Source organism: Patulibacter defluvii (assembly GCF_034096925.1).
GTDB classification, from domain to species: domain Bacteria; phylum Actinomycetota; class Thermoleophilia; order Solirubrobacterales; family Solirubrobacteraceae; genus Patulibacter; species Patulibacter defluvii.
In genome coordinates, this window is the sequence record NZ_JAWZSQ010000004.1 from 110,296 (window position 1) to 164,650 (window position 54,355).

General features: G+C 74.8%; 58 protein-coding genes (2 of these 58 running past the window's edge). 33 read left to right on the forward strand and 25 right to left on the reverse strand.

What is annotated here, in order from left to right:
- Window positions 1-767 carry the beginning of a spermidine synthase gene (locus SH587_RS06060; RefSeq protein ID WP_320669682.1) on the reverse strand. 781 nt of this gene lie to the left of the window's left edge, so the window shows 767 of its 1,548 coding nt (coding positions 1-767); it begins with the start codon at window positions 765-767; the stop codon falls past the left edge of the window.
- Between the two features lie 83 nt (window positions 768-850).
- Between SH587_RS06060 and mgrA the strand changes: the two genes are divergently transcribed.
- From mgrA to SH587_RS06080, 4 genes are all read left to right on the forward strand, one after another.
- Window positions 851-1,894, forward strand: a complete 1,044-nt coding sequence (mgrA, locus tag SH587_RS06065; RefSeq protein WP_320669821.1) for an L-glyceraldehyde 3-phosphate reductase — start codon at window positions 851-853, stop codon at window positions 1,892-1,894.
- A gap of 84 nt (window positions 1,895-1,978) precedes the next feature.
- Window positions 1,979-2,617, forward strand: coding sequence for a putative glycolipid-binding domain-containing protein (locus tag SH587_RS06070; protein WP_320669683.1), 639 nt, complete (start codon window positions 1,979-1,981; stop codon window positions 2,615-2,617).
- Window positions 2,614-3,765, forward strand: a complete 1,152-nt coding sequence (locus tag SH587_RS06075) for an alcohol dehydrogenase catalytic domain-containing protein (protein ID WP_320669684.1) — start codon at window positions 2,614-2,616, stop codon at window positions 3,763-3,765. Before SH587_RS06070 ends, SH587_RS06075 begins: the two co-directional genes overlap by 4 nt.
- Window positions 3,765-4,454 carry a uracil-DNA glycosylase gene (locus tag SH587_RS06080; RefSeq protein WP_320669685.1) on the forward strand — a complete coding sequence of 230 codons (690 nt, stop codon included), beginning with the start codon at window positions 3,765-3,767 and terminating at the stop codon, window positions 4,452-4,454. Before SH587_RS06075 ends, SH587_RS06080 begins: the two co-directional genes overlap by 1 nt.
- Window positions 4,455-4,481: 27 nt before the next feature.
- Here the strand turns inward: SH587_RS06080 and SH587_RS06085 are convergent, their stop codons facing one another.
- The 3 genes from SH587_RS06085 to SH587_RS06095 all read right to left on the reverse strand — a co-directional run bounded on the left by SH587_RS06085 (window position 4,482) and on the right by SH587_RS06095 (window position 5,717).
- Window positions 4,482-4,763 carry a DUF1905 domain-containing protein gene (locus SH587_RS06085; RefSeq protein WP_320669686.1) on the reverse strand — a complete coding sequence of 94 codons (282 nt, stop codon included), beginning with the start codon at window positions 4,761-4,763 and terminating at the stop codon, window positions 4,482-4,484.
- A gap of 58 nt (window positions 4,764-4,821) precedes the next feature.
- Window positions 4,822-5,190: a hypothetical protein gene (locus tag SH587_RS06090; protein WP_320669687.1), complete on the reverse strand. Its 369-nt coding sequence runs from the start codon at window positions 5,188-5,190 to the stop codon at window positions 4,822-4,824.
- Window positions 5,191-5,306: 116 nt separating this feature from the next.
- On the reverse strand, window positions 5,307-5,717 hold the full coding sequence (locus tag SH587_RS06095) for an MmcQ/YjbR family DNA-binding protein (RefSeq protein ID WP_320669688.1): 411 nt from the start codon (window positions 5,715-5,717) through the stop codon (window positions 5,307-5,309).
- Window positions 5,718-5,765: 48 nt separating this feature from the next.
- On the opposite strand from SH587_RS06095, the gene SH587_RS06100 reads away from it, so the two are divergent.
- Complete coding sequence (locus SH587_RS06100) at window positions 5,766-6,416, forward strand: hypothetical protein (RefSeq protein ID WP_320669689.1); 651 nt, start codon at window positions 5,766-5,768, stop codon at window positions 6,414-6,416.
- A 57-nt stretch (window positions 6,417-6,473) separates the two neighbouring features.
- Window positions 6,474-6,782, forward strand: coding sequence for a hypothetical protein (locus SH587_RS06105; protein WP_320669690.1), 309 nt, complete (start codon window positions 6,474-6,476; stop codon window positions 6,780-6,782).
- 21 nt (window positions 6,783-6,803) lie between these two features.
- Here SH587_RS06105 and SH587_RS06110 read toward each other — a convergent pair whose 3' ends face one another.
- The 3 genes from SH587_RS06110 to SH587_RS06120 all read right to left on the reverse strand — a co-directional run bounded on the left by SH587_RS06110 (window position 6,804) and on the right by SH587_RS06120 (window position 11,478).
- The gene (locus SH587_RS06110; RefSeq protein ID WP_320669691.1) at window positions 6,804-8,267 is read right to left on the reverse strand and encodes an MFS transporter; all 1,464 of its coding nucleotides are present in this window, start codon (window positions 8,265-8,267) and stop codon (window positions 6,804-6,806) included.
- A gap of 176 nt (window positions 8,268-8,443) precedes the next feature.
- Window positions 8,444-10,255 (reverse strand): phosphoenolpyruvate carboxykinase (GTP), encoded by a 1,812-nt coding sequence (locus SH587_RS06115; protein WP_320669692.1) that lies wholly within the window; start codon window positions 10,253-10,255, stop codon window positions 8,444-8,446.
- Window positions 10,256-10,467: 212 nt separating this feature from the next.
- Entirely contained in the window at window positions 10,468-11,478 is a 1,011-nt protein-coding gene (locus tag SH587_RS06120) for an NEW3 domain-containing protein (protein WP_320669693.1), read from the reverse strand.
- A 119-nt stretch (window positions 11,479-11,597) separates the two neighbouring features.
- On the opposite strand from SH587_RS06120, the gene SH587_RS06125 reads away from it, so the two are divergent.
- Window positions 11,598-12,299, forward strand: a complete 702-nt coding sequence (locus SH587_RS06125) for an aminotransferase class IV (protein ID WP_320669694.1) — start codon at window positions 11,598-11,600, stop codon at window positions 12,297-12,299.
- A 9-nt stretch (window positions 12,300-12,308) separates the two neighbouring features.
- On the opposite strand, the gene SH587_RS06130 is transcribed toward SH587_RS06125, so the two are convergent.
- Window positions 12,309-12,926: a TetR/AcrR family transcriptional regulator gene (locus tag SH587_RS06130; RefSeq protein ID WP_320669695.1), complete on the reverse strand. Its 618-nt coding sequence runs from the start codon at window positions 12,924-12,926 to the stop codon at window positions 12,309-12,311.
- A gap of 109 nt (window positions 12,927-13,035) precedes the next feature.
- Here SH587_RS06130 and SH587_RS06135 point away from each other — a divergent pair, with 109 nt between their 5' ends.
- Complete coding sequence (locus SH587_RS06135) at window positions 13,036-14,322, forward strand: ribonucleotide-diphosphate reductase subunit beta (RefSeq protein WP_320669696.1); 1,287 nt, start codon at window positions 13,036-13,038, stop codon at window positions 14,320-14,322.
- 70 nt (window positions 14,323-14,392) lie between these two features.
- Here SH587_RS06135 and SH587_RS06140 read toward each other — a convergent pair whose 3' ends face one another.
- From SH587_RS06140 to SH587_RS06155, 4 genes are all read right to left on the reverse strand, one after another.
- Complete coding sequence (locus tag SH587_RS06140; protein WP_375341737.1) at window positions 14,393-15,664, reverse strand: ammonium transporter; 1,272 nt, start codon at window positions 15,662-15,664, stop codon at window positions 14,393-14,395.
- Window positions 15,664-16,020, reverse strand: a complete 357-nt coding sequence (locus SH587_RS06145) for a P-II family nitrogen regulator (RefSeq protein ID WP_320669698.1) — start codon at window positions 16,018-16,020, stop codon at window positions 15,664-15,666. The genes SH587_RS06140 and SH587_RS06145 overlap by 1 nt, the downstream gene beginning before the upstream one ends.
- A 183-nt stretch (window positions 16,021-16,203) precedes the next feature.
- The gene (locus SH587_RS06150; RefSeq protein ID WP_320669699.1) at window positions 16,204-17,169 is read right to left on the reverse strand and encodes a class I SAM-dependent methyltransferase; all 966 of its coding nucleotides are present in this window, start codon (window positions 17,167-17,169) and stop codon (window positions 16,204-16,206) included.
- A 38-nt stretch (window positions 17,170-17,207) separates the two neighbouring features.
- Window positions 17,208-17,507, reverse strand: a complete 300-nt coding sequence (locus SH587_RS06155) for an MGMT family protein (protein WP_320669700.1) — start codon at window positions 17,505-17,507, stop codon at window positions 17,208-17,210.
- A gap of 54 nt (window positions 17,508-17,561) precedes the next feature.
- Here SH587_RS06155 and lepB point away from each other — a divergent pair, with 54 nt between their 5' ends.
- Window positions 17,562-18,182 (forward strand): signal peptidase I, encoded by a 621-nt coding sequence (gene lepB, locus SH587_RS06160; RefSeq protein ID WP_320669701.1) that lies wholly within the window; start codon window positions 17,562-17,564, stop codon window positions 18,180-18,182.
- 43 nt (window positions 18,183-18,225) lie between these two features.
- Here the strand turns inward: lepB and SH587_RS06165 are convergent, their stop codons facing one another.
- The gene (locus tag SH587_RS06165) at window positions 18,226-18,753 is read right to left on the reverse strand and encodes a MaoC family dehydratase (RefSeq protein ID WP_320669702.1); all 528 of its coding nucleotides are present in this window, start codon (window positions 18,751-18,753) and stop codon (window positions 18,226-18,228) included.
- Window positions 18,754-18,934: 181 nt separating this feature from the next.
- Here SH587_RS06165 and SH587_RS06170 point away from each other — a divergent pair, with 181 nt between their 5' ends.
- The 3 genes from SH587_RS06170 (at window position 18,935) to SH587_RS06180 (ending at window position 21,762) form a co-directional block, all read left to right on the forward strand.
- The gene (locus tag SH587_RS06170) at window positions 18,935-20,245 is read left to right on the forward strand and encodes an Nramp family divalent metal transporter (protein WP_320669703.1); all 1,311 of its coding nucleotides are present in this window, start codon (window positions 18,935-18,937) and stop codon (window positions 20,243-20,245) included.
- Window positions 20,246-20,400: 155 nt separating this feature from the next.
- Window positions 20,401-20,658 (forward strand): SRPBCC family protein, encoded by a 258-nt coding sequence (locus SH587_RS06175; RefSeq protein WP_320669704.1) that lies wholly within the window; start codon window positions 20,401-20,403, stop codon window positions 20,656-20,658.
- A 51-nt stretch (window positions 20,659-20,709) separates the two neighbouring features.
- A complete protein-coding gene (locus SH587_RS06180) occupies window positions 20,710-21,762 on the forward strand; it encodes an HpcH/HpaI aldolase/citrate lyase family protein (protein WP_320669705.1) in 1,053 nt (350 codons plus the stop codon).
- On the opposite strand, the gene SH587_RS06185 is transcribed toward SH587_RS06180, so the two are convergent.
- Window positions 21,750-23,774 carry a hypothetical protein gene (locus tag SH587_RS06185; RefSeq protein ID WP_320669706.1) on the reverse strand — a complete coding sequence of 675 codons (2,025 nt, stop codon included), beginning with the start codon at window positions 23,772-23,774 and terminating at the stop codon, window positions 21,750-21,752. The genes SH587_RS06180 and SH587_RS06185 overlap by 13 nt on opposite strands.
- Before the next feature lie 131 nt (window positions 23,775-23,905).
- On the opposite strand from SH587_RS06185, the gene SH587_RS06190 reads away from it, so the two are divergent.
- The 9 genes from SH587_RS06190 (at window position 23,906) to SH587_RS06230 (ending at window position 30,700) form a co-directional block, all read left to right on the forward strand.
- Window positions 23,906-24,442 (forward strand): RNA polymerase sigma factor, encoded by a 537-nt coding sequence (locus SH587_RS06190; protein ID WP_320669707.1) that lies wholly within the window; start codon window positions 23,906-23,908, stop codon window positions 24,440-24,442.
- On the forward strand, window positions 24,439-25,479 hold the full coding sequence (locus tag SH587_RS06195) for a CU044_5270 family protein (protein WP_320669708.1): 1,041 nt from the start codon (window positions 24,439-24,441) through the stop codon (window positions 25,477-25,479). Before SH587_RS06190 ends, SH587_RS06195 begins: the two co-directional genes overlap by 4 nt.
- Before the next feature lie 72 nt (window positions 25,480-25,551).
- On the forward strand, window positions 25,552-26,811 hold the full coding sequence (locus SH587_RS06200; RefSeq protein WP_320669709.1) for a hypothetical protein: 1,260 nt from the start codon (window positions 25,552-25,554) through the stop codon (window positions 26,809-26,811).
- Between the two features lie 151 nt (window positions 26,812-26,962).
- The gene (locus tag SH587_RS06205) at window positions 26,963-27,295 is read left to right on the forward strand and encodes a hypothetical protein (RefSeq protein ID WP_320669710.1); all 333 of its coding nucleotides are present in this window, start codon (window positions 26,963-26,965) and stop codon (window positions 27,293-27,295) included.
- Window positions 27,296-27,404: 109 nt separating this feature from the next.
- On the forward strand, window positions 27,405-27,746 hold the full coding sequence (locus tag SH587_RS06210; RefSeq protein WP_320669711.1) for a hypothetical protein: 342 nt from the start codon (window positions 27,405-27,407) through the stop codon (window positions 27,744-27,746).
- Window positions 27,747-27,781: 35 nt separating this feature from the next.
- Window positions 27,782-28,510: a hypothetical protein gene (locus SH587_RS06215; RefSeq protein WP_320669712.1), complete on the forward strand. Its 729-nt coding sequence runs from the start codon at window positions 27,782-27,784 to the stop codon at window positions 28,508-28,510.
- On the forward strand, window positions 28,507-28,953 hold the full coding sequence (locus tag SH587_RS06220) for a hypothetical protein (protein ID WP_320669713.1): 447 nt from the start codon (window positions 28,507-28,509) through the stop codon (window positions 28,951-28,953). Before SH587_RS06215 ends, SH587_RS06220 begins: the two co-directional genes overlap by 4 nt.
- Window positions 28,954-29,001: 48 nt before the next feature.
- Entirely contained in the window at window positions 29,002-29,952 is a 951-nt protein-coding gene (locus tag SH587_RS06225; protein WP_320669714.1) for an HpcH/HpaI aldolase/citrate lyase family protein, read from the forward strand.
- A 58-nt stretch (window positions 29,953-30,010) separates the two neighbouring features.
- Entirely contained in the window at window positions 30,011-30,700 is a 690-nt protein-coding gene (locus SH587_RS06230; protein ID WP_320669715.1) for an MBL fold metallo-hydrolase, read from the forward strand.
- A gap of 15 nt (window positions 30,701-30,715) precedes the next feature.
- Here SH587_RS06230 and SH587_RS06235 read toward each other — a convergent pair whose 3' ends face one another.
- Together SH587_RS06235 and SH587_RS06240 are read right to left on the reverse strand one after the other, a co-directional pair.
- On the reverse strand, window positions 30,716-31,510 hold the full coding sequence (locus SH587_RS06235) for an SDR family NAD(P)-dependent oxidoreductase (RefSeq protein WP_320669716.1): 795 nt from the start codon (window positions 31,508-31,510) through the stop codon (window positions 30,716-30,718).
- A gap of 83 nt (window positions 31,511-31,593) precedes the next feature.
- Window positions 31,594-31,968 carry a hypothetical protein gene (locus SH587_RS06240; RefSeq protein ID WP_320669717.1) on the reverse strand — a complete coding sequence of 125 codons (375 nt, stop codon included), beginning with the start codon at window positions 31,966-31,968 and terminating at the stop codon, window positions 31,594-31,596.
- Between the two features lie 41 nt (window positions 31,969-32,009).
- On the opposite strand from SH587_RS06240, the gene SH587_RS06245 reads away from it, so the two are divergent.
- Both SH587_RS06245 and SH587_RS06250 read left to right on the forward strand, forming a co-directional pair.
- Window positions 32,010-32,888 (forward strand): Fpg/Nei family DNA glycosylase, encoded by an 879-nt coding sequence (locus SH587_RS06245; protein WP_320669718.1) that lies wholly within the window; start codon window positions 32,010-32,012, stop codon window positions 32,886-32,888.
- A gap of 876 nt (window positions 32,889-33,764) precedes the next feature.
- Window positions 33,765-34,202, forward strand: coding sequence for a DCC1-like thiol-disulfide oxidoreductase family protein (locus SH587_RS06250; RefSeq protein ID WP_320669719.1), 438 nt, complete (start codon window positions 33,765-33,767; stop codon window positions 34,200-34,202).
- A 10-nt stretch (window positions 34,203-34,212) separates the two neighbouring features.
- Here SH587_RS06250 and SH587_RS06255 read toward each other — a convergent pair whose 3' ends face one another.
- The 3 genes from SH587_RS06255 to SH587_RS06265 form a co-directional block, all read right to left on the reverse strand.
- Window positions 34,213-34,785 carry a TetR-type transcription factor C-terminal domain-containing protein gene (locus tag SH587_RS06255; RefSeq protein WP_320669720.1) on the reverse strand — a complete coding sequence of 191 codons (573 nt, stop codon included), beginning with the start codon at window positions 34,783-34,785 and terminating at the stop codon, window positions 34,213-34,215.
- 16 nt (window positions 34,786-34,801) lie between these two features.
- The gene (locus tag SH587_RS06260) at window positions 34,802-35,650 is read right to left on the reverse strand and encodes an ABC transporter ATP-binding protein (protein WP_320669721.1); all 849 of its coding nucleotides are present in this window, start codon (window positions 35,648-35,650) and stop codon (window positions 34,802-34,804) included.
- Between the two features lie 63 nt (window positions 35,651-35,713).
- Entirely contained in the window at window positions 35,714-36,883 is a 1,170-nt protein-coding gene (locus tag SH587_RS06265) for a thiolase family protein (protein WP_320669722.1), read from the reverse strand.
- Window positions 36,884-37,044: 161 nt separating this feature from the next.
- Between SH587_RS06265 and SH587_RS06270 the strand changes: the two genes are divergently transcribed.
- Complete coding sequence (locus SH587_RS06270; RefSeq protein WP_320669723.1) at window positions 37,045-38,769, forward strand: DUF6909 family protein; 1,725 nt, start codon at window positions 37,045-37,047, stop codon at window positions 38,767-38,769.
- A 15-nt stretch (window positions 38,770-38,784) separates the two neighbouring features.
- Here the strand turns inward: SH587_RS06270 and SH587_RS06275 are convergent, their stop codons facing one another.
- The 3 genes from SH587_RS06275 to SH587_RS06285 form a co-directional block, all read right to left on the reverse strand.
- The gene (locus SH587_RS06275) at window positions 38,785-40,239 is read right to left on the reverse strand and encodes an alpha/beta fold hydrolase (protein WP_320669724.1); all 1,455 of its coding nucleotides are present in this window, start codon (window positions 40,237-40,239) and stop codon (window positions 38,785-38,787) included.
- Window positions 40,240-40,341: 102 nt separating this feature from the next.
- Complete coding sequence (leuA, locus tag SH587_RS06280; protein WP_320669725.1) at window positions 40,342-42,105, reverse strand: 2-isopropylmalate synthase; 1,764 nt, start codon at window positions 42,103-42,105, stop codon at window positions 40,342-40,344.
- Window positions 42,102-42,806, reverse strand: a complete 705-nt coding sequence (locus SH587_RS06285) for a FadR/GntR family transcriptional regulator (protein WP_320669726.1) — start codon at window positions 42,804-42,806, stop codon at window positions 42,102-42,104. Before SH587_RS06285 ends, leuA begins: the two co-directional genes overlap by 4 nt.
- A gap of 101 nt (window positions 42,807-42,907) precedes the next feature.
- On the opposite strand from SH587_RS06285, the gene SH587_RS06290 reads away from it, so the two are divergent.
- Complete coding sequence (locus SH587_RS06290) at window positions 42,908-43,228, forward strand: YbjQ family protein (RefSeq protein ID WP_320669727.1); 321 nt, start codon at window positions 42,908-42,910, stop codon at window positions 43,226-43,228.
- 21 nt (window positions 43,229-43,249) lie between these two features.
- Here the strand turns inward: SH587_RS06290 and SH587_RS06295 are convergent, their stop codons facing one another.
- The gene (locus tag SH587_RS06295) at window positions 43,250-43,930 is read right to left on the reverse strand and encodes a PhzF family protein (protein ID WP_320669728.1); all 681 of its coding nucleotides are present in this window, start codon (window positions 43,928-43,930) and stop codon (window positions 43,250-43,252) included.
- A gap of 203 nt (window positions 43,931-44,133) precedes the next feature.
- Here SH587_RS06295 and SH587_RS06300 point away from each other — a divergent pair, with 203 nt between their 5' ends.
- Entirely contained in the window at window positions 44,134-45,021 is an 888-nt protein-coding gene (locus tag SH587_RS06300; RefSeq protein ID WP_320669729.1) for a type IV toxin-antitoxin system AbiEi family antitoxin domain-containing protein, read from the forward strand.
- A gap of 67 nt (window positions 45,022-45,088) precedes the next feature.
- Here the strand turns inward: SH587_RS06300 and SH587_RS06305 are convergent, their stop codons facing one another.
- Entirely contained in the window at window positions 45,089-46,303 is a 1,215-nt protein-coding gene (locus tag SH587_RS06305; protein ID WP_320669730.1) for an acyl-CoA dehydrogenase family protein, read from the reverse strand.
- Between the two features lie 162 nt (window positions 46,304-46,465).
- On the opposite strand from SH587_RS06305, the gene SH587_RS06310 reads away from it, so the two are divergent.
- From SH587_RS06310 to SH587_RS06335, 6 genes are all read left to right on the forward strand, one after another.
- Window positions 46,466-47,194 carry a FadR/GntR family transcriptional regulator gene (locus SH587_RS06310; protein WP_320669731.1) on the forward strand — a complete coding sequence of 243 codons (729 nt, stop codon included), beginning with the start codon at window positions 46,466-46,468 and terminating at the stop codon, window positions 47,192-47,194.
- 129 nt (window positions 47,195-47,323) lie between these two features.
- The gene (locus tag SH587_RS06315; RefSeq protein WP_320669732.1) at window positions 47,324-48,880 is read left to right on the forward strand and encodes an amino acid permease; all 1,557 of its coding nucleotides are present in this window, start codon (window positions 47,324-47,326) and stop codon (window positions 48,878-48,880) included.
- Window positions 48,877-50,214, forward strand: a complete 1,338-nt coding sequence (locus SH587_RS06320; RefSeq protein ID WP_320669733.1) for a glutamine synthetase family protein — start codon at window positions 48,877-48,879, stop codon at window positions 50,212-50,214. The genes SH587_RS06315 and SH587_RS06320 overlap by 4 nt, the downstream gene beginning before the upstream one ends.
- A gap of 8 nt (window positions 50,215-50,222) precedes the next feature.
- The gene (locus tag SH587_RS06325) at window positions 50,223-51,026 is read left to right on the forward strand and encodes a gamma-glutamyl-gamma-aminobutyrate hydrolase family protein (protein ID WP_320669734.1); all 804 of its coding nucleotides are present in this window, start codon (window positions 50,223-50,225) and stop codon (window positions 51,024-51,026) included.
- On the forward strand, window positions 51,023-52,393 hold the full coding sequence (locus SH587_RS06330) for an aldehyde dehydrogenase family protein (RefSeq protein WP_320669735.1): 1,371 nt from the start codon (window positions 51,023-51,025) through the stop codon (window positions 52,391-52,393). Before SH587_RS06325 ends, SH587_RS06330 begins: the two co-directional genes overlap by 4 nt.
- The gene (locus tag SH587_RS06335) at window positions 52,390-53,163 is read left to right on the forward strand and encodes an SDR family oxidoreductase (protein ID WP_320669736.1); all 774 of its coding nucleotides are present in this window, start codon (window positions 52,390-52,392) and stop codon (window positions 53,161-53,163) included. Before SH587_RS06330 ends, SH587_RS06335 begins: the two co-directional genes overlap by 4 nt.
- A 59-nt stretch (window positions 53,164-53,222) precedes the next feature.
- On the opposite strand, the gene SH587_RS06340 is transcribed toward SH587_RS06335, so the two are convergent.
- On the reverse strand, window positions 53,223-53,603 hold the full coding sequence (locus SH587_RS06340; RefSeq protein ID WP_320669737.1) for a VOC family protein: 381 nt from the start codon (window positions 53,601-53,603) through the stop codon (window positions 53,223-53,225).
- A gap of 105 nt (window positions 53,604-53,708) precedes the next feature.
- Between SH587_RS06340 and SH587_RS06345 the strand changes: the two genes are divergently transcribed.
- Window positions 53,709-54,355: the 5' portion of a cytochrome P450 gene (locus SH587_RS06345; RefSeq protein ID WP_320669738.1), read on the forward strand. The gene runs 616 nt beyond the window's last position; only the first 647 of its 1,263 coding nucleotides appear in the window; the start codon lies at window positions 53,709-53,711; its stop codon lies beyond the right edge, outside the window.

Sequence of the window (54,355 nt, forward strand, 5' to 3'; positions counted from 1 at the left end):
TCGGTCGCCGCCGGCAGGGTGGGGGGGATGCCTTCCCCCTCGGCGGTCCGGTGCTCGACGATCCGCGCGTACTGGTAGGGCGTCTCGGCCTCGTCCAGCACCCGGTCGCCGCTCTCGGCCGGCTTCGTGACCCCGGGCGGCAGCGCCAGCAGGGCCGCGATCGCCGCCGGCGCCAGCAGCGCCCGCCGCGGCAGCCCGAGCGCGGCCACCAGCGCGATCGCCAGCGCCAGGATCAGGAAGGTCCGCTGGGTGCCGACGAACGGGATCAGCAGCAGCGACGAGATCCAGGTCCCGACCAGGCTGCCGGCGGTGCCGATCGCCGACAGCCGCCCGGCCACCCGGCCGGCGTGCTCGACGTCGCCGACGGCCAGCCGCAGCGCCCACGGCGAGACCGCCCCGATCAGCACCAGCGGGACCGCGATCAGGCCCAGCATCCCCAGCATCGAGCCGACGAAGGCGCCGGCGTCGATCTGGTCGAAGGCCCGCACCGCCAGGTGCAGGAAGGGGCCGCTGACCAGCGGGATCGCCGCGATCAGCCCGGCCGCCACCAGCACCAGCAGCCGCAGCCGCTGCTCCTCGGGGTGGCGGTCGGCGAACCGCCCGCCCAGCCAGTAGCCGGCCGAGAGCGAGACGAGGACGACGCCGATCGTGTTCGCCCAGATCAGCGTCGAGTCGCCGAAGTACGGCGCCAGCAGCCGCGCCGCCGCCATCTCGGCGCCGAGCGTCCCGGCCCCGACGACGAACACCAAGAGGGCCAGGCTGCGCACCGCGGCCACGATAGCGGCGGGCCGCCAACGGATGACCCGCGCCCGGCCCGCGGCGCGATGATGGAGCGCATGGCCCCGCCCCGATCCACGACCCGCACCGCGCCGACCCCAATCGCTACGACGGCCGGATGCCGTACCGCCGCTGCGGCGCCAGCGGGCTGCTGCTGCCGGCGATCGCGCTCGGGCTGTGGCACAACTTCGGCGACGACCGGCCGCTCGACGGCCAGCGGGCGATCGTCCGCCGCGCCTTCGACCTCGGCGTCACCCACTTCGACCTGGCGAACAACTACGGCCCGCCCTACGGCAGCGCCGAGGCCAACTTCGGCCGAATCCTGCGCGAGGACCTGCGGCCCTACCGCGACGAGCTGGTGATCAGCAGCAAGGCCGGCTGGGACATGTGGCCCGGCCCCTACGGCGACCGCGGCTCGCGCAAGTACCTGCTGGCCAGCCTCGACCAGTCGCTGCGCCGGATCGGGCTCGACTACGTCGACGTCTTCTACAGCCACCGCTTCGACCCCGAGACCCCGCTGGAGGAGACCTGCGGCGCGCTCCACAGCGCGGTCCAGCAGGGCAAGGCGCTGTACGTGGGGATCTCCTCCTACTCACCGGAGCGGACCCGCGAGGCGGCCCAGATCCTGGCCGAGCTGGGGACGCCGCTGCTGATCCACCAGCCCTCGTACTCGCTGCTCAACCGCTGGATCGAGCGCGAGCTGCTCGACGCGCTGGCCGAGGAGGGCATCGGCTGCATCGCCTTCAGCCCGCTGGCCCAGGGGCTGCTGACCGACAAGTACCTGGACGGCGTGCCGGAGGGCTCGCGGGCCAGCCGCGACAGCTCGCTGCTGCCCGGCCACCTCTCGCGGGAGAACCTGGAGCACGTGCGGGCGCTCGACGCGATCGCCCGCGGCCGCGGGCAGTCGCTGGCCCAGATGGCGATCGCCTGGACCCTGCGCGACCCGCGGGTGACCAGTGCCCTGATCGGCGCCAGCTCGGTCGCCCAGCTGGAGGACTCGCTGGGGGCGCTGGACGGGCTCGAGTTCGGCGACGACGAGCTGGCCGCGATCGACCAGCACGCCCGCGACGGCCACCTGAACCTGTGGGCCGGATCGGCCGAGCTGGAGGAGCAGTGAGCGCCGCGTCCTGAGGATGCGATCCGCGCGATGGTGGATCCAAGCGCGCCGCAGCCCGCCGGCCCGATCGATAGCGTCGCGGGCATGCCGATCGCCGTCGCCTGGAGGGGCCTCGAGGAGCAGCGCGACGGCTGGCGCGCCGAGCACGCGCTCGTCGACCTCGACCGCGACGGCCTCCGCGCCAGCGGGGTCCAGCTCGGCGTCGCCCCGCTCCCCTACCGCGCCGACTACGCGCTGGAGGCCGGCGACCGCTTCGCGACCGCGCGGCTGACGGTGCGGGTGGCCGGCGCCGGCTGGTCGCGCTCGCTCGACCTGCGCCGCGCCGACGGTCGCTGGACGATCGACGCGCGGGCCGAGGGCGTGGTCGCGCTGCCTGCGCCCGGAGGCGACACCGCGACGCTGGCCGACGCCGCCGACTGCGACCTGGCCTGGTCGCCGTTGACCAACCTGATGCCGGTCCGCCGCCACGACCTCGACCGCGGCCCCGGCCAGGTCGAGCTGACGGTGGCCTGGGTCGCGCTGCCGGCCCTGACCGTCGAGCGCTCGCGCCAGCGCTACGAGCACGTCGACGACGGCGTCGTGCGGTTCGTCGCCCTCGACGACGACGCCGACGGCTTCACCGCCGACCTGACCCTGGACCGCGACGGACTGGTGGTCGAGTACCCCGCGCTCGCCCGCCGCGTCGCCGTCCCCACCCCGATCCCCAACGAGGAGACCCGATGAAGATCCGCGCCGCCGTGCTCGAGCAGTTCGGCCAGCCGCTCAGCGTCCAGGAGGTCGACCTGGCCGAGCCGCAGGCCGGCGAGGTGCTGGTGCGCCTGGTCGCCTGCGGGGTCTGCCACACCGACCTCTACACCGCCTCGGGCGCCGACCCGACGGGCTACGCGCCGTGCGTCCTGGGCCACGAGGGCGCGGGCGTGGTCGAGCGGGTCGGGGCCGGCGTGACGCTGGTCCAGCCGGGCGATCACGTGGTGACGCTGTTCGCCCCCGAGTGCGGCGAGTGCGTCCACTGTCGCAGCCCGCGGACCAACCGCTGCACCGCGATCCGCGACCAGCAGAACGCCGGCTACCTGCCGGACGGGACCACGCGGCTGTCGCGCGACGGCCAGCCGCTGCGGCACTTCATGGGCACGTCGACCTTCGCCGAGTACACGGTGATGCCGGAGATCGCCCTGGCCAAGATCGACAAGGCCGCCCCGCTGGAGGGCGCCTCGATCTTCGCCTGCGGCCTCTCGACCGGGCTCGGGGCGGCGATCTACACCGCCGACGTCGAGGCCGGCAGCACGGTCGCGGTCTTCGGCTGCGGGCTGGTCGGGCTCGGGGCGGTGGCGGGCGCGCGGATCCAGGGCGCGTCGCGGATCGTCGCGGTCGACCTCTCGCCCGAGCGGCTGGAGATGGCCCGCCACCACGGAGCGACCGACCTGATCGTGCCGGCGCCGGCGGGCAGCGAGCCGACGGTCGCCGCGGACGGGATCGTGACCGCCGATCCGGTGGCCTGGATCAAGGGCGAGACGGACGGCTTCGGGGCCGACTACACCTTCGAGGCGACCGGGATCGTCGGCGTGATGGGCCAGGCGGTCGAGGCGGCGCGCGAGGCGTGGGGCCTGGCGACGATGATCGGCGTGGCCGGCAAGGGCGAGACGCTCGACATCGTCCCGCGGCTGCTGATCACGGGCCGGCGGGTGACGGGCTCGTCGTTCGGCGGCGTCAAGGGCCGGACCCAGGTGCCGCAGCTCGTCGACCGCTGGCTGCGGGGCGACGTCGACGTGCCGGCGCTGCTCAGCCACCGGATCACCCTCGACCGGGTCAACGAGGGCTTCGACCTGATGCACCACCAGGACGGGATCCGCTCGATCATCGACTTCGGCTGATGGAGGCGACGGCGCCCCCGCCCGTCGACCTGGCGGAGAAGGTCCCGGAGGCCTGGCGGCCCTACGTCGACCGGGCGGCGCTGGCCCGGGTCGAGGCATTCCTCGGCGCCGAGGTGGCGGCCGGGCGCCGGATCCAGCCGCTGCGGGCGCAGGTCTTCCGGGCGCTGGAGCTGGTGGCGCCGGACGACGTGCGGGTGGTGCTGTGCGGGCAGGATCCGTACCCGACGCCGGGGGTGCCGATCGGCCTGGCCTTCGCGGTCACGCCCGAGGCGCGGGTGCCGGGATCGCTGCGGAACATGTTCACCGAGCTGCAGGCCGACCTGGGGCTGCCGCTGCCGGCCAACGGCGACCTGACGCCGTGGGCCACGGCGGGCGCGCTGCTGTTGAACGCCTCGCTGACGGTCGCGCCCAACGCGCCGGGATCGCACAGCGCCGCCGGCTGGCACGAGGTGACCTTCGAGCTGCTGCGACGGCTGGCGACCGCGCGCCGGGGCCTGGTCTTCCTGGCGCTCGGTCGCCACGCCCAGAACGTCGTCCAGCGGCTGCCGCTGGAGGGCCACCGGGTGGTCACGGCCGCCCACCCCTCGCCGATGTCGGCGCGGATGTTCCACGGCTCGCGCCCGTTCAGCCGCACCGACCAGGCGCTGGTCGAGCTGGGCGGCGCGCCGTTCGACTGGCGGCTGCCGTAGGCGAGGCGGGGTGGCGGCGCGGCCGGCTCAGTTCAGCCGCTCGGCCAGGTGGACGGCGACGGTGTCGCCCTCGTCCTTGCCGATCGTCCGCCGCAGGGCCGCCTTCACGGGCAGCTTGTGGGTGCCGTCGCCGAGGGCCATGAACGAGCTGCGGAACGGCTCGCCGTCGATCGTCCCGCGGACCTTCACCAGCCCGCGGGTGCCGAAGAAGGCGGCCGAGCCCTCCATCTGGACGTAGGTCCACCCGCCCTCGCTGGGGCTCTTGCGGAGGACGGCGGTGAAGTCGTGGTCGAGCGACTGGCTGGGCATCGTGGGCTCCTGGGTTCGGGGGACGCTCGCAACAAGAGACCGGCCGCGGGGCGGAGACTCATCGCTCGCGGGGGTGGCGGGCCCTCCACGTGGCTCCCGCCCCCGCGACCATCGCGACCAGGCCGGCCAGCGCCGCCAGGGCGAGGCCGACGCCGACAGCCGGCGACAGGAAGCGGTCGTCCGAGGCGCGACCGGCCACCTCGACGATGCCGGGATCGTGAACGTGGGTCGACCATGCGGCGGCCGCGCCGGCCACGGTCGCCACCCCCGCGGCGACCACCGCCGCGCCCAGGACCGGGGACGACCACCGCGCCCACGCCACCAGCAGGATCGCCAGCGCCAGCGCGGCCACGGCCGCCACCGGCGCGACCGCGAACCCGGTCACGCCGTCGATCCGGTGCAGCTGCGCACCGGCGGGCAGCGGCACGTAGCACGTCCACCCGCACTCTTCCGATGCTCGCTCGCGGCCGATCCAGGTCAGCCACGGCGCCACGGCGGCGACGATCGCCAGCGCGCCGCACGCCGCGAGCCTCCTGCCCCGCGTCACCGCTCCCCGCCGCCGTCGCCGCCGTCGGCCAGGTAGGCGTCGACCAGCCGCTTCGGAGCCCGTGCGAGCCAGGCGTCGACCACCAGCTCGCGCAGCTGATCGTCGCCGATCGCGTCGAGCCGGACCAGGATCGCCGGGTAGCCGTCGAAGTGCGGGGTGGTGAAGAAGACCGCCGGATCGGTGGCGATCAGGGCGTCCTTGAGGTCGACGTGCTCGACCCGCGCGCCCAGGATCGGGCCCGACGGCGCGTCGTCGCCCAGGGCCTCCAGATCGGCGCGGCGCAGCGGTCGCTCCCAGACGAACAGCTTGTCCTTGACCCGCCACTGGGTCAGGTCCTCGTGCGACTGCCGCTCGCTCGCCCCCGGCAGCGCCATGGCGATCGTGCGCACGTCGTCCCAGCCGGCCATGGCGGCAGCGTACGCCTCGCGGGCCCCGATCTGCGAGCCTCGACGATCGTGCGGCGGCGCGCCCTGATCGTCCTGCTGGTGCTCGCCGGCCTGGCCGGCGGCGGCGCCCTGGCCTGGTCGCTGCTGCTGCGCGAGGCGCTCCGCACCCGCTCCCACGGATGGGCGCTGATCGGGATCACCGCTGACCAGCGGGGCCTGCGGATCCAACCGGCCGGCTGGGGCGGCTGCGAGATCGGGCCGCCGCGGGTCGGGCTGGTGGCCGAGACCGACGAACGGGTCGAGATCGCCGCCAGCGTCCGTGAGCGGACGCCCCGCGACGACGACACGGCCTGCTCGTTGGTCGCCCGAAGCGGGCCTCCGGTCACCGTCCGCCTGTCCCGCCCGCTGGCCGGCCGCCGGATCACGGGCGCCCGGCGGGAGCAGCCGATCCCGGATGGGATCGTGTCCGACGACCGCCGCATCGTCGTCCCCCGCACCATCGGGCTCCGCCGCGCCGACGCGGTCGACGTGCTCTGCAGCCGCGGGCTGCGGACCGCCTCCGTAGGCCCGCGCGACGGCGTCGTCCGCGCACAGCGACCCGCTGCCGGCGTCCGGATGCGGGTGCCGAGAAGACACGACGACCGCCGGCCGTCCCGCCCCTGCCGTCAGGTCGTCATCCCCACCCCCGTCACCCTGACCCTCGCCCCGCCTCCCGGCTGAGCAGCCCGCAACCCCGCTCCCCACGGGCCCGCCCGCCGGTCTGCCTACACTCGTCCCGTGGGTCTCGACCGCGCGTTCTCCGACTCCGAGCCCGTCGGCCGCCGCTCCCGGGCCGGCGACCTGCGCCGGACCGACCACAGCGGCGTGCTGGGGATCGGCACCCTGGCCTGTCCCGTCTGCGACGCGCCGGTCGCGCCGCGACCGGGGCCGATGACCCCGACCGACGCGCTCGGCTGCCCGCTCTGCGGCCACGGCGGCGCGGTCCGCGACTTCCTGTCGCTCGCCGCGCCCTCGCGCCCGGCGCGGGTCGAGGTGCGGGTGGTCCACCGCCCGCGCCGCTGGCGGGTCGCCGTCCGTCGCGGCTGACCCGCCCCTCCCGCGCCGCCCTCAGACCACCGTCGGGGCGCTGGCCGCCTCGCCCGACCGGGCCGCCTCGGCGTGCGCCCGGCTGGCCTGGGTCGAGAGCAGCACCAGCGCCAGCACCGCGCCCAGCAGCGCGAAGCCCGCGCCGACCAGGAAGGCGTTCTGGAAGCCCTCGGTCGCCGCCACCTTCGGGTCGCCGCCGGTGCCGAGCAGGTCGTCGGTCCGCGAGGTCGCGATCGTGATCAGGATCGCCAGGCCGAGCGCGCCGCCGACCTGCTGCGAGGTGTTGATCAGGCCCGACGCCAGCCCGGCCTCGTGCGGCTCGGTCCCGCTGACCGCGGCGATCGTCATCGGCACGAAGGTCAGCCCGAGGCCGGCACCGGCCAGGATCGACGGCCCGAGCACGTCGGCCGCGTAGGACCCGCCCGGCCAGCTGACCTGGGAGAACCACAGCAGCCCGGAGGCCGTCAGCAGCAGGCCGGCGATGATCGTCGGCTTGAACCCGACCTTCGTCACCAGCGCCGAGGCCGCCCCGGCCGAGCCGATGATCACGACCGACAGCGGCAGGTAGGCCAGACCGGTCTGGAGCGCGTCCTCGCCCAGCACCCGCTGCATGTAGAGGGTGATGAAGAAGAACATCGAGAACAGCGCCATGCCGGTCAGCAGGCCGATCACGTTGGCCCCGGTCAGGGTCCGGTTGGCGAAGATCGAGAACGGCACCAGCGGCCGCGACTGGGCCCGCTCGATCACCACGAAGACCGCCAGCAGCACCAGCGCCAGCGCCCCCAGGCCGATCGTCTGGGTCGAGCCCCAGCCGGCGTCGTTGGCGTCGACCAGCGTGTAGACCAGCAGCGCCAGGCCGGCCGTCACCGAGACGGCGCCGGCGATGTCGAAGTGGCGCTGCTCGGCCTCGTCGCGGCTCTCGACCAGCAGCCGCGGGGCCAGCGCCGCCGCGCCGAGGGCGATCGGCACGTTGACCCACAGGACCCACTCCCAGCCGGCCCACTCGGTCAGCATGCCGCCGAGCAGCACGCCGGCCGCGCCGCCCGATCCGGCGACGGCGCCCCAGACGCCGAGGGCCTTGTTGCGCTCGGCCCCCTCGGCGAAGGTCGTGGTCACCAGCGAGAGCGCCGCCGGCGAGACCAGCGCCGCGCCCAGGCCCTGGACCGCGCGGGCGGCGATCAGGACCCCGGAGGACTCGGCGAAGCCGCCGACCAGCGAGGCGACGGCGAACAGGATCAGGCCGGTCATGAACAGCCGCCGGCGGCCGAGCAGGTCGGCCAGCCGCCCGCCCAGCAGCAGGAAGCCGCCGAAGACCAGCGTGTAGGCGTTGACCACCCACGAGAGGTTCGACCCGAGGCCGAGGGCGTCGTCGATCGACGGCAGCGCCACGTTCACGATCGACGCGTCGAGGACGACGATGAACTGGACGGTCGCGAGCAGCGCGAGCGCCAGTCCCTTGTGCGGGACGGAGGAGGATGGAGTCATCGGTGCGTCGTGGCCTTCCCTGGGTGGTCGCGGAGCGGTGGCTCCGGCGGGGGACGATACGCCGACGACGGTACGGCCGATAGCGGCCAGATCATGACCGGATTCGATTCGGGGCCCGGAACGACGACGGGCCGCCCCGGCGGGGCGGCCCGTGTACGGAGAACGCTCGCAGCCGGCTAGGCGCCGAGCTTCTGCTTCAGCGCGTCGAGCTGCGCCTGGACCGCGGCCGGCAGGTGGTCGCCGAACTGGGCCAGGTGGGCCTCGATCTGCGGCAGCTCGGCCTTGACGGCCTCGGCGTCGACCGTCAGCAGCAGCTCCAGGTCCTCCGCCGAGAGGTCGAGGCCGTCGGTGTTCAGGTCCTCCGCGCGCGGGACCAGGCCGATCGGGGTCTCGACCGCCCCCGGCGCCGCGTCGCCGCCCTCGCAGCGGCGGAAGATCCACTCCAGCACGCGCGAGTTCTCGCCGAAGCCGGGCCAGATGAACTGGCCGTCGGCGTCCTTGCGGAACCAGTTGACGTAGAAGACCCGCGGCAGCTTGGCTCCCGCCGTCTGGCCGACCTTCAGCCAGTGGGCCATGTAGTCGCCCATGTTGTAGCCGGCGAACGGCAGCTGGGCGTAGGGGTCGAAGCGCAGCTGGCCGACGGTGCCGAAGGCGGCCGCGGTCTGCTCGCTCGACATCGTCGCGCCGAGGAAGACGCCGTGCTCCCAGTCGAACGCCTCGCGCACCAGCGGCACCACCGAGGCGCGGCGGCCGCCGAAGAGGAAGGCGTCGATCGGCACGCCGGCCGGGTCCTCCCAGTTGGGGGCGATCGACGGCGCCTGCGCGGCGGCGACGGTGAAGCGCGAGTTCGGGTGCGCGGCCGGGTGGTCCGCGTCCGGCGTCCAGTCGTTGCCGTGCCAGTCGATCAGGTGGGCGGGGGCCTCCTTCGTCAGGCCCTCCCACCAGACGTCGCCGTCGTCGGTCAGCGCGGTGTTGGTGAAGAGCGTGTCGCGCTGGATCGCGGCGATCGCGTTCGGGTTCGTCTTCTCCCCCGTGCCCGGCGCGACGCCGAAGAAGCCGGCCTCCGGGTTGATCGCGTAGAGCCGGCCGTCCTCGCCGAACTTCATCCAGGCGATGTCGTCGCCGACCGTCTCGACCTTCCAGCCCGGGAGGGTCGGGATCAGCATCGCCAGGTTGGTCTTGCCGCAGGCCGACGGGAAGGCGCCGGTCACGTACTTGACCGTCCCCTCCGGCGAGGTCAGCTTGAGGATCAGCATGTGCTCGGCCAGCCAGCCCTCGTCGCGGGCCTGGACCGAGGCGATCCGCAGCGCCAGGCACTTCTTGCCCAGCAGCGCGTTGCCGCCGTAGCCCGAGCCGTACGACCAGATCTCGCGCGTCTCGGGGTAGTGGACGATGTACTTCGTGTCCGCGTTGGTCGGCCACGGCACGTCCTGCTCGCCCTCGGCCAGCGGGGCGCCGATCGAGTGGACGCAGGGGACGAACTCGCCCTCGGCGCCGAGCACGTCGAGCGCGCCCTTGCCCATCCGGGTCATGATCCGCATCTGGACCGCGACGTAGAGCGAGTCGGTGACCTCGACGCCGATCTTGCTCTTGTCCGAGCCGAGCGGGCCCATCGAGAACGGCACGACGTACATCGTGCGGCCGGCCATCGCGCCGCGGAACAGCTCGGTCAGCTCGGCCCGCATCTCGGCGGGCGGCCGCCAGTTGTTGTTCGGGCCGGCGTCCTCCTCGCTCTCGGAGCAGATGAACGTGCGGTCCTCGACCCGCGCCACGTCGGAGGGATCCGACCAGGCCAGGTAGCTGTTGGGGCGCTTGGCCTCGTCGAGGCGGCGGAAGGTGCCGGCGTCGACGAGCTCCTGGCAGAAGCGGTCGTACTCCTCGGCCGAGCCGTCGCACCAGACGACCTGGTCGGGCTGGGTCAGTGAAGCGATCTCCTCGACCCAGGCGAGGAGCTTGCGGTTCTCGGTGAGCACGGTCGTGTCGGGCACTGGTTCAAGCCTCCGGAGTCCACTAGGGAATTCGAGGGATTCAAGCGGAACCGGGAACCCGGCGCGTTACGGATACCCCGGAGGCCCCCTCCGGCACCGACGGCGTCCACGCGGGCGTCCGTGGGGCACGGGTGATGCGCCCCGCCGGCGGAGAGGCGCGCGGACGCGGCCTGGACGAACGGTGGATGCCCCGGCGGCGCCCGCCGAGCCGCTCAGCGGACGCGCAGGACGCGGCTGCCGCGCACCCGCAGACCGCCCTCGGCGGTGGCGGTGACCCGGACCCGCGAGGACGGCCGCGCGCGATCGGTGGCGCGCAGCCGTACCTTCAGGGTGCGGGTCCGGCCCCGCGGCAGCGACGAGAAGCGGAGCGTGGTCTTCGCCGCGCGGACGCCCGCCGGCGGAGCGATCACGACCCGGACCCCGCGAGCGCGGGCGTTGCCGGGGTTGCGGAGGCGGATCGTCAGCGTCGTCTGGCCGCCGCGGGCGACCGGCGCCAGCGCGGCCAGCGTCAGCCGCAGCTTCGGCGCCTTGACCGTCGGCGCGGGCACCAGCGGCGGGGGCGGCGGCGTGCCCGGGGTCGGCGTCGTCGGCGTCGTCGGGGTCGTCGGCGGCGGGACCGCCGGGGCCGGGATCAGGCCCGGGATCGTGAGCGTGCCCGCGAACGCGGCCGCCGTCTGCTGCGCGGTCAGCTTCGGGCCGAGGCCGGTCAGGCAGAAGACCGTCGAGCCGGCGTCGACCGGCGTCAGCAGCAGGTTCGCGTGCGAACCGGCGACGGAGTAGGCGCCGGTGGTCAGGTTCAGCGGGCCGCCGCTGAGGGTCACCGGCGAGGAGGTCGTGCAGGCGTAGGTCGCCCCGCCGATCCGGGCGCTGTAGAGGTAGCCGATCGTGCCCGTGAGGTCGAGCGAGGCGGTCGCCGCGTTGACCGTGCCGGTGAAGTCGGACGGCGTGTAGGCGACGGTCAGGTCGCCGGTCCCCGCGGCGCCGAAGTCGACGCCGCTGCGGGTCGCGGGCGGCAGCGCGATCGACGCGGCCGGGAACGACGCCCGCAGCGTCGCGCTGTCGATCTGGCCGGCGAAGGTCGCGGGCGCCGCGGCGCTGGCCGTGGTCAGCGCCGGCAGCGTTCCCGGCGTGCTGGTGCCGCTGGTGAACGAGATCGCGATCGGCGCGGTCGCCGCCGACGCGCTCGCCGCCGACGCCAGCGCCCCCAGCGCCACGCCACCCACGACCCCGACCCTCCGTGCTCCTCCTCGCATGATCGGACCGTAGCCGATGTGGACGGCGCACACGCCGATTCCGCCCGGCGGCCGCTCGCGGCGGCGTTCGGACCTGCGACGATCGCGCCGTGCCGCTCGGTGGGCCGACCGCTCCCGTCTTCGAGACCGTGCGCGTCGAGGACGGGCGGATCCGCCTGTGGGAGCGCCACCTGCTGCGCCTGCGGCGGGCCGGGGCCGGCGGCCGCCAGCTGACCGCCGTCCGCGCCCTGGCCGAGGTCTACCGCCGCGGCGGCGGGCCGACGATCGTCCGCTTCGACGTTGCCCGCGGGACCCCGGTCGCCGCCCGCGCCCGCCCGGTCTCCCCCGCGACGCCGGTGCGGCTGGCGACCGTCCCCGGCTACGACCCCCACGACCGCGACCGCGAGCAGAAGCGGGCCGACCGCGCCTGGGCGGCCGCCGCCGAGCGGCGGGCGGCGGCGTCCGGCGCCGACGAGCCGCTGCTGGTGGCGACCGGCGGCCGCGACGAGGTGCTGCCCAGCGACCGGGTCGGCGAAAGCTCGCGCGCGAGCCTGTTCGCGGTCGACGCCGGCGGCCGGATCGCGACCCCGCCGGTGGCCGGGCTGCTGCCGGGGGTGACCCGCTCGTGGGTGCTCGAGGCCGCCCGCGTCCGCGAGCTGCCGCTGCGGGTCGGCGAGCTGGTCGAGGCGCGGGCCGCGTTCCTGGCCACCGCCGGCCGCGGGATCGTCCCGGTGGCCGCGATCGACGGCCGCGCGCTGACCCGCGACCCGCTGGTCGGCGACCTGCTGCGGGCCTGGCTGCGGCTGCCCTGAGCCGGGCGCTCAGGCCGCCGGCTCGGAGAGCCCCGCCAGCAGCACCCCGACCATCCGCGCGAAGAGGTCGTGGGGCACGGCGTCCGGCTCGGCCAGCTTCTGGCGGGCGATCCCGTCGGCCAGCGCGTCGAGCGCGATCGCGACCTCCTCGACCGGGACGGTCAGCCGCAGCCCCAGCTCGCGGGCGCCGAGGTCGAGCAGCCGGCAGATCGCCGCCCGGACCTCGGCGAACTGGGCCGCCACCTGCGGCCGGACCGCCGGGTCGCGGACCGCGTAGGCCCAGAACTCGGTGTGCAGCAGGACCATCTCCGGCGAGCGCTCGACGATCTCCATCCAGTGCTCGGCGCCCTCGCGGACGCGCGCGTCGACGGTCGCCCCGCCGGCGGCGGCCGCCTCCAGCTCGGCGACGTTGCGCCGCAGGTGGTCCTCGGCGACGGCCAGGAACAACTCCTCCTTCGACCCGAACGCCGAGTAGACGGCGCCGGTGGTGAAGCCGGCGCGCTCGGCGACCTGGTCGACCGAGGCCGCGTGGTAGCCGCGCGACGCGAAGACCTCGCCGGCGGCCTCGATCAGCCGCTCGCGGGTCTCGATCCGCCGTTCTTCCCGGGTCATCCGCCGTGTCGCCATCCGTGACGATCCTCTCACAACGCCGCCCTTGTCAGAGCGATCGCTATTCGGATAGCGTCGATTATGACTGTGCGACCCGGAGCGCACGGCCGACCGAGAGAGAGACCCGATGGCCACCACCGAGGCTCCGTCGCGCTCGCGGCCGACGGACCACATCTCCTACCGCGACCTCTACCGCCGCTGGGAGCACGGCAACTGGAGCGCGATGGACCTGGACTTCACCCAGGACGCGATCGACTGGCAGGAGAAGTTCACGCCCTTCGAGCGCGAGGCGGCGCTCTTCAACTACGCGCTCTTCTTCTGGGGCGAGGACGCCGTCGCCGACAACCTCTCCCCCTACATCGACGCCGCGCCGCTCGAGGAGCAGAAGTACTTCCTGACCACGCAGCAGGTCGACGAGGCCCGCCACGCGGTCTTCTTCACCCGCTTCATGCACGAGGCGCTGGGCGTCGGCAAGGGCGACCCGGCCTCCGGCCTGCAGGAGATCCGGCCGCTGCTCAGCTGGGGCTTCAACCAGGTCTTCGAGCGGCTCGACCGGATGGCCGACGAGCTGCGCGCCGACCGCTCGATCCCCAACCTCTGCCGGGCGGTGACGCTCTACCACCTGGTGATCGAGGCGACGATGGCCCAGCCCGGCCAGCACATGATCACCTCGTACCTGGAGGAGCGCGACGTGCTCCCCGGCTTCCGCGAGGGCATGGGCCACGTCTCGGCCGACGAGCTGCGCCACATCGGCTTCGGGGTCAAGCTGCTCGCCGACCTGACGCCGGGCAACGAGGAGGCGCGCCAAGCGGTCGCCGAGATGCTGCGCGAGTGCGTGCCGTGGCTGGGCAACGTCTTCCGCCCGCCGGGCTGGGACGAGCGCTACCTGACGACCTTCGGCTGGTCGTTCGACCGGATCGGCGAGGAGTCGGTGCTCTCGCTCGAGACCAAGCTGCGCTCCGCCGGCCTCGCCTTCGAGACGCTGCCGGGACCGGAGATCGTGCCGCTCGACCTGGCCCCGGTCGAGCGCTCGCGGCTGGGGATGCGGCTGGCGAAGGCCGGGATCATGGGCCCCGGCGGCCAGGAGCCCGACCGCGACCCCGAGACGATGGCCGTGCTCTTCGACGTGATCCGCCGCGGGATCGACCCGGCCCACGGGCTCCGTGCCCCGGCCACGATCGAGTGGGACTTCCCCGACGCCGACCCCTGGCACGTGCGGATCGAGGGGCCGTCGGCGACCGCCGCCCCCGGCCACGCCGCGCACGCCGACCTGACGCTGCGGATCCGCTACCGCGACTGGGTCGACGTGATCGGCGGCCGGGCCGACGCCCGCCGGCTGCTGCTGACGCGGCGGATGCGGCCGAGCGGCTCGCTGCGGCTGCTGGCCCGGATGCCGCGACTCTTCCCGCGCTAGCGCGACGGGGGAACCGGCCGGTCGTCCCCGCCGCGTCCGGCGGCGGGGACGGTCCGGTCTCCGCTCAGCCTCAGATCCGGCCGCGCGGGGTGGTCTCGGCGACCAGCAGCGCACCCTCGCCGGTGGCGTAGGCCTCCTCGCCGTGGCTGACGAGGTCCATCCCCAGCGCCTCCTCGTCGCGGGTCGCCCGCAGCGGCGAGAAGCGGCCGATCAGCTTCAACAGCCCCCAGGTCATCGCGAACGCGTAGCTGGTGGCGGCCGCGACGGCGATCAGCTGCCACAGCAGCTGCTTGGCGTTGCCGTAGAGCAGCCCGTCGGAGACGCCGTTCCAGCCCTGCTGGGCGACGAAGCCGATGAAGACGATCCCGGTCAGGCCGGCCATGCCGTGGGCGGCGAGCACGTCGAGCGTCTCGTCGACCCGGGTCCGCGTCCGCCAGATGATGATCACGTAGCTCGGCAGCGCCGCGACGACGCCCAGCACCATCGCCCACAGCGGGCTGATGAAGCCGGCCGCCGGGGTGATGCCGACGCAGCCGACGACGATCGCGGTCGCGGCGCCGATCGCCGTCACCTGGCGGCTGCGGATCAGGTCGAGCACGAACCAGGTGGCCAGCGTGCAGGCCGGGGTCAGCAGCGTGTTGGTGAAGGCGAGGATGCTCGGCTGGCCGGTGGCGAAGCCGCTGCCGCCGTTGAAGCCGAACCAGCCGAACCACAGCAGGCCGGCGCCGAGCAGCACGAAGACCGCGTTGTGCGGCAGCAGCGCGACCCGCCCGTAGTCGCGCCGCGCGCCGACCACCAGCGCCGCGGCCAGGGCCGAGAAGCCGGAGCCCATCTCGACCGGGACGCCGCCGGCGAAGTCGAGGGTGCCGTTGGCCTGCAGCCAGCCGCCGCCGAAGGCCCAGTGGGCGAGCACCGCGTAGACCAGCACCGACCAGAGGGTCGCGAAGATCACGAACGGCACGAACCGCATCCGCTCGACCACCGCGCCCGCTACCAGCGCCGTGGTGATGATGCAGAAGGTCGCTTGGAAGACCATGAACAGCAGGTGCGGGATCGTCGTCCCGTCGCGCGGGGCGAAGCCGACGTCGTGGAGGCCGACGTGGCCGAGCCCGCCGAGCAGCGCCCCGTCGCCGTCGAAGGCCAGCGAGTAGCCGACCAGCGCCCAGGTGATCGTGGCCACGGCCAGCGCGGCGGTCACCATCATCAGCGTGTTGAGGGTGTTCTTCGACCGCACCAGCCCGGCGTAGAAGAGGCCGAGCGCCGGGGTCATCAGCAGCACCAGCGCCGTGGCCGTGAGCATCCACGCCGTGTCGCCGGTGTCGATCCGGGCCGCGGCGAGGATCACGTGCCCGCCGCCGGCGTCACGGCCTGGTGGTCGGTCTCGCCGGTGCGGATCCGGACCACCTGCTCGAGGTCGACGACGAAGATCTTGCCGTCCCCCACCTCGCCGGTCTGGCCGCCGTCCCGCAGCGCCGCGATCGTCGGGTCGACGAACGCGTCCGAGACGGCGATCTCGAACCGGACCTTGTCGGCCAGCCCCATCCGGACGGTGGTGCCGCGGTAGGTCTCCTGCCGCTCCAGCTCGCCGCCGTGGCCCTGGACCTTGGTCATGGTGATGCCGCGCACGTCGGCGCGGTACAGCGCCTCGAGCACGTCGTTGGTCTTCTCGGGACGGACGATCCCGATCACGAGCTTCATGTCGACTGGACTCCCTTCCGGGCACGCGTTCGCGGCGGTCGGTCTCCTGGTGACCGCCGCCGGCATGCGGGGACGCCGCAGCTTCGCCCGCGGCTGGCGCCGCGCCGTTGGCCCGTTGTCGAAGCGCGCGCCGCCGCGGTTGGACGGCTGGACAAACGGCCGCCGCGCCGCGACCGCGGTCGCTCAGCCGGTCAGGCGGACGACGTGGGTCGCCTGCAGCAGGTCGTGGGGACCGGCGCCGCTGGCCGCCACCACCAGCTCGGGCGGCAGCGCGTGACGCTCGACCCGGAAGTCGTTGGCGGGCAGCAGCCGCTCGAGCGCCGGCAGGCTCGGCACGTAGGCGAAGCGGCCGCCGCGCTTCAGCGACTGCAGCACCCGCAGGTAGGTGCGGCCGTCGCGGCGGGCCGCGTGGACGTCGGCCTGGCGGGCCCAGGCGTGGAGCGAGAAGGCCAGGTGCGAGACGACCGTCCCCCAGACCGCGCGGCCCAGCTCCAGCCGGTGCCAGTCGCCGCGGATCACGCCCGGCGCGTCGCCGTGGCGGTCGATCCCGAGCGCCTGGACGCCGGCCCCGCGCAGCACCTGGACCAGCGCGCCGGAGGGCCCGCAGCCGAGGTCGAGGACCGGGCCCTCGGCGGCGCCGGGAGCCGCCAGCGCGAGCGCCTGGAGCTGGAGCGTCGGCGCGTAGTGGCCGCTGACGACCTCCTGCACCCGCGGGCCCAGCTCGTCGTCGAGCATCGCCGCGATCCGCTCCTGGTGGCGGGCGAAGACGGCCGCGGCGCCGTCCGGCAGCTCGTCGTCGCCGAGGTGCTCCAGCAGCTCGACCAGGTCGTCGGCGCCGGCGCGGTAGAGCCGGTGGACGCGCTCGCGCCAGCCGTCGTCGGGCTGGGCGAACTGGTGGTGAGCCTCGAACCACTCCAGCAGCCCCGCGCCGAGGGTCGTGGCGGCGTCGCCGTCGTCCTGCCGCAGCCAGGCCAGCAGCGGCTGCCGCTGACGGGCGAGCAGCGCGACCAGCTCGGGCGCCGGGCGGTGGAACCGCGGGTCGCGCGCCCGCAGCTCGTCGAAGGTCGACCCCGACCACAGCGCCGCCCGCGCCCGGAGCTGGTTCATCAGGGCCCAGCCCGCCTGCGCTGCCGCCTCGGCCTCGTCCACCGGCGCAGCGTAGCGCCGCGCGGACGGCGCACCGCCGGTCAGGGCAGCTCGAGGTGCTCGCCGGGCGGCAGCGGCAGCCGCGCCTCGGCCAGGTCGACCCGCTCGCCGCGCAGCGGCACGCCCTCGGCCCGCAGCCGCGCGCGCTGCTCGCCGCCGATCGCCAGCGAGCCGTCGGCGCGGACCACGCGGTGCCAGGGGACGGTCTCGGTGGTCTCGCGCAGGACCCGGCCGACCAGCCGCGGCGCCTGCGGGTCGAGGTCGCCGTAGGTGCGCACGTAGCCCTCGGGGATCGCCCGGACGGCGTCGAGGATCCGCCGCGTGCGCTGGTCGTCGGCCACGCGCCGATCGTCGCGCGTGGGGCGGACGGGGTGGCGCTCTGCGACGATCGACGGGTGCGCGTCCCCCCGCTCCGCTGGCCCCGCAACGCGGTCCTCTCGATGCTGCTGACGGTGGCGGTCGCGCTCGGCCTGGTGTTCGCGGTCCAGACGCTGGCGGTCAAGCCGTACAAGATTCCCAGCGGCTCGATGGAACCGACGCTGCGGATCGGCCAGCGGGTGGTGGTCGAGCGGATCACCCACCGGCTCGGCGAGTCGCCCTCGGTCGGCGACGTCGTCGTCTTCCGGCCGCCGGTCGGGGCCGAGCAGCAGCGCTGCGCCGATCCATACCAGGGCTCGGGCAGCGACACCCCCTGCGCGGTCGCGGGCGAGCGGCGGGCGGGCGAGACCTTCATCAAGCGCGTGGTCGGCGTCGGCGGCGACCGGATCGCGCTCCGCCGCGGGCGGGTGGTCCGCAACGGCCGCCGCAGCGCCGAGCCGTTCATCCGCGGCTGCCCGCGCGACCCGTCGTGCAGCTTCGAGCGGGCGATCGTGGTCCCGCGCGGCACCGTCTACGTGCTCGGCGACAACCGCGGCAACTCCGACGACAGTCGCTTCTGGGGCCCGGTCCCGGTCGACTGGGTGATCGGGCGGGCGGTGGCCAGCTACTGGCCGCCGTCGCGGATCGGCGGGCTGTAGGACGGTCGGCCGTCGCCCCCGACCGGGGACGACGGCGACGGGCTCAGGCGCCCGGGTTCTTCTTCGGGACCAGCACCCGGCGCTTGAACTCGGCGACCAGCAGGCCGTCCTGGTTGAAGACGCGGGTGTGGACGATCACGACGCCGCGGTCGGGCTTCGACTGCGAGGCCTTCTTCGACAGCACCTCGGTCTCGACGAACAGCGTGTCGCCGTGGAAGACCGGGTTCGGGTGGCTCAGCTCGTCGGTGGCCAGGTTGGCGATCGCCAGGCCCGAGACGTCGGAGACCGAGATGCCCAGCGCCAGCGAGTAGACGTAGGGGCCGACGACGACGTTCTTGCCCTGCTGCGAGCGCTTGGCGTAGACGTCGTTCAGGTGCAGCGGGTGGTGGTTCATCGTCAGCAGGCAGAAGAGGTGGTCGTCCCCCTCCGTGACGGTCTTCGCCGGCCAGTGCTTGTAGACCGCGCCCTCCTCGAACTCCTCGAAGTAGCGGCCGTACTGGTGGGCGCCGGTCGCGTGCCGGACCTCGGGAAGGTCGTCGGTGCCGGGCGTGAAGGTGGGCTCGTCGGACATCTGCGTCGCTCCTGATTCGGGTTGCACCAGCGCCCGGGGGCGCGGTCGCGAAGTCTGCCGCCTCGGCGCGGAACGTGCGGTTCCGCGGAGATTTTGGCAAGTGATAACCTTGGTTCATGGTCTCCACATCGACACGGCTGACGACGGCGACCCCGCGCTCGGCCGTGCTCGGAGGGGGCCGGTGAACGCCCCGCCCGCCGGCAGCGCCCTGCGTCCGGCCGCGCGCGACGCCGCGGCCGACGCGCTGCCGCCGAGCGCGCTCGAGCTGACCCGCCGCCAGGGCCGGGTGCGAGGCCGGCTGGCGCTGCTCGGGCCGGCCTTCGTGGCCGCGGTCGCCTACGTCGATCCGGGCAACTTCGCCACCAACATCTCGGCCGGGGCCCAGTTCGGCTACCTGCTGGTCTGGGTCGTCGTGATGTCGAGCCTGATGGCGATGCTGGTCCAGTACCTGTCGGCCAAGGCCGGCCTGGCGACCGGCCGCAACCTGCCGCAGCTGGCGGGCGAGCGGTTCGGCCGCCGGACCCGGTTCGGGCTCTGGCTGCAGGCCGAGGTGGTCGCGATCGCCACCGACCTGGCCGAGTTCGTCGGGGCGGCGATCGGCCTCAACCTGCTGTTCGGGATCCCGCTCTTCGTCGCCGGCCTGATCACGGCCGTGGTCGCCTTCGGCGTGCTGGCGCTGGAGCAGCGGGGCTACCGCCGCTTCGAGCTGGCGATCGTGGCGCTGCTGAGCCTGGTCGCGCTCGGGTTCCTCTACGACCTGGTGGCGGTCGGGCACCAGTCGGTCTCGGGGATCGCCGGCGGGCTCGTGCCGGGGCTCCAGGGCTCGGAGTCGCTGCTGCTGGTGATCGGGATCATCGGCGCGACGGTGATGCCGCACGTCGTCTACCTGCACTCGGCGCTGACCCAGGACCGGATCCCGCCCCGCGACGCCGGCGAGCGGCGGCAGCTGCTCAAGTGGCTGCGGATCGACGTCGGCCTTGGCCTGGGCGCAGCCGGCGTCATCAACCTGACGATGATGCTGGTGGCGGCGGCCCTCTTCCACCGGATCGGCGCGACCGACGTCGACTCGATCGAGGCCGCCCACCAGGGGCTGGGCGACTACGTCGGCGGGGCGGCGGCGCTGGCCTTCGCGGTCGCGCTGCTGGCGTCGGGGCTGTCCTCCTCCAGCGTCGGCACCTACGCGGGGCAGGTGGTGATGCAGGGCTTCATGAGCTGGCGGATCCCGCTCTTCGTGCGGCGGGCGGTGACGATGACGCCGGCGCTGGTGGTGCTGGCGCTGGGCCTGCCGACCACCGACACGCTGGTGATCTCGCAGGTGGTGCTCTCGTTCGGCATCCCCTTCGCGCTGGTGCCGCTGATCATGATCACCAGCCGCCGCGACGTGATGGGCGCGCTGGTCAACGAGCGGCGGACGACGATCGCCGCCAGCGTGATCGCGGCCGTGATCATCGCCCTCAACGCCTACCTGATCTACGACACGCTGCTGGGCTGAGCGGCGAGGTTCGGCGGGGCGGCGGGGCCAACGTCACACCCCCACCCGCGCCCTCGCCGCCGTGCGACGTTCACCGTCACCGGCGGTGGCGAACGTCGCACGGGCCGCCGCGCGGCCGGGGCATGTGACGTTCTCCCCCAGCCGGCGAGGGTCGGATGACGATCACCGAGGCGACCGAGCCGACCGACCTCTCGATCCGGCTCGAGTTCCTGAAGCCGTTCCAGGCCACCAACCAGGCGATCTTCACCCTCGCCGAGGCCGACGGCACGACCACCGTCCGCTGGCGGATGGAGGGCGAGCGGCCGCTGCTGATGGCGATCCTCGGCCGGCTCTTCTTCGACAAGGCGATCGCCAAGGACTTCGACCGCGGGCTGGCGGCGCTGAAGGCGGTCAGCGAGGCGGAGGTGGGCTGAGGCGGTGCCCGCCCCGCGCCGACCCACCGACCGCGCGTAGGATCCGGCCCGATGCGCCATCCCCGTGACTTCTTCAAGCCGCTCGCCGTCGGGGCGCCGGAGCCGGTCCGCGAGATCCCGGTCCCGCCCTCGCGGATGATCCACTTCTTCGACCCGAGCAACGAGAAGATGCGGGCGAAGCTGCCCGCGATCGCCGCCAAGGCCGACATCGTTCTCGGCAACCTGGAGGACGCGGTCCCGGTCGATCGCAAGGAGGCCGCGCGCGCCGGCCTGGTCGAGGTCGGCAAGACGGCCGACCTCGGCGGCACGCCGCTCTGGACCCGGGTCAACTCGCTCGAGAGCCCGTGGGTGCTCGACGACCTGACGACGCTGGTGACCGAGATCGGCGACCGGCTCGACGTGATCATGATCCCGAAGGTCGAGGGCGCCGAGGACATCCACTACGTCGACCGGCTGGTCGCGCAGCTGGAGGCCAAGGCCGGCGTCACCCGCCCGATCCTCCTGCACGCGATCCTCGAGACCGCCCAGGGCATGGCCAACGTCGAGGAGATCGCCTTCGCCTCGCCGCGGATGCAGGGCATCAGCCTCGGCCCGGCCGACCTGGCGGCGTCGCGGCGGATGAAGACCACCCGCGTCGGAGGCGGCCACCCCGGCTACGTCTCGATCAGCGACCCGACCGACGCCGAGGACCTCGAGGCCGGCCGCGTCCGCGCCCAGCAGGACCCGTGGCACTACACCGTCGCCCGGATGGTCGATGCCTGCGTCAGCGCCGGGATCCTGCCCTTCTACGGCCCCTTCGGCGACATCAAGGACACCGTCGCCTGCGAGGCCCAGTTCCGCGCCGCCTTCATCCTCGGTTGCGTCGGCACCTGGTCGCTGCACCCGGTCCAGATCGAGATCGCCAAGAAGGTCTTCTCCCCCGACCCGGCCGAGGTCGCGTTCGCGAAGAAGATCATCGAGGCGATCCCCGACGGCAAGGGCGTCCACATGATCGACGGCAAGATGCAGGACGACGCCAGCTGGAAGCAGGCCAAGGTCCTCGTCACCCTCGCCGAGCAGCTGGCCGCCGACGACCCGGAGCTGCAGGCCGCCTACGGCTTCTGATCCGCGAGCTGCGGCGGCGCGTCGACCACGACCGTCCGCCGCAGCGTCGTCTCCCCCGGCGGCAGCCGCAGCCCGACCACCAGCTGCGGACCCGGCCGCGGGTTGAAGCGGTCGGCCGGCACCCGCCGCACCGCCACCGACGGCGTCCCGGGGACCCCGTCGACGACGACCCGGAAGCGCGCTCCGTCGAGGCCGCGGACCGGCAGCACCACGCGGCCGGCGCGCCGGACCGGGGCCGCCGGCGGACGTTCCCGCAGCCGCGGCCGCTCGCCCGCCGGCCCGGCGTAGCTGGGGATCCGCAGCAGCACCAGCAGCGCCCGCCCGCGCTCGTTGGCGATCCGGTAGCGGGTGACGATCCGGTCGCCCCGGAAGCGGTGGACGACCCCCACCGCCACCCCCGGCGCCTGTGCCGTCCCGCTGACGGTCAGCCCGGCCGGCAGCGTCCCCGAGCGGTCGGCGAGCGCCGCCGGCACCCGCGCGGGCGACCGCCACTGGCCGGCCAGCGGCCCCTGGGTGTCGATCAGCGGCCGCCCGCCGTCGGCGACCACCAGCCCCAGCGTCCCCGCGCCGCGACCGCCGATCCCGGTCACCGCCGTCGCCGCGCCGTCGAGGATCCGGGCCGGCTCCAGCCCGCCGCCCTGGCCGTCGTCCCGCGGCCGCACGATCGCGGTGCTGTAGCGGTCGGTGGCGACGGCGATCCGGCCCAGCCCGCGGTCGTCGGCGAAGCCCCCGAGGGCCGCCGGCCGCACCCGGTCGAGCGCCCGGAAGCGGACGAGCAGGTCGGCCAGCCGGGCCCCCACGATCGGCTTGCGGTCGCCGGGCCCGCCGAACCCCGACCGCAGCCCGAAGCCGGTCGCCGCCAGCCGCAGCGTGCCCTGGACCGTCGCCCGCCGCTGCGCCAGCCGCACCACCCGCCCGCGGATCGCGGCCGCGGCGGCGGCCGGGTCGGGCAGCAGCCGCAGCGAGCGGCTGCCCTCCAGCCCCGCCACCAGCGACGAGGCCGCGTAGAGCCAGTACTGCGTCAGGTGCAGCCGCGCGCGGCCCTTGCCCGAGTCCCAGTTGAGGTACCCGGACGGCGCCCAGGTGCCGTGGTACAGGTGCGCCGCCCAGCCGCGGAGGACGGCGACCGCCGCCGGCGGCAGCGGCCGCATCCCGTCGGCGATCGCCCGGTCGTGGTGCGCGAGCGCGCTGAAGACGATGTTCGAGTACTCGACGGTGTCGGTCGCGTTGACCGCCGTCGTCGGCGGGTCGCGGGCCTCGTAGCGGAACCCGAACCCGGACGAGAAGTTGGGGCTGCCGCCGGCCGTGCGCGCCCGCCGCGCGTCGGCGACGAACCGCAGCAGCTGCCGCCGGTAGTCGGCCCACAGCGGCCGCGGGTCGCGGACGACGTCGGCGGCCGCGGCGACCACGTCGGCGCTCCAGTTGACCTGGTTGATCCCCCGCTGGCCCGCGGCCGGGAAGCGCCAGCAGCCGCCGCGCGCGACCGCCAGCAGCCGCCGCCGGATCCGCTCGCGGGTCGCCGTCGGCAGGCCGACCCGCTCGCGGACCCGCCACGCCGCCGCCAGCGCCGCGGAGATCAGGCCGGTCGACGAGGGATGCATCCGGACGGCGGCGTCGGACGAGCTCCAGCCCGGCGCGCACGCGAAGTCGGTCCGGCGACCGGCGCCGCCGCGACGGGCGCGGCCCGGGTCGAGCGTCGGCACCCAGCGGCGGCGGACCAGGCGGTCGGCCAGCGCCCGCACCCGCTCGTCGCGCCGCGTCGCCCCGTGGTGGTCGGCGGCCGCGGCCTCGGCGTGGACGATCAGCAGCTGCTCGTCGAGCTTCGCGTCGCGCCCGTACCCCGACCCCCGCCACCGGTCGTCGAGCGCCGCCACGCTGGCGTCGGCCAGCGCCCACGAGCGGTCCGCCCCGTCGCCGCCCGCGCCCGCCGCGCCGCGGTCTCCGCCGGCCGCGACCAGCGCGAAGGTCACCGCCAGCAGCACGAGGGGCGGGACGAGCGACGCGGGGCGCATACCTCGTCCATGTCCGGCCGGCGGGATCGGTGACCGGGGGCGTCCCCAAGATTGCCCCGAAGGTTCGGCGAGGCTCGGAAAACCGACCGCGGAACGGGTAAACCCTGCTCCGGGCCGGACATGAACGAGGTGTGACCATCGACGCCGACCGCGACGGCTTCCGCGCCGTCTACGCCAGCAACCGCGACGCGGTCTGGCGCTACGTCCGCCGCCGCGGGCTCAACGAGACCGCGGCCGAGGACGTCGTCAGCGAGGTCTTCGCGATCGCCTGGCGGCGGCGCGCGGCGACCCCGCCCGACCCCGGACCCTGGCTCTACGGGATCGCCCGCCGGGTGCTCGCCAACCACCACCGGGCCGCCGGCCGCCGCGAGGCCCTGGTCGACCGCGTCCGCCGCTTCACGGTCGACCGCGAGCCCGACCACGCCGACCGGATCGGGGTCCGCCAGGACCTGGCCGCCGGACTCGCCCGGCTCGGCGAGGCCGACCGCGAGCTGCTGCTGCTCGCCGCCTGGGAGGGCCTCGACAACGACGAGCTGGCCGTCGCCCTCGGCTGCCGGCCGGGCACCGCGGCCGTCCGCCTCTCGCGAGCGCGCTCGCGGCTGCGCGCCCAACTCGACCCACCGACCGGCGGCACGCTCGCCGGTCCCCCGCGAACGGAGGAAGCATGAACGCCACGTCCGACCTGCTCGAGCGGGTGGCCGCCGAGGATCCCTGCCCGACCGAGGTCCCGGGCCCCGACGCCGCGGCCCGGATCGACGCCGCCCTCGAACGGCTGCTGCTGGCCGAGCCCGTCGCGCCGCGGCGGCCCGCCCGCGGCCGCCACGCCCGGCTCGCGCTCGCCGGCGCCGCCACGCTCGGCCTGACCGTCGCCGTCGGCCTGCCGGGCGGCGGCGGGGTCGCGACCACCCAGCTGTCGACCGCATCGGCGGCGACCGTCCTCGCCGACCTCGGCGAACGGGCCGCCCACGAGCCGGCCGCGAGCGGCCGCTACGCCTACCTGCGGACGCTCTCCTACGTCACCCACATGCAGCCGCGCGCCGACGGCGGCACGACCGCGGTGGTCTTCCCCCACGACGACGAGACCTGGCTCGACCGCGACGGCGACGGCGTCCACCGGACCCGGATCGACACCAGCGCGCCGCGCTTCCCGACCCCCGAGGACCGCCGTGCCTTCGAGGCCGAGGGACGGCCGCTCGCGACCTCGCTGCCGCCGATGGGGATCCGCGACCAGCGGACGGTCGGCCTCCGCGCCCGCGAGCTGGCCGCACTGCCGACCGACCCCGCCGCGCTGCGGCGACGGCTGGCGGAGGCGCGCCGCGCCGCCGGCGACCCGTCGCTGGTGGCGACCGTCGGCACGCTGCTGCGGACGCCGCTGACGCCGCCGAAGGTCCGCCGGGCGCTGTTCGAGCTGCTGCGCGGCCTGCCCGACGCGACCGTCGTGCCCGAGGTCCGCGACCCGCTCGGGCGGACCGGCGTCGGCGTCCGCTTCGACGACGCGGCCTGGCGGACGCTGTTCGTCTTCGACCGCCAGACCGGCGCCCTCCGCGCGACCCGCAGCGAGGGCAAGCGCGAGGTCCCCGGCCGCACCACCTCGGACTGGTCGCTGGTGACCGCGAGCGGCTGGCGCGACGAGGCGCCGGCGGCGTCGCCGCCCGCTGCCGACGGGCGGCGGGGCCCGACGCCGGTCACCCGCGCCGCCAGCTAGCGGCCACCGGCCATCCCGCTCGCCCGCGGGCGGGCTGGCGCGCCGCCGCCGCGCGTGCGAGGCTCCCGCGCCATGAGCCCCGACCGCGACGCCTTCGGCCGCCAGTCCCGGCCCGCCCCCTCGGGCTGGGGTCCCGGCTCCGGCAGCGGCCCGAGCAGCCGATCAGGCGGCGGCGGTGCGGGCAGCGGCGGCGGGCGGCCCCCGTCGTGGCGGCGGCTGGTCTTCGGGTTCCTCGCCTTCGACATCGTGATCGCGGCGATCGTCGGCGCCGTGCTGCTGATCGGCAGCAGCGGCGGCGACAGCGGCAGCAGTGGCGGGACGACGGCGATCGTCGACGGCGGCCCCGACGGTCCCCGCCAAGGCGACGCGCAGGGGATGCTCTCCCCCAAGGGGACCGCCCAGGCGTTCGCGCGGCTGCGCGGGGCGATGCGGCCCGGCGAGCGGATCACCAACCTCTCGATCCGCCCCGACTACCTGTCGGCGACCGTCGCGCCCGGCCCCGACCAGCCGGCCCGCTCGCTGACCGTGCGCGAGGGCGAGGACGACGTGCTGGCGTCGACCGCCGGCAACAACGGCAGCGACCTGGGGATCGCCCTGACCGCGGTCGACCAGGCCGCCCCGGCCCGGCTGATCGCCGCCGCCCGCCGCGGGATCGGCCCGCGCAGCGCGGCGACCGTCAACTACGTGGTGCTCTCCGGCGGCCGCGAGGAGGGCGACCCGCCCGAGTGGTCGGTCTACCTGGAGGGCACACCGTCGAACGAGAGCTTCTGGCGCGGCGACGCCCACGGCCAGCACGTGCTGCGTCCCGGCGACGGCACGCCGGCCCCGCCCGAGGGCCAGGACGGTCCCGGGGTCCGCCCCTTCGGCCTCAACGAGACGTCGCTGATCCGCGCCCGCAACCTGCGCCGCGCGCTCGCCGCCGTGCGGCCGCTGCTGGGCAGCGGCGCCCGCGTGACCGACGTCAGCGTCTGGCCGGAGCGGGTCAGCGTCACCAGCCGCCGCCGCTGGGTCGAGCGCCGCTTCACCGTCGACGCCGCCTTCGGGGTCGAGCGCAACGGCTCCAGCGAAACCAACCCGCGCGGGGGGATCGACCTCGGCTCGGTCGACGTCGCCGCCCCCGAGCGGGCGCTCGACCGGCTCGCCCGCCGTACCCGCAGCGACATCTCCGGGCGGATCAACTACCTGATCCTCGACCCGCCCGACGGGTCGTTCCCGGGCGAGCGGACGGTCTGGCGGATCTACCTCCAGGGCGGCAACCCCGCCACGCGCTACTGGAGCGCCACCCGCGACGGCCGCCGGATCGGCCGTCCGGGCACCCCCGGCGCGCCGTAGGCCACCTCCGCCGCGTGACCGATGGGCGGTCGCGAACGCGACCTGGGTCACGGTCGCGCGGCCCCCGTCGAGCGACGATCTCGATCACCGACCAACCGCCCCGTCCGGCCCCGCCGCCGGCCGGGACAGCCCAAGCGAGGTGATCGCCATGATGCCCAGCACCGCAGCCCCCGTCGTTCCCACCACCCAGCTCGAAGCGGCCGAGATCCGGCTCGCCGGCGACCTCGAGGCGCTCGCCCGGGCGATCGAGGATGGCGCCGCCGCGGCCGCCGACCACGGCCACGTCGCCGTCGACCTGCGGCGGGTCCGCAGCTACCGCGCGCTGCCCCACCGCCGCGCCGCGGCCGGTCCGCAGGACGCCCGCTGGGACCTGGTCGCCGCCTACGAGCACCTGGCCTTCGCCCACCAGCTCCAGGGCGACGCCGCGCGCAGCACCGACGCCCAGCGGGCCGCCGAGCGCGAGCGGCTGGCGCTCGCCGCCTGACCCGACCCCGCCCGCCCGATCATCCGTTGAGGGCGGCGCGTGGATGTTCGTCGAGCGGCACCCGGCCGCGGTCGCGTCTCCCCCGTCCCGCGACGAGACCAGGAGCATGATGCCCCTGGCCCCACCGGTGGTCCCGACCACCCCGCTGGAGACGGCCGAGGAGCGCCTGGCCCACGACGTCGAGCGGCTGGCCCGCGACCTCGAGCAGCGTGGCCCCGACGGCGAGCGGCTGCGCGACGACGAGCGTCACGTGGCCGTCGACGAGCGGCGGGTGCGCAGCTTCCGCGCCCTGCCCCACCACCGCGTCGGCTGCGGCGCCGGCGATCCGCGGTGGCTGCTGGTCGCCGCCTACGAGCACCTGGCCGCCGCCTACCGCGCCTGCGGCCAGGCCGAGCGCAGCGCCACGGCCGCCCACCGCGCCCGCTGCGAGCGCTCGCCGCTGACGGCCTGAACGCCCGTCCAGCGGGGACTAGACTCCGCCCCCGCGTGCCCCCCGACCACGACGCCTTCGGCCGGCCCGCTCGCGAGTCGTCGCCGACCGCCCTCCGACGGACCGCGACCGACCCCGCGTCTGCGCCGGTCCCCGCCCGCGCGCCGCGCCGGCCGGGAGGAACGCGCCGCGCCGCCGGCCGGATCGCGTCGCTGCTCGGCGTCCTGCTGCTGCTCGCCGGTGGCGTCGCGGCGGTGACGGCGACGATGCGCCACGCGGTCGCCCAGGCGGACGACGATCCGGCGGCGGTCGAGCACGGCCTCGACCGCGCGCCGTTCGGCCCTCGCTCGCTGCTGCGCCCCGGACCGCTCGACGCCGCGCTCGGGCGGCTGCGCGACCGGCTCGGCTCCCGCGACCGGATCCTCGGCGTCACGATCACGCCGATGCGGCTGATCCTGGCCGTCGTCGACGGCGGCGGCGCCCGCGGATGGCTCTCGACCGACGCCACCGGCGCCGTCGACCGCACCAGCCCGCGAACCAGCGACGACGGCGCCGGCTTCCCGATCGAGGCGATCCGGCCGACCGCGGCGGCCCGCTTCCTGGCCCGCAAGTACCGCGCGCTGCGACCCGGCGCGCGCGAGCCGATGCTGGGCCTGACCGTCTGGGAGACGTCGCGCAACGGCGGCGCGCCGCGCCGCGCGCTGACCTGGACCGCCTCGCTCGAGGGGGTCGGCGCCGGCCGCCGCAGCTGGACCCTCGACGGCCGCGGACGGGAGATCCCGTGAGCGGCCGCCGCCCGCAGCCGCTGCGGCTGCTGATCGGGGCCGCGCTGACGATCGCCGCCGCCTGCCTGATCAGCTGGATGGCCTTCAGCATCGCCCGCGGCCCGGCCGAGTGCGGCGGCGACGCTCCGGCCTGCCCCGAGGGCTTCGTCGGCGCGCTGCTCGGCGGCGTGGCCGCGATCTTCGTCCTCGCCCCGGTCGGGATCGGGCTGCTCGCCACCCGCCTGCGCGGCGGGGCGGCGGCCGGCCTGGCGCTCTGCTTCGGCGCGGTCGCGGCCGGCGTTCACGTCTCGCGCTTCGAGGCCGCGCCGGTCACCGACGCCACCCTCGGGGTCCGGATCATGACGGTCGTCTTCGGCCTGCTGGCGCTGGTGGCGCTGCTGGGGGCGATCGCCCAGGTCTGCTTCGGCACGGGCCGCCCCGCGCCGGACCCCGGCGACGCCTAGGCGGGCGGGACCGCGGGCCGGGGCGCGAAACTGGCACGATTGCGCGCGATGAGCGCGACCTACGGTTCCACCCCGGCCCGGCCGCTGCGGCCGCGGCGCACCTGCCACTCGGTTCCCGGCTCGAGCGAGAAGTTCCTGGCCAAGGCGCCGACGCTCGCCGCCGACCAGGTGTTCCTCGACCTCGAGGACTCCGTCGCCCGCAGCGAGAAGGACGCCGCCCGCGCGCGCGTGATCGAGGCCCTGCGGACGCTCGAGTTCCCGGCCGAGAAGACCGTCGTCTACCGCGTCAACGGCACCGACACGCCGTTCTTCTACCGCGACCTGATCGACGTCGTCGAGCAGGTCGGCGACAAGATCCACGCGGTGATGCTGCCGAAGGTCCAGACCCCCGGCGACATCGAGCTGACCGACAAGCTGCTGACCCAGATCGAGCTGGCCAAGGGCTTCGAGGTCGGCCGGATCGGGATCGAGGCCCAGGTCGAGGACGCGAAGGGCCTGGTCAACGTCGAGGCGATCACCACCGCCTCGCCGCGGATGGAGACGATCATCTTCGGCCCCGGCGACTACTCGGCCGCGATCGGGATCCCGATCACCCAGATCGGCGGCGCGCCCGAGGGCTACCCGGGCGACCACCTGAACTACCTGTACTCGCGGCTGGTCGTGGCCGCCCGCGCGGCCGGCATCCAGGCGATCGACGGCCCCTACGCCGCGTTCAAGGACGAGGACGGCCTGCGCGAGCGCACGAAGCTCGTCCGCGCCCTCGGCCTCGACGGCAAGTGGACGATCCACCCCGCCCAGATCGACGTCGTGAACGAGATCTTCACCCCCACCCGCGAGCAGTGGGAGAAGGCCGAGGGGATGCTGGCCGCCTACCACCAGGCGACCGAGGTCGAGGGCGCCGGCGCGGCGATCTACGACGGCGAGATGATCGACGAGGCCAACCGCAAGATGGCCGAGCGGATCGCCGGCCAGGGCCGCGCCGCGGGCTACGCGGCCTAGCGGCTCCCGCGGTCCGTCGCCGCGCGTCCGTCCGCGGGCGCGCGGCTATCGTCCCGGCATGGCCCGCACGCCCGCCCTGGAAGCGCTCGCGCCCGACGTCTGGCGGATCGAGCTGGCGCCGGGCGCGCGGCTCAACGCCTACCTGCTCGGCGACGTGCTGGTCGACGCCGGGATGCCGTCGTCGGCCGAGCCGCTGCTGCGGGCGATCGCCGGCCACCCGCTCGCGCGCCACGTCCTGACCCACGTCCACGTCGATCACGCCGGCGGCAGCCGGGTCGTGGCCGACGCCCGCCACGTGCCGGTGGCCTGCGGCGCCGGCGATCTCGACGACCTGCGCGCCGGCCGCTCGCCGGACATCGTCCTGCCGGCGCCGGTCCAGCCACTGGCGCGGCGGATCGCCCGCTACCGGGCACTCCCGCAGGCGACGGCGCTGGCCGAGGACGAGCCGGTCGGCCCCGGCTTCCGCGTGGTCCCGACGCCCGGCCACACCGCCGGCCACCTCTCGCTCTGGCGCGAGAGCGACCGGCTGCTGATCGCCGGCGACGCGCTCTTCGGCCAGAACGTGGTCACCGGCCGCGGCGGGCTGCAGGCCCCGCCGCGGATCGACCAGCCCGATCCGCCGGCGGTCCGGGCCGCGATCCGGCGGCTGGCGGCGCTCGAACCGGAGATCGTCGCCTTCGGCCACGGCCACGCCGTCCGCGGCGCCGCCGGACCGCTGCAGGCGCTGGCCGACGGACTGCCGGCCTGAGCGCCCGCGTCGGCGCTACATCCCGGTCTTCTTCATCAGCGGCAGCAGGATCGAGCGCGGCGTGTAGCGCCCGCCGAGCGCGGCCGCCTTCACCGGCGCGTGCGGGACGACCACGCGGGCGCCCTTCTCCAGCCCCTCGACCGCCTCGCGCGCGACCTTGTCGCTGGTCGTCCACATCGGCTTCGCGCCGGCCGCCCCCTGGGCGCCGCCGGCGACCTCCCAGAACTCGGTCTTGACCGGGCCCGGGCAGAGGGTGGTGACGGTCACCCCGCGCGACTTCAGCTCCTCGTGCAGGGTCTCGCCGAGGCTGAGGACGAACGCCTTCGTGGCCGCGTAGTCGCTCATCCCGAAGACCGGCTGGAAGGCGGCGACCGAGGCCAGCAGCAGGATCGCGCCGGCCTTCCGCTCGGCCATCCCGGGGGCGATCGCGCGGGCCAGGTGGTGGACCGCCTCGACGTTGAGCCGGATCATCTGGTCCTGGCGCTCGGCGTCGAGCTCGATGAAGCGCCCGGAGAGGCCGTAGCCGGCGTTGTTCAGCAGCACGTCGACCTCGAGCCCGAGGCCAGCGATCCGCCCCAGCAGGTCGTTGCGGCCGTCGCGCTCGGAGAGGTCGGCCGGCAGCACGTCGACCCGCACCCCGTGATCTTGGCGCAGCTCCTCGGCCAGCTCCTCCAGCCGGTCGGCGCGGCGGGCGACGAGGATCAGCCCGTGGCCGCGGCGGGCCAGCTCGCGGGCGAGATCGGCACCGATGCCCGACGAGGCACCGGTGACCAGGGCGGCACCGTCGGGACGGGGCTTCGGAAGGCTCATGAGACCAATCCTACTGTCGGTATGAAATCGGCACGACCGGGCGCAGCCTACGCCGTCGCCGGGCGGCCGTCGACCGCCGGCGGTCAGTGCTTGTACTTGGCGCCCTGGCTGCGGGCCTTGGCGGCGGTCTTGGTCGCCACCTGACCGATCAGCTTCAGGTACTGGTCGACGCCGGTGGCCTTGAAGCGGCCGGTGTTCCAGGCCCGGATCCAGGACGAGAGGTCGGCCTCGAGCAGGTCGTTGAGGACGTCGCGGCGGATGTCGATCGTGATCCGCGCGTCGGGGGCCAGCTCCTTGGTGACCTTCGGCCCCGGCATCTCGATCCGGATCAGCTGGACGTCGCGCCCGCCGTGGACCTCGGCGGCGGCGATCAGCTTCAGCGGCTTCAGCGCGGGCACCTGCTCGAGCAGGTGGTCGAGCGCGGTCTGGACCGCCGTCCGGGAGTCGAGGTTCGACATGCGCGAACCCTACCCGGCGGGGCTTCCGTAGCCTGACGCGGGTGCCCGAGCTGCCCGAGGTCGAAGCCGCCCGCGCCCTCGCCGATCGTTGGACGACCGGACGCACGGTCGTCGACGTCGAGGACGCCGACGAGTGGGTCTGCCGGCCCCATCCCCCGGGCGAGATCGCCGCGGCGGTGACCGGGCGGCGGATCACCGGCGTCGGGCGGATCGGCAAGTCGCTCTGGCTCGACCTCGACGACGGCCACCGGCTGGGGCTGCACCTGGGGATGGCGGGGCGGCTGGTGGCGATGGCGCCCGAGGGCGTCGGGCCGGACCACGAGCCGGGGGTGCCGCCGGCCGAGCTGCCGGAGACGGCGGGCGAGCCGCTGACGGCAAGCGAGCGGACGTCGTGGTCGATGCCGGTTCGGAGCGGGGTGCGGGAACTGCCGGGAGACGGCAGCTGGACCCGCTTCGCGCTCGACCTCGACGACGGCGCGCGGCTGCTGCTGTTCGACAAGCGGCGGCTGGCGCGGGTGCGACTCGATCCCGACCTGTCGACGCTCGGACCGGATGCCCTGACCGTCGACGCCGAGTCGTTCGCCGAACGGGTCGGCCGCGGCGCGGCACCGCTGAAGGCCCGGCTGATGGACCAGTCCGTGATCGCCGGCGTCGGCAACCTGCTCTGCGACGAGGTCCTCTGGCAGGCGGCCCAATCGCCGCTGCGCCCGGCCGGCGAGCTGTCCCGCGACGAGCTGGACGAGCTGCACGAGATCCTGATCGCCGGCACCCGCGAGGCGATCGCCCGCGGCGGCGTCCACCTGGGCGACGTGATCCCCTACCGCCGCAAGGGCGAGCACTGCCCCCGCTGCGGCGCCGCGATGGTCCGCGGGACGGTCGGCGGACGGACGACCTGGTGGTGCTCGCGGGAGCAGGAGTAGGGGCGGGGTCGGCGTTGGCAGGTCGTGGCCGGTGCGGTTGGGTCGGTGGCCTCGGCCGGTGGATGGCGGGCGTCGGCCGAGCAGTGACCGGTGGTCAGCGGGTGAGCGTCGCCGCAGCGGCTGGGGTCGGCGTTGCCGCATCCGCCTCGACGAACGCCGTCCGCGGACCAGCGAGGGCACGTACGGGAGCGGGACCGACGGCGCGGCACCTCGGGACGGCATCTCCGGCACCAGCCTGAGCGGCTGGGGTGCGCAGCGCGCCCCGGGCCAGCGGCGCCGCGAGGTGTGGCGCGTGATGCGCACCTTACGGGCACGAAGCGCCCCAGGCCGGTGGGCCGCTCGGGTATGGCGCGTAGGGCTTTCGCCCGGCCAGCATGGCCTGCGCCACGCCGGCCCGCCGCACGGTGTGGCGCACCACGCGCGCCCTACCGGCATAGCGCGCCGCGGGCAGGTGGCGTCGTCGGGCGGGGCGCGTGGTGCTCGTCCTGCCGGCATGACGCGCCGTGGGCGCGTGGCCGCTTGGGGTTTGGCGCGTCATGCCCGCCCGGTCGCCCGAGTCGCCCCCGGCCGCCCAAGCCGCCCCATCCGCCCCCGCCCCCCCAAGGACCACGGCTCGCACCGCCACGCCGCCCGCCCCGCTCCCGTACGTGCCTCGCTGACCAACCACCAGCCTCGGTCGAGGACGCCGCCGCAGCACCAACCGAGGCCGCCGCGGCAACGCCCGCCGACCGATCACCGCCCACCACTCGACCAACGCCCACCACCGACCAGCCGACCCTGCCACCGACCAGCCAACCGCTGCCACCGACCTGCCTCTCCTCCTCCCCCGTGCCCAACCGCACCGACGAGACTGCCCCGCCGTACTACGCTCGAACGGTGAGCACCCCGCCCGAGCCCTCCGCGCTCCGTCCCGGCGATCCTCCCGGCCGCGGCGAGCGGCTGCTGGTGCTGTTCGACGCCAACTGCGGGTTCTGCCTCAGCGGGCGCGATCTGCTGCGCCGCTGGGATCGGCGCGGGCGGCTGGCCGACGACCTGATCCAGCGCCACCAGCAGGGGCTGCTCGCCGACCTCTCGCCCGAGGCCCAGCTGGCCACCTGGCACGTGATCCACCCCGACGGCCGCCGCGAGTCCGGTGGCGCCGCCCTGGCCGCGGTCCTGCACGAGCTGCCGGGCGCCGCACCGGGATCCTGGATCGCCCGTCACCTGCCCGGCCCGACCGACCGCGCCTACCGCTGGATGGCCGGCCACCGGATCGCGATCTCGCGGCTGCTGCGAACGCAGGGCCACCCGGAACGCGGCCGGATCCCCGACTGACCCTGGCCGGTCAGACCGCGACGCCGTCGACCAGCAGGGCCACCAGCCCCGCCCGCGCCCGCTCGGGCGGCCACCGGTGCCCCAGCCGCATGTGCCGGTAGGTCCAGCCGATCGCGTTGAAGAGCAGGGTCGCCGTCTCCGCCGGGTCCTCGCTGCGGAGGCTGCCGTCGGCGACGCCGTCCTCGACGATCCGCCGCAGGCCGTCGGTGAACCCCGCCCGGGTCAGCACCGGCCCCTCCTCCTGGTCGTGGAAGACCCGATCGAGCTGCTCGCCCAGCGCCTCGATCATCCCCAGGTAGCGCTCGTTGACCACGCACAGCGCCGCGAGTGCCTGGCGCAGCCGCTCGCGTCCCGCCCCCTCCGCCACCAGCGCCGGGAACAGCGCCTCGCGGTGCTCGCGCTCCAGCGTCCCCGCCAGCTGGGCCAGGACCTCGTCCTTGCCGATCCCGTGGCGGTGGAGGGTCATCCGCGAGACGCCCGCCGCCTCCGCCAGCTCGCTCAGCGTCACCGTCCGCCAGTCGCGCGCGCCGAGCCGGTCGCGGACCCGCCGCAGCCGGTCGTCGTCGAGCCCCGGGGAGTCCACGAGCTCGCCCATCCTGTTACACCGCTGTCGCAGCCGACGCGACGCGGGCCGCCCAGCGACCACCCGCCCGGGAGACCTCGAGCCCGATCCCGAAGCAGCGGCTCAGCGGCTCGTCGCGCAGGACCCCGTCCACCGGCCCCACCGCGACCACCCGTCCCTCCGCCAGCAGCAGCGCGTGGGTGGTGGTCGGCGGGATCTCCTCGACGTGGTGGGTGACCGTCACCGTCGGCAGCTCCGGCCGCTCGCGCGCGGTCGCCGCGACCGCGCTCACCAGCCGCTCGCGCGAGGGCAGGTCGAGTCCGGTCGCCGGCTCGTCGAGCAGCAGCAGCTCCGGCCCCCGCGCCCCGCCCATCAGCGCCCGCGCCAGCAGCAGCCGCTGCCGCTCGCCCTGGGAGCAGTCGTCGAAGCGCCGGGTCGCCAGCGGCTCGGCCCCGACCAGCGCCAGCAGCCCCCGCGCCCGCGCCTCGTGCTCCTCGCGCAACCGCCGCTGCTGGAGGGCGATGCTGCCGAAGGCGCCGGTCAGCACCACCTGCAGCCCGTCGAGCGCCGGCCGCAGCGCCCGCGTCGTCGCCGCGTCGACCCGCCCGATCCGCTCGCGCAGCGTCCGCAGGTCGGTGCCGCCGACCCGCGCGCCGAGGATCCGCACCTGCCCCGCCGTCGGCTGCAGGGCCCCGCCGGCAAGCTGCAGCAGCGTGCTCTTGCCGGCGCCGTTCGGCCCCAGCACCACCCACTGCTCGCCCGCCGCGACCCGCCAGTCGACGGCGTCGAGCAGCAGCAGTGGCTGGCCGTCGCGACCGTGGCGGCGGACGGTCGCGGCGACGACCGCGATCGCCTCGGCCCCGGCCGGCGGCGGCTCCTCGAGCATCGACGGGGACTGGCGGTCACACACTGTTACACGAATGTATCAGCGCGCGACCGCGCGCCCCGCTCAGACCCGCTGGATCAGCGTCGCCGGCCCGGTCCCGCCGGCGGTGCACATCGTCACCAGGCCGAGCTCGCCGTCGGAGCGCTCCAGCTCGTGCAGCAGGGTCGTGATCAGCCGCGCCCCGCTCGACCCCAGCGGATGGCCGAGGGCCAGCGCGCCGCCGTTGACGTTGACGCGGTCCATGTCGGGGTGCAGCTCGCGCTCCCACGCCAGCACGACCGACGCGAACGCCTCGTTGATCTCGATCAGGTCGAGGTCGCCGATCCCGAGGTCGTTGCGCTCCAGGATCCCGCGGGTCGCGGGGATCGGGCCGGTCAGCATGATCACCGGGTCGACGCCGGCCGTGAAGTGGTCGACGATCCGGGCCCGCGGGGTCAGGCCCAGCTCGGCGGCCTTCTCGGCGCTCATCAGCAGCACGCCGGCCGCGCCGTCGGAGATCTGGGACGAGGTCGCCGCCGTGATCCGCCCGTCGGGACGGAAGGCCGGCCGCAGCTTGGCCAGCGACTCGAGGTTGGTGTCGGGTCGGATCCCCTGGTCGGCGACGATCGGCTGGCCGTCGACCTCGAACGGCAGCAGCTCGCGCTCGAACCGGCCCTCGGCGGTCGCCCGCGCGGCCAGCTGCTGCGAGCGGACGCCGAACGCGTCGAGGTCGGCGCGGGTGATCTCCCACCGCTCGGCGATCAGCTCGGCCGAGAGCCCCTGCGGGATCAGGTCGTAGCGGTCCATCAGCTCCGGCGGCCACGGCGTGCCGTGGGCCCCGTCGGCCAGGTTGGCGCCCATCGGCACGTGGCCCATGTGCTCGACGCCGCCGCCGATCACGACGTCGTAGACGCCGGCCGCGATCAGCGCGGCGGCGAAGTTGACCGCCTCCTGGGCCGAACCGCACTGGCGGTCGATCGTCGCCGCCGGCGTGGTGACCGGCAGCCCGGCCTGGAGCCAGGCGTTGCGCGCGATGTTGTTGGACTGCTCGCCGACCTGCCCGACGGCACCGGCGATCACGTCCTGGACGATCGCCGCGTCGATCCCGGTGCGGTCGATCAGGCCCTGGTAGACCGCGCCCAGCAGCGCGTTCGGGTGGACGTCGCGGTAGTAGCCGACGTCGCTGCGTCCGCGGCCGATCGGCGTCCGCACCGCCTCGACGATCACGACCTCGCGGCCGATGGGAGAGCGCATCTCTGCTCCTGGTCTCGTGGGTCCCCGGCCCGGCGCAGCCTCCGCCGGAACCGAGTGAGTCGTATGACAAGACGAACTGTAGCGCAGTTGGTTGCGTGAAACGACTCACTGTCGGAACGCGCCGTTCCCGTGCCGTTCGCCGGCCCTGCCAGACTGCGGCCATGTCCGAGCGCGTGGCCTCCTCCGCCCCCACCGGCGAGCGGTCGCACGGGCTCTCCGACGAGGTCGAGCTCTACCACCGCACCTACACCACGCTGCTGCGCTCCAGCGGCGAGACGCGGCTGCGGATCCTCGAGCCGTCGCACCGCGCGATGGGCTCCAGCCTCCACCCGCTGGCGGCGACCGACGAGCTCGACCTGGGCGCCTTCCTCTACGCGATCCGGCGGCTGCCCGACCAGATCGCCGAGACGCGGCTGATCGTGCTCGGGCAGGAGCCGGGCCAGTTCGCCGACGCCGGCTTCGACGCCGCCGGCTGGCCCGAGGCCGAGGCGCCCGCCCGCCGGCGGCTGTGGCGGGTCGGCCCGGACGAGACGCTGGCGGTGCTGGTGGCCAGCGGGTCGGACGTCGACGACCTGGTCCCGACCCTCGTCGCCTTCCAGATCGAGTGGAACAAGGTCCGCGCGCGCCTGCGGGCCAGCGGCGAGCCGCAGCCGCCGACCGACCCCGAGCGGCTGGCCACGGTGCTCGGCGGCGCGGTCGACGACTGGCAGCGGCTGCGGGAGTCGTGGGGCGAGCGCTTCGGCGAGCGGCTGCGCGGGATGCCGGCCCGCCGCTGCGACCTGCGGCTGCGGACGCTGGGCACCAGCAACGTCGGCTACGCGCGGGTCACCCGCGACTGGTGGCGGCCGGTCCGCGACGCGCTGGTGGTCGAGGACCTGCACGAGCGGCCGGTCTACTTCGTCTCCTCCAACACCCACTCGCTGGTCAACCTGGTGACCGGGATCGCCGACGAGCACCGCGAGCTGCTGCTGGCCGACGTCGAGCGGCGCGGTCCGGACGACCTGCGGCGCGAGCTGACCCGGATTCGCGAGGGCCGCAGCGACGGCTCGCTGGAGAACCTCCTCTACTTCGCCGCCCGCTCCTACTTCGACGCCCGCCCGGCCGAGCGGCTGGCCGCCGAGGGCGAGGCCGGCGTGCTCGACCTGGCGCCGACCGGGGCGCTGCGGATCCCGGTCCAGGCGATCGCCGTCGACCGGCTCGACCCGACCCGGCTCGACCGCCGGCTGGGCGCGGTCGACGCCGCCGCCTTGCGGGCCAGCCGCGCGGTGGTGGTGAACGTCGACTACCCGCTGGGGATCTCGGCCTACAACATCCTCCGCGAGGTCGCCGTCGACGTCGCCCGCCTGCGCGGCGTCTACGTGCTGGGCAAGGCGGCGACGCTCAACGCCGACGTCGGCGACGTGCTGATCAGCGGCGTCGTCCACGACGAGCACACCCGCACGACCTACTGGCTCGACAACGCCTTCGGGACCGAGGACCTGCAGCGCGACCTGCGCTACGGGACCGGGCTCGACAACCAGCGGGCGGTGACGGTGCGGTCGACCTTCCTCCAGAACCGCGACCACCTGGACTTCTACTACCGCGAGGCGTACACGGTGGTCGAGATGGAGGCCGGCCCCTACTGCGCCGCCGTCCACGAGCTGTCGGACGCCGATCGCCACCCGGTCGGCGAGGCGGTCAGCCTGGCCCGGCTGCCGCTCGACTTCGGGGTCATCCACTACGCCTCGGACACGCCCTACACCCAGGCCCGCACGCTCGGGGCGCGCGGGCTGAGCTTCTTCGGGATGGACGCCACCTACGCCGGCGCGCTGGCGATCATGCGCCGGATCCTGCGGCTGGAGGGCGCACTGCCCGAGCCGCCGCGCCGCCGGGCCGGGTTGGCCTGACGGCGCGGGCCGGGCTCAGCTGCGGCAGACCGCGCCGCGCGGCGGCAGCGCGCGGGTGACCAGGAACCGCGCCTCCTGCCGCTGGACGCAGCGCGAGTGGAAGAGGCCGGTGTGGCCGACCCCCTCGTAGGTCAGCAGCCGGCTGCCGTCGATCCGCCGCGCCAGGCTGCGGGCCCACGGCAGCGGCGTCGAGGCGTCGGTCGCGTTGCCGACCACCAGCGCCCGCTCGACCCCGGTCACGCGACCGGCGGTGGCGCGGTCGCGGCGGCGCACCGGCCAGCCGCTGCAGCCGGTCATGACCTCCCACCACTCCGTGTAGCGCCAGGTGTGGGGAGCGACGGCCTGGACCCGTCGCTGCAGCCGGCGGGCGTCGGCCGCCGAGCCGATCGCGGCGTCGAGGTCGGCGCAGGTGGCGGTCCGGTAGAGCGGGTCGACGGCCGGCGGGCGGCGGACGATCCCGGCCGCGTCGGCGGGCCCGTGCTGCCCGTCGGCCCTCGCCAGCACCTCGGCCACCAGCGGCCACGCGTCCGGCATCTGCAGGCCCTCGTTGAGCCCGTAGGTGATCTCGGCCCCGGTCGCGGGCCGCCCGATCGCGGAGTCGGGGACGCCGCCCGGCGCCGCCATCAGCCGGTCGAGGACCGCCGCCACGTCCTGGCCGTGGAGCGCGCACGCGCTGGTCGCCGCGCACCAGGCGCCGAAGGCGTCGAAGGAGCGGCCCTGGGCGGCGGCCTCCTCGACCAGCGCCCGCTCGATCGGCCGGGCGCGGTCGACGGCCCCGTCGAGCACCATCGCCCGCACGCGCCGCGGGTAGCGGGCGGCGTAGTCCTCCCCCAGCAGCGAGCCGTAGGAGAGGCCGAGCCACGAGATCCGGCGCGCCCCGAGCGCCCGCCGAACCGCGTCGACGTCGCGGGCCGCGGTCGCGCCGTCGACGTGGTCGAAGAGCGGGCCGCTGCGCCGCCGGCACTCGCGGCCGGCGGCGGCGTTCGCTCGCCGGAAGGCCGCGAACGACGCGTCGTCCAGGTCGACCGGCGGCACCCCCAGCCGCGCCAGCGCCGAACCGCAGCGCAGCGGCGTGCTGCCGCCGACGCCGCGCGGGTCGACGCCGATCACGTCGAACCGCTCGCGCAGCGCGCCCATCGTGGCGCGCGGGGTCAGCAGCTCCAGCCCGACGGCCTCGACCGCCGAGCCGCCCGGTCCGCCGGGGTTGACGAACAGCGGGCCGATCCGCCGCCGGCGGTCGCGGGCGGGCAGCCGGGCGATCGCCAGCCGCACCGTCGGCCCGGCGTGCGGGCGGGCCCAGTCGAGCGGCACCCGCAGCGAGGCGCACTGGAGGCCGGGAGCGGTCTCGGCGCTGGCGCAGGCGCGCCAACGGAGCCCGTCGGCGCTGGCGACGGCGGGCACGGCCAGGCAGGCCGCGGCGGCGAGCGCGGCCGTCAGCGCGGACCGGGAGGAGGGACGTGCGGGGGTCATGGTCGCCACCCTGCTCGGCCGCGACCCGCGCCACCATCGGGGATCGCCCGGAGCCGTCCCGGGTCGATCCCCGGCCGCCGACCCCGAGCGGTCCCGGGCCGCTCAGCCGCGCACGGCGCGGTTGATCGCGCTGACCACCGCGCCGAGCGAGGCCCGGACGATGTTCTCGTGGATCGCGACGCCCCACAGCACCCGGCCGTCGACCTCGCACTCGACGTAGGCCGCGGCGCGGGCGTCGCCGCCGGCGCTGAGCGCGTGCTCGACGTAGTCGCGGACGACGACCGTCCCGACCAGCGGCTGGAGCGCGGCGAGGAAGGCGTCGATCGGGCCGTTGCCGGTGCCGGTCAGGGTCCGCAGCTCGCCGTCGACGTCGAGGTCGACGTCGAGCCGGTCGCGGCCGTCCTCCTGCGAGGCGGTCCGGTGGCCGCGGATCCGGTAGCGGCCCCAGCGCTCGCCCTCGCGCGGCAGGTAGGCGTCGGAGAACAGCTCCCACAGCCGCTCGGCCGAGAACTCGCCGCCCTCGGCGTCGGTGTGGCGCTGGACGATCTGGGAGAACTCGATCTGCAGCCGCTTCGGCAGCTCCAGCCCGTGCTCGGTCTTCATCAGGTAGGCCATGCCGCCCTTGCCGGACTGGCTGTTGACCCGGATCACGGCCTCGTACGAGCGGCCGACGTCGTGCGGGTCGATCGGCAGGTAGGGCACCTCCCACGGCTGCTCGTCGACCGCCACGCCGGTCTCCCGCGCGGTCCGCTCGCGGCGGGCGAAGACCTTGTTGATCGCGTCCTGGTGGGTGCCGGAGAACGAGGTGTAGACCAGGTCGCCGCCGTAGGCGTGGCGCTCGGGCACCCGCAGCTGGTTGGCGTGCTCGACCTCGCGCCGGACCTCGTCGATGTCGGAGAGGTCGAGCTGCGGGTCGACGCCCTGGGTGAAGAGGTTGAGGGCCAGCGTGATCAGGCAGACGTTGCCGGTCCGCTCGCCGTTGCCGAACAGGCAGCCCTCGATCCGGTCGGCGCCGGCCATCATCGCCAGCTCGGCCGCGGCGACGCCGGTCCCGCGGTCGTTGTGCGGGTGGACCGAGAGGATCACGCCCTCGCGACGGGCGAGGTTGCGGTCCATCCACTCGATCTGGTCGGCGAAGACGTTCGGCGTCGAGACCTCGACCGTCGACGGCAGGTTGAGGACGATCGGGTCCTCGACGGTCGGCTGCCAGACGCCGGTCACCGCGTCGCAGACGGCCAGCGCCAGCTCGGGCTCGGTGAGGACGAAGGTCTCGGGCGAGAACTCCAGCCGCACGTCGGAGCCGGGCAGCCGCTCGGCGCCGCGCTGGAGCGCCTCGGCCCCGGTCCGGACGAGGTCGATCAGGCCGTCGGCGTCGACCCCGAGCACGTGCTCGCGCCACAGCGGCGAGGTCGCGGTGTACAGGTGGACGAGCACGTTGTCGACGCCCTCGAGCGCGTCGTAGGTGCGCTCGATCAGCTCGGTCCGGGCCGGGGTCAGGACCATGATCCGGACGTCGTCGGGGATCGCGTCGTCCTCGATCAGGCTGCGGACGAAGTCGAAGTCGGTGCTGCCCGACGCCGGGTAGCCGACCTCGATCTCCTTGAAGCCCATCCGCACGAGCAGGTCGAAGAGCCGCCGCTTGCGCTCCGTGTCCATCGGATCGATCAGCGCCTGGTTGCCGTCGCGGAGGTCGACCGCGGCCCACAGCGGCGCCCGCTCGATCCGGCGCGAGGGCCAGGTCCGGTCCGCCAGCTCGAAGGGGACGCGCTGGTGGAACGGCCGGTAGCGCTCGAACGGCATCCCGCTCGACCGCTGGGGGTTCCAGGTCGGCTGGCCCGGCACGGCCAGGCGGTCCGATGTGCTCATCGGGTGCTCCTCGGGTCGGGCCGCTCGCGCAGGCCGCGGGCGGTGACGGTGACGTTGTCGTGGGTGGCGGCGACGGCTCGCTCGGGATCGCCGTCGCGGATCGCGTCGCGGAGGGCGGCGTGGGCGTCGGTCGAGTCGATCTTGTCGATCACCTGGCCCTCGACGACGTCGATCAGGGCCGCCCGCAGGACGCTCAGGAACGAGCGGAACATCTCGCTCAGCAGCGCGTTGCCGGCCGCCTCGACGACCGCGGCGTGGAAGGCCAGGTCGGCGTCGACGAACGGCTCGACCTCGCCGGCGGCGCGGGTCCGCTCGCGGTCGGCGAGCGCGGCGTCGATCCGCTCCAGGTCGCCGTCGGTGCGGCGTAGTGCGGCCAGCCGGGCGGCCTGCGACTCGAGCGCCTCGCGGACCTCGTAGACCTCGAGCACCTCGGCCCGGCGGACGCGCGGCTCCCACTCGGGCGGCGGCTCGAGCGCGCGGACGTAGGTGCCGGAGCCCTGACGGGTCTCCAGCTGGCCGGCGTGGACGAGCACCCGAACCGCCTCGCGGACGGTCGAGCGACCGACGTCGAGCTGCCGCGCCAGCTCGGCCTCGGCCGGCAGGCGGGCGCCGACCGGCCACGAGCCGGCGGCCAGCTGGTCGCGCAGCTGCTCGACGGCGAGCTCGCTGAGGGCGCTGCGACCGAGGGACGAGAGCGACACGCTCCGCAGGCTACCAGGTCATCAGATGACTTATCACCCGACCGATGACGATCTCGTGAAGGGCTCGCGGACGGGCCGAGCCGCCCCGTAGGGTGGCCGCCATGCTGATCGTCACCACCAACGACGTCCCCGGCCACCGGATCGACGAGGTGATCGGCGAGGTCTTCGGCCTCACCGTCCGCTCGCGCAACGTCGGCTCGAACATCGGCGCCGGCTTCAAGTCGCTCGTCGGCGGCGAGCTGAAGGGGATCACGAAGATGCTCCACGACAGCCGCGCCGAGGCGCTGGAGCGGCTCTCCCAGGAGGCCGAGGAGCGCGGCGCGAACGCGATCCTCGCCTTCCGCTTCGAGACCAACGAGTACGCCAGCGTCGGCACCGAGGTCTGCGCCTACGGGACCGCGGTGCGGATCAGCCCGGCCTAGAGGGCGGGCGCCCGCGGCCGCTCAGAGCCGGCTGGCCAGCTCGACGCGCTCGTCGAGCACCACCCGGCCGGCGACCCGCACGCGGCCGTTGGCGGCCGGCTCGCCCTCGATGATCGAGCCCCGGCCCTGGCGGATCGTCAGCGGCCGGCCGAGCGCCTCGACCAGCCGCAGCGCGGCCGAGCCGGTCGCCTCGTCCTCCGGGACCCCGATCTCGTCGACGAAGACCCGGGCCCGGACGCGGCCGGCGGCCTCGTCCTCCCAGGCCCAGGCGTCCATGTGGACGTGGGTGCCGCGCGGGACCGGCAACCCGTCGACGTCCTCCGGCGTCGCGTGCTCGACGAGCGTGAAGCGGGGACCGTCCTCGGGCCGGGCCTCGATCCAGGCGCCGTCGGCGTCGGCACCGGTCGGGACCTCGCCCGCCGGCGGCCGCAGGACGCTCACCGGCGTGCCGACGTGGGCCAGCAGCCACGAGCTGCCGACCAGCGGATGACCGGCCAGCGGCAGCTCGGTCGAGGGGGTGAAGATCCGCAGCGCCCCGCTCGCGCGATCGTCGACGAAGACCGTCTCCGAGAACCCCAGCGCCGCCGCCACGCCCTGCCGCTCCGCCGCCGCCACCGCGCCCCCGTCGAGCACGACGCCGAGCGGGTTGCCGTGACGACCCGCCTCGTCGCAGAAGACCCGCAGGACGTGCAGCTCCGGCATGCGGCCAGCCTACGCCCCGCGCTCGCGCCGCGCCGGGGCCGCGCGGCCTCCCCGCCGCCCGTCGACCGCCGCCCGTCACGTTCCGGTCGCTGAGCGACCGGAACGTCGCAGCGGGCGGAGCGGGGCGTGACGACTCCGTGCCGAACCTGCGCCAACTTCGTGCGATCCGGTTCGGGAGGCCCGCCGCGCGTCACCCTCGCGCGATGTCCCGTCACTGGCCCCGGATCGTCCGCACCGCCGAGCGGCAGGCCGGCCTGGTGTCGCTCGACCAGCTGCGCGCCGCCGGCGTCGACGCCCGCGCCGCCTCGCGGCTGGCGGCGACCGGCGTCCTGACCCGCCGCCACCGCGGCGTCTACGTGGTCGGCGCGGCCCAGCGCGGCGCCGTGCCCGCGGCCTGGGCGGCGCAGCTGGCGATCGGGTCGGCCCATCCGCTCAGCCACCTGACCGCCGGGCACCTGCTCGGCCTGCTGCCGCGGCCGGCGCGGATCGTCGAGGTGACCGTCGTCGGCGGTCGCCGGCGGCCGCGGCCCGGGATCCGCATCCACCACGCCGACGACGACCTGCCGACCATCCGGCTCGGCAGCGGGCTGCTCGTCACCGACCCGGCGCGGACGCTGGTCGACCTGGCCTCGCGGGTCGGCCCGACGGCGCTGCGGAGCGCGGTACGGACGGTGCTCGTCAACCACCTCGTCGACCCGCTCGCGCTCCGCCAGCGCCTCGACGAGCGACCGCATCCCGGCGTCCGGCGGCTGCGCGCGGTGCTCGACGCGGTCGACGATCCGGGGATGCACCGCACGGCCAGCGAGCTGGAGCGGCGGCTGCTGACGCTGCTGCGCGAGCACGGCCTGCCGCTGCCGCTGGTCAACGAGGTCGTCCTCGGCCTGGAGGTCGACTTCCTGTGGCCGGACGCCGGCCTGATCGTCGAGGCCGACGGCGAGCGCTGGCACGCCGGCGATGACCGCCGTCGGCGCGACCGCGAGCGGGACGCGATCCTGGTCGCCGCCGGCTACACCGTGCTCCGGATCGGCTGGCACCAGCTGGCCGAGCGGCCGACCACGCTGGTCGACCAGCTCCGCTCCCGTCTCCTGTGACGTTCCGGTCGCCGAGCGACCGGAACGTCGCAGCCGGCGGGCCGCCCCGCCCCGCCCCGCCGCCCCGCTAGATCGCGTAGCGCTTCAGCAGTCCCTTGGCGATGCCCATCCGCTGGATGTCGCTGGTGCCCTCGCCGATCAGCAGCAGCGGCGCGTCGCGGTAGATCCGCTCGATCTCGTACTCCTTGGAGAAGCCGAACCCGCCGTGGATCCGCAGCGACTCCTCGGCGTTCTTGTGGCCCGCCTCGGAGGCGGCCAGCTTCGCCATCGCGGCCTCGGTGTCCGAGCGCTCGCCCTTGTCCTTCAGCTCCGCGGCGCGGTAGGTCAGCAGGCGGGCGGCCTCGGTGCGGGTCGCCATGTCGGCCAGCTTCTCCTGCACCAGCTGGTGCTGGGCGATCGGCTTGCCGAACGTCTCGCGCTCCTGGGCGTAGCGGATCGCCAGCTCGAAGGCGCGCTGGGCGACCCCGACGCCGCGGGCGGCGACGTTGACGCGACCGACCTCGAGCGAGTCCATCATCTGCTTGAAGCCCTTGTTCAGGCCGCCCTCCTCGCCGCCGAGGATCTGGTCGGCGCCGAGCTTGTAGCCGTTGAAGACGAGCTCCGTGGACTCGACGCCCTTGTAGCCCATCTTCTTGATCTTCGGCGGGACCTCGAAGCCCTCGTACTCGCCGGTGTTGACCTCGACGCCCGGCTCCTTCTCGCAGATGAAGCAGGTCATGCCCTTGTACTTCGGCTGCGCCTCGGGATCGGTGACCACGAGCACGAAGACCAGGCCGCTCATCAGGCCGTTGGTGACCCACAGCTTCTGGCCGTTGATCTCGTAGCGGCCGTCGTCGAGCTTCTTGGCGGCGGTCTTGATCGCCTGCACGTCCGACCCGCAGTGCGGCTCGGAGAGCGAGAACGCGGCCCGCAGCTCGCCGGTCGCCATCTGCGGCAGGTACTTCTGCTTCTGCTCGTCGGTGCCGAACTTCATCAGCAGGTAGGCGCCGATGAAGTGGGTGTTGATGATGCCCGGGATCGAGATCCAGCCGCGGGCCAGCTCCTCGGCGATCCGCGCGTAGGTCTGGAGATCGAGGCCGAGGCCGCCGTACTCCTCCGGCAGCGTGACGCCGAAGAGGCCCAGCTCCTTGAGGCCGTCGACGATCGGCGCGGGCCACTCGTCCTTGGCGTCGTAGTGCTCGGCCTGCGGGATCACCTGCTCGTCGGTGAACTGGCGGACGAGCGAGACGATCTCCTCCCGGACCTCGGGATCGGTGGGCTCGGAAGCGAAAGCGGTGGCCATGAAGGTGCTCCGGTGACGGTGGAACCCACGTCCTACCGGCGGTCGTCGTACCGCCCGGACGCGGAGGGAGAGACCGCTCAGAATACTTCGGCGGGCGCCGCGCCGTCCGCCGCCCGTCCGCCGGCCACGTCACCGCGCGGTCGGCGGTGTAGCGTCACCGGCATGGCGGCCGACGCCACCGAGGCGGTCCTCTCCCCCGTCCACGCCCCGACGACCTTCGAGGAGACCGTCGAGCGGCTGGGCAGCGCGATCCGTCTCGGCGTGCTCGCTCCCGGCCACCAGCTGCCGCCCGAGCGCGAGCTGGCCGAGCAGCTGCGGATCTCGCGCTCGACCCTCCGCCAGGCGCTGACGGCGCTGGTCCAGTCCGGCCACCTGGTCTCCCAGCGCGGCCGCGGCGGCGGCACCTTCGTCGCCGAGCAGCCGCCGCTGGCCGCCCACCAGGAGCCCGGTCCGCTGCCCGCCGACTGGCGCGACCAGGTGGCCGCGCGGCGGGCGTTCGAGGTCGGCGCGGTCTGCCTGGCCGCCGAGCGCGCGGCCAGCGAGCCCGACGTCGTCGCTCCCGGGATCGCGGCGATGCGGCGCCAGATCGAGCTGATGGACGCGGCCGACGCCTTCCCCGCCTACCGCCGCGCCGACGTCGCGCTGCACATCGCCCTCGTCGAGCTGACCGGCGTCCGGCGGCTGGTGCTGCAGGCGACCGAGATCCAGGCCGGCGCGACCGAGCTGATCGCCCACATCGCCCACCCGCGCGAGGTCCTGGGCCACTCGAACGCCGAGCACGTGCGGCTGGTCGACGCGATCGAGCGGGGCGACGTGACGGTCGCGATCCGGACCGTCCGCCGCCACCTGGCCGGCACCGAGCACGTGCTCGCCGGCCTCGCTCGCGGCTGACCCGGCGGCGCCGTTTCGCCAGCCGGACAAGCCGGCTTGGACAGCGCGCGGTTGACGACGACCGGAGCCCGCGGGTAGGTTCGCCCGGTCAAAGGCGTGACCTGCAAACCTTTAACCGGGAGCGGACGGATGACCACGGCGGAACAGCCACTCTCAGACGACGAGCGTCGCCTCGCCGAGCTGGGCTACAAGCAGGATCTGGAGCGGTCGCTGAGCGGCTTCTCGAACTTCGCGATCAGCTTCTCGATCGTCTCGATCCTGACCGGCGGCCTGGCCAGCTACGGGATCGGGCTCCAGAACGGCGGCCCGATCACGATGGCCTGGGGCTGGCCCCTGGTCTCGGTGATGGTGCTGTTCGTCGGCATGGCGATGGCCGAGCTGGCCTCCGCCTACCCGACCTCGGGCGGCCTCTACTGGTTCGCCTCGCGGCTCGGCAAGCCGGCCCACGGCTGGTTCACCGGCTGGTTCAACCTGGTCGGCCAGATCGCCGTCACCGCCGCGATCGACTACGGCGCGGCGATCTTCGTGACCGCCGTCCTCGAGGTGCTCGGCGCCGGCCTCGGCACCGACCGCAACACGATCTTCTACGTCTTCACGGCGATCCTGATCCTGCACGCCTTCATGAACGTGCTCGGGCCGCACCTGGCGACCCGGATCAACATGGTCTCCGCCTGGTGGCACGTGGCCGGCGTCGCGGTCTTCGTGATCGTGCTGGCGTTCGCCTCCGACAGCCACCAGAGCTTCTCGTTCGTCTTCACCGACACGGTCGACAACTCCGGCGTCGGCTTCGGCGGCGTCACCTTCAGCTTCCTGCTCGGCCTGCTGCACGCCCAGTACACCTTCACCGGCTACGACGCCTCGGCCCACATGTCCGAGGAGACCCACAACGCCTCGACCGCGGTCGCCAAGGGGATCATCAACACGATCCTCGTCTCGGCCGTCTTCGGCTACGTGCTGATCCTGGCCGTGACCTTCGCGATCCCCGGCTCGGCCCAGGCGACGCTCGACGCGACCGCCGAGGCCGGCCTGCCCTCGCCGGTGATCTACATCCTCGACACCCAGCTGAGCGGCTTCCTCTCCGGGATGCTGCTGATCATCGCCGCCACCGCGCAGCTGTTCTGCGGCTACGCCTCGGTGACCGCGGCCTCGCGGATGCTCTACGCCTTCTCGCGCGACGGCGCCGTCCCCGGTTCGCGCCTCTGGCAGCGGCTGACCCACCGCCGGGTCCCCGCCAACGCCGTCGTGCTGGTGGTCGTCTTCGCCTGGATCCTGCTGATCCCGTCGCTGGTGGTGGCCAAGGACAAGGCCGGCGTCGCCTACGCGGCCGCGACCTCGATCGCCGTGATCGGCCTCTACATCTCGTACGCGATCCCGATCTGGCTGCGGCTGAAGCACGGCGACCGCTTCGAGACCGGCGACTGGAGCCTCGGCCGCTGGTACCGCCCGGTCGGGATCGTGGCCCTGATCTGGGTCGCGATCATCTGCGTGCTGTTCATCATCCCGGCGGCCGACGCGGGCCTGCCCTGGAACGACGACTTCACCTGGAGCAGCGTCAACTTCGCGCCGCTGACCGTCGCCGCGGTGCTCGGCACGGTCGGGATCTGGTGGCTGCTCTCCGCCCGCCGCTGGTTCACCGGCCCGAAGCACACGATCCACCAGATCGAGGAGGAGTTGGACGTCGCATGAGCCTGACGCTCGAACAGCTGCGCGCGCAGGTCGCCGACGGGACGGTCGACACCGTCCTGCTGGCGATCTGCGACATGCAGGGCCGGCTCCAGGGCAAGCGCCTGGTCGCCCGCCACTTCGTCGACGAGATCGCCGAGCACGGCGCCGAGGGCTGCAACTACCTGCTCGCGGTCGACGTCGAGATGAACACCGTCGACGGCTACGCGATGAGCTCGTGGGAGCGCGGCTACGGCGACTTCGTGATGCAGCCCGATCTGGCGACGCTGCGGCCGGTGCCGTGGCAGCCGGGCACGGTCGTCTGCCTGGCCGACGTCCGCTGGCTCGACGGCAGCGACGTCGTCGCCTCGCCGCGCCAGGTCCTGCGCCGCCAGCTCGACCGGCTGGCGGAGCGGGGCTGGACCTGCAACGCCGCCACCGAGCTGGAGTTCATGGTCTTCCGGACCGGCTACGAGCAGGCCTGGAAGCAGGCCTACCGCGACCTCGTGCCGGCCAACCTCTACAACGTCGACTACTCGCTGCTGGGCACCGCCCGGGTCGAGCCGCTGCTGCGCCGGATCCGCAACGAGATGCTGGCGGCGGGGATGCCGGTCGAGGACTCCAAGGGCGAGTGCAACCTGGGCCAGCACGAGATCAACATCCGCTACGGCGACGCCCTGACGACCGCCGACCAGCACTCGATCTACAAGAACGGGGCCAAGGAGATCGCCGCCCAGGAGGACCACGCGATCACCTTCATGGCCAAGTTCGACGAGCGCGAGGGCAACAGCTGCCACATCCACGTCTCGCTCGCCGACGCCGCCAGCGGCCGCAACGTCTTCGGCGGCGACCGGACGCTGTTCGAGCGGTTCGTCGCCGGTCAGCAGGCGCACCTGCGCGACCTGACGCTGTTCTTCGCCCCCAACGTCAACTCGTACAAGCGCTACGCCTCGGCCTCGTTCGCGCCGACCGCGGTCGCCTGGGGCGAGGACAACCGCACCTGCGCGCTGCGGGTGGTCGGCCACGGCGAGGGGCTGCGGGTGGAGAACCGCGTGCCGGGCGCCGACGTCAACCCCTACCTGGCGCTGGCGGCGACGATCGCGGCCGGGCTCGACGGGATCGACCGCGAGCTGGAGCTGGGGCCGCCGCTGGAGGGCAACGCCTACCTCGCCGACGTCCCGAAGGTGCCGGGGACGCTGACCGAGGCCCGCGACCTGTTCGTCGCCAGCCCGCTGGCCCGCGAGGCGTTCGGCCAGGAGGTCGTCGACCACTACGCCAACAACGCCCGCGTCGAGCTGCAGGCGTTCGAGTCCGCGGTCACCGACTGGGAACGCTTCCGCGGCTTCGAACGGCTGTGATGGCGAGCATGCCCCGCCGCCCCGTCATCGGCGTCACCGCCGCCCACGAGCCGATCCGCCACGGCGTCGCCTGGCAGCAGCCGGCGCACTTCACCCCCGCCAACTACGTCGACGGGCTCCAGCGTGCCGGCGCGCGGGTGCTGCTGCTGCCGGTCGACCCGCGCGACACCGCCGACCCCGGCCCGCTGCTCGACGGGCTCGACGGGCTGGTGCTGACCGGCGGGATCGACCTCGACCCCGACAGCTACGGCGCCGAGCGCGATCCCCGGACCGATCCCGGTGACCGCGAGCGCGACGCCTTCGAACTCGCCCTCGCCCGCGCCGCCGAGCAGCGCGACCTGCCGCTGCTGGCGATCTGCCGCGGGATGCAGATCGTCAACGCGGCCGACGGCGGGACGCTGATCCAGCACCTGCCGGACGTCGTCGCGAGCGACGAGCACCGGCGGGTCCCCGGCACGCTCGACGAGCGCAACGCCCACCCGGTGGCGCTCGTCCCCGGCTCGCTGGCCGCCCGCGCGTCCGGCGCCGAGTCGGTCGCGGTCCGCTCCCACCACCACCAGGCGCTCGACCGGGTCGCCGACGGCTGGACGGTCACCGGCCGCGCCGAGGACGACGTGATCGAGGCGATCGAACGGCCCGGGCGCCGCTTCTGCCTGGCCGTCCAGTGGCACCCGGAGGGCGATCCCGCCACCCGGCTCTTCGATGCCCTCGTGCGGGCCGCGGCCGAGCCCGGCGCCCGTCCCGCCCCCGGCGCGCCGGCCGCCCCGGCGCCGCCCGAGCCCTCCACCCCCGACCAACAGGAGACGCGTTGAGCACCCACGCCGTCCTCGAGCCGGCCACCGGCGAGACGCTGCGCGAGATCCCCTCGGCGACCCCCGACGACGTCGACGCCGCCGTCGCCCGCGCCACGGCCGCCTTCCCCGGCTGGCGCGCCGTCAGCCCCTCCGACCGCGCCCGGCTGCTGCTGCGGCTGGCCGACGCGATCGAGGACCAGCAGGAGCAGCTGGCCCGGCTGGAGGCCCGCAACGCCGGCCACGCGATCGGCAACGCGCGCGGCGAGATCGGCCAGGCCGCCGCCACCTTCCGCTACATGGCGGGCGGGGTCGAACGGCTGCTCGGGGCCACGATCCCCGTCACCGGCGGGGTCGCGATGACCTTCCGCGAGCCGCTCGGCGTCGTCGGCCTGATCACGCCCTGGAACTTCCCGCTGCCGATCGCCTCGTGGAAGCTCGCCCCGGCGCTGGCCGCGGGCAACTGCGCGATCCTCAAGCCGGCCGAGCTGACGCCGCTGACCGCGATCGAGCTGGAGCGGATCGCGCTCGAGGTCGGGATCCCCGAGGGCGTGCTGCAGGTCGTCTCCGGCCCCGGTCGGACCGCCGGCCAGCGGCTGGTCGAGCACCCCGACGTGGCGAAGATCGCCTTCACCGGCTCGACGGCGGTCGGGGCCGGGATCCAGCGCGCCGCCGCCGACACGATCAAGCGGGTGACGCTGGAGCTGGGCGGCAAGTCGGCGAACGTCGTCTTCGCCGACGCCGACCTGGAGGCGGCGGCCGCGGCCGCGCCGTGGGCGGTCTTCGACAACGCCGGCCAGGACTGCTGCGCGCGCTCGCGGATCCTCGTCCAGCGCTCGGCGCTCGACCGCTTCCTGGAGCTGCTGGAGCCGCACGTGACCGGCTTCCGCGTCGGCGACCCGCTCGACGAGGCGACCGCGATGGGGCCGCTGATCAGCGCCGGCCACCGCGACAAGGTGGCGTCGTTCGTGCCCGACGGCGCGCCGGTCGCGTTCCGCGGCAGCGCCCCCGACGGCCCCGGCTTCTGGTTCCCGCCGACCGTCCTCTGCCCGATCGACCCCGACGCCCCGGCCGCCCGCGAGGAGATCTTCGGCCCGGTCGTGGCGGTGCTGCCGTTCGACGACGAAGCCGACGCGATCCGGATGGCCAACGACACGATCTACGGCCTCTCCGGCTCGATCTGGACCCAGAACGGCGCCCGCGGGCTGCGGGTGGCGCGGGCGATCGACAGCGGCGTGCTGTCGATCAACTCGAACAGCTCGGTCCGGGTCGCCACCCCCTTCGGCGGCTTCAAGCAGTCGGGGATCGGGCGCGAGCTCGGGCCCTACGCGCTCGAGGCCTACAGCGAGCTGAAGACCGTCTACCACCACACCGAGGAGTCCGCGTGAGCGAGTCCACCCCCGCCCTCCACCCCGGCCGCCTGGAGGGCAAGGTCGCGATCGTCACCGGCGCGGCGTCCGGCATCGGCGCCGAGACCAGCCGCGTCTTCCGCGAGCAGGGCGCGACCGTGGTCGGCTTCGACCTGGCGGGCGAGATCCCGGGGGTCGACCTCGCGATCAGCGGCGACGTCACCTCGTCGGACGCGGTCCGCGACGCCTACCAGCAGGTCCGTGACACGTTCGGCACGATCGACGTGCTGTTCCACAACGCCGGGATCTCGCCGCCCGACGACGCCGGGATCCTGGAGACCGAGGAGGACGCCTGGCAGCGGGTCCAGGACGTCAACCTGAAGTCGGTCTACCTGGGCTGCAAGCACGGCCTGCCCCACCTGTTGGAGACCGGCGGCGGCTCGATCATCAACACCGCCTCGTTCGTGGCGGTGATGGGCGCGGCGACCTCGCAGATCAGCTACTCGGCGTCGAAGGGCGGCGTGCTGGCGATGAGCCGCGAGCTGGGCGTGCAGTACGCGCGCCAGGGCGTGCGGGTCAACGCGCTCTGCCCCGGCCCGGTCGACACGCCGCTGCTGCAGGAGCTGTTCGCGAAGGACGTCGAGGCCGCCCAGCGGCGGCTGGTGCACGTGCCGATGGGCCGCTTCGCGCGCGCCCGCGAGATCGCCAACGCGGTCCTCTTCCTCGCCTCCGACGAGGCGAGCTTCGTCAACGCCGCGACCTTCCTGGTCGACGGCGGCATCAGCGGCGCCTACGTCACGCCGCTGTAGGCCGGCGAGCGCCCGCCCGTCCCCGCGCGGGACGGGCGGCGCTCCCACCTCCGCCGGCGCTACTCGGCCGGCGTCTCGACGATCCAGATCCAGTTGCCGTCGGGATCCTCGAGCGAGATCATCCGCGGCGCGCCGGGGATGTCCGACGGCGGATCGACCTCGATCCCGACCGTGCCCAGCCGCTGGTGCTCGGCGTCGAGGTCGGGCGTCTCGACCCCGATCGAGCCGCCGCCGGGGGTGCCGTTCATCGGCGGGTTGAGGGCCAGCCGGGCGGTCGAGCCGGGCGGGGCGACCTCGAGCCAGCGGTTGCCGCCCTGCTCGCCGAACGAGACGTCGGCGCGGACCTCGAAGCCGAGCTTGTCGCGGTAGAAGGCGAGTGCGGCGTCCTGGTCGGCGACGGTGAACATCGCGACGCCGATGTTGTTGATGGTGGAGCTCATGTCGATGGAGACTGCCACCCGCGCGGGAACTCATCGCGCAACCTCGGCTTGACATTCGGACATAGTGTCTGACAGCCTGCCCGAAACCGATCGGGAGGAGCGACGATGAGCAGCACCGAGACCGCCGCCAACGCGGTCGCCGACATCTCGGCGCAGGAGTTCTGGACGCGGCCGATCGCCGAGCGCGAAGCGGCGTTCCGACGGCTGCGCGACGAGGACCCGGTCTCGCGGCAGCGGCAGCCGGAGGGCCACCTGGTCGACATCGGCGGCGAGCTGACCGGCCCCTACTGGGCGCTCTCCCGCTACGAGGACATCCGCCGCGTCTCGCGCGATCCGGCGACGTTCTGCTCCGGGCGCGGCGTGATGCTGGAGGACGCGCCGCAGGAGTTCCTCGACGCGGCGCTCTCGATCCTGGCGATGGACGACCCGCGCCACGCCGCCGTCCGCGGGCTGATCGGCGCCGGCTTCACCCCGCGGACGGTCAAGCTGCTGGAGGACGGGATCCGGCGCGACGCCCGCCAGGTCGTCGACGAGCTGGGCGAGCACGGCGACGGCGACTTCGTGGCCCTGGTCGCCAAGCGGCTGCCGGAGATGACGATCATGCGGATGCTCGGCGTGCCCGAGGCCGACCGCGACGAGCTGGTCCACCACGCCGACGCGATGGTCTCGTGGAACGACCCGGTCTACCTCGACGGCCGCGACCCGATCGCCGTCGTCGGCGAGGCGCTGTTCCGGCTCCACCAGGCGTGCAG

What these genes read in the sequence shown, in the direction of transcription:
- SH587_RS06195 (WP_320669708.1), top strand. Translation starts at nt 24,439, where the DNA reads ATGAACGCCACGTCCGACCTGCTCGAGCGGGTGGCCGCCGAGGATCCC.
- SH587_RS06290 (WP_320669727.1), top strand. Translation starts at nt 42,908, where the DNA reads ATGCTGATCGTCACCACCAACGACGTCCCCGGCCACCGGATCGACGAG.
- SH587_RS06075 (WP_320669684.1), top strand. Translation starts at nt 2,614, where the DNA reads ATGAAGATCCGCGCCGCCGTGCTCGAGCAGTTCGGCCAGCCGCTCAGC.
- SH587_RS06145 (WP_320669698.1), bottom strand. Translation starts at nt 16,020, where the DNA reads ATGAAGCTCGTGATCGGGATCGTCCGTCCCGAGAAGACCAACGACGTG.
- SH587_RS06265 (WP_320669722.1), bottom strand. Translation starts at nt 36,883, where the DNA reads ATGCGCTCTCCCATCGGCCGCGAGGTCGTGATCGTCGAGGCGGTGCGG.
- SH587_RS06080 (WP_320669685.1), top strand. Translation starts at nt 3,765, where the DNA reads ATGGAGGCGACGGCGCCCCCGCCCGTCGACCTGGCGGAGAAGGTCCCG.
- SH587_RS06230 (WP_320669715.1), top strand. Translation starts at nt 30,011, where the DNA reads ATGGCCCGCACGCCCGCCCTGGAAGCGCTCGCGCCCGACGTCTGGCGG.
- SH587_RS06210 (WP_320669711.1), top strand. Translation starts at nt 27,405, where the DNA reads ATGCCCCTGGCCCCACCGGTGGTCCCGACCACCCCGCTGGAGACGGCC.
- SH587_RS06305 (WP_320669730.1), bottom strand. Translation starts at nt 46,303, where the DNA reads ATGGCCACCGCTTTCGCTTCCGAGCCCACCGATCCCGAGGTCCGGGAG.
- SH587_RS06320 (WP_320669733.1), top strand. Translation starts at nt 48,877, where the DNA reads ATGAGCCTGACGCTCGAACAGCTGCGCGCGCAGGTCGCCGACGGGACG.
- SH587_RS06310 (WP_320669731.1), top strand. Translation starts at nt 46,466, where the DNA reads ATGGCGGCCGACGCCACCGAGGCGGTCCTCTCCCCCGTCCACGCCCCG.
- SH587_RS06175 (WP_320669704.1), top strand. Translation starts at nt 20,401, where the DNA reads ATGACGATCACCGAGGCGACCGAGCCGACCGACCTCTCGATCCGGCTC.
- SH587_RS06110 (WP_320669691.1), bottom strand. Translation starts at nt 8,267, where the DNA reads ATGACTCCATCCTCCTCCGTCCCGCACAAGGGACTGGCGCTCGCGCTG.
- SH587_RS06225 (WP_320669714.1), top strand. Translation starts at nt 29,002, where the DNA reads ATGAGCGCGACCTACGGTTCCACCCCGGCCCGGCCGCTGCGGCCGCGG.
- SH587_RS06205 (WP_320669710.1), top strand. Translation starts at nt 26,963, where the DNA reads ATGCCCAGCACCGCAGCCCCCGTCGTTCCCACCACCCAGCTCGAAGCG.
- SH587_RS06135 (WP_320669696.1), top strand. Translation starts at nt 13,036, where the DNA reads ATGGCCACCACCGAGGCTCCGTCGCGCTCGCGGCCGACGGACCACATC.
- SH587_RS06270 (WP_320669723.1), top strand. Translation starts at nt 37,045, where the DNA reads ATGTCCGAGCGCGTGGCCTCCTCCGCCCCCACCGGCGAGCGGTCGCAC.
- SH587_RS06315 (WP_320669732.1), top strand. Translation starts at nt 47,324, where the DNA reads ATGACCACGGCGGAACAGCCACTCTCAGACGACGAGCGTCGCCTCGCC.
- SH587_RS06260 (WP_320669721.1), bottom strand. Translation starts at nt 35,650, where the DNA reads ATGCTCGAGGAGCCGCCGCCGGCCGGGGCCGAGGCGATCGCGGTCGTC.
- SH587_RS06165 (WP_320669702.1), bottom strand. Translation starts at nt 18,753, where the DNA reads ATGTCCGACGAGCCCACCTTCACGCCCGGCACCGACGACCTTCCCGAG.
- SH587_RS06130 (WP_320669695.1), bottom strand. Translation starts at nt 12,926, where the DNA reads ATGGCGACACGGCGGATGACCCGGGAAGAACGGCGGATCGAGACCCGC.
- SH587_RS06070 (WP_320669683.1), top strand. Translation starts at nt 1,979, where the DNA reads ATGCCGATCGCCGTCGCCTGGAGGGGCCTCGAGGAGCAGCGCGACGGC.
- SH587_RS06085 (WP_320669686.1), bottom strand. Translation starts at nt 4,763, where the DNA reads ATGCCCAGCCAGTCGCTCGACCACGACTTCACCGCCGTCCTCCGCAAG.
- SH587_RS06295 (WP_320669728.1), bottom strand. Translation starts at nt 43,930, where the DNA reads ATGCCGGAGCTGCACGTCCTGCGGGTCTTCTGCGACGAGGCGGGTCGT.
- SH587_RS06275 (WP_320669724.1), bottom strand. Translation starts at nt 40,239, where the DNA reads ATGACCCCCGCACGTCCCTCCTCCCGGTCCGCGCTGACGGCCGCGCTC.
- SH587_RS06325 (WP_320669734.1), top strand. Translation starts at nt 50,223, where the DNA reads ATGCCCCGCCGCCCCGTCATCGGCGTCACCGCCGCCCACGAGCCGATC.
- SH587_RS06340 (WP_320669737.1), bottom strand. Translation starts at nt 53,603, where the DNA reads ATGAGCTCCACCATCAACAACATCGGCGTCGCGATGTTCACCGTCGCC.
- SH587_RS06235 (WP_320669716.1), bottom strand. Translation starts at nt 31,510, where the DNA reads ATGAGCCTTCCGAAGCCCCGTCCCGACGGTGCCGCCCTGGTCACCGGT.
- SH587_RS06200 (WP_320669709.1), top strand. Translation starts at nt 25,552, where the DNA reads ATGAGCCCCGACCGCGACGCCTTCGGCCGCCAGTCCCGGCCCGCCCCC.
- SH587_RS06185 (WP_320669706.1), bottom strand. Translation starts at nt 23,774, where the DNA reads ATGCGCCCCGCGTCGCTCGTCCCGCCCCTCGTGCTGCTGGCGGTGACC.
- leuA (WP_320669725.1), bottom strand. Translation starts at nt 42,105, where the DNA reads ATGAGCACATCGGACCGCCTGGCCGTGCCGGGCCAGCCGACCTGGAAC.
- SH587_RS06180 (WP_320669705.1), top strand. Translation starts at nt 20,710, where the DNA reads ATGCGCCATCCCCGTGACTTCTTCAAGCCGCTCGCCGTCGGGGCGCCG.
- SH587_RS06240 (WP_320669717.1), bottom strand. Translation starts at nt 31,968, where the DNA reads ATGTCGAACCTCGACTCCCGGACGGCGGTCCAGACCGCGCTCGACCAC.
- SH587_RS06095 (WP_320669688.1), bottom strand. Translation starts at nt 5,717, where the DNA reads ATGGCCGGCTGGGACGACGTGCGCACGATCGCCATGGCGCTGCCGGGG.
- SH587_RS06300 (WP_320669729.1), top strand. Translation starts at nt 44,134, where the DNA reads ATGTCCCGTCACTGGCCCCGGATCGTCCGCACCGCCGAGCGGCAGGCC.